The sequence below is a fragment of the Kitasatospora sp. NPDC001664 genome (assembly GCF_053596675.1).
The window spans coordinates 114,832-169,890 of the sequence record NZ_JBSFGS010000019.1 but is presented as its reverse complement, the minus strand read 5'-3'; the positions used below and the strand labels follow the sequence as shown (position 1 = coordinate 169,890).

The 55,059-nt window shown below is 74.6% G+C and carries 53 protein-coding genes (2 of these 53 cut by a window edge); 23 read left to right on the top strand and 30 right to left on the bottom strand.

The window, feature by feature from the left end; translation table 11 throughout:
* Positions 1–1,937, top strand: the 3' portion of a protein-coding gene (locus tag ACWCYY_RS26015) for an alpha/beta fold hydrolase (RefSeq protein WP_449797403.1). It extends 799 nt beyond the left edge of the window; the window shows 1,937 of its 2,736 coding nt (coding positions 800–2,736); its start codon lies beyond the left edge, outside the window; the stop codon is at positions 1,935–1,937.
* Complete coding sequence (locus ACWCYY_RS26010) at positions 1,934–2,839, top strand: ABC transporter permease (protein WP_449797402.1); 906 nt, start codon at positions 1,934–1,936, stop codon at positions 2,837–2,839. Before ACWCYY_RS26015 ends, ACWCYY_RS26010 begins: the two co-directional genes overlap by 4 nt.
* 10 nt (positions 2,840–2,849) lie before the next feature.
* Here the strand turns inward: ACWCYY_RS26010 and ACWCYY_RS26005 are convergent, their stop codons facing one another.
* The 11 genes from ACWCYY_RS26005 to ACWCYY_RS25955 form a co-directional block, all read right to left on the bottom strand.
* Positions 2,850–3,977 (bottom strand): LLM class flavin-dependent oxidoreductase, encoded by a 1,128-nt coding sequence (locus ACWCYY_RS26005; protein WP_449797401.1) that lies wholly within the window; start codon positions 3,975–3,977, stop codon positions 2,850–2,852.
* A 5-nt stretch (positions 3,978–3,982) separates the two neighbouring features.
* The gene (locus ACWCYY_RS26000) at positions 3,983–4,495 is read right to left on the bottom strand and encodes a flavin reductase family protein (protein ID WP_449797400.1); all 513 of its coding nucleotides are present in this window, start codon (positions 4,493–4,495) and stop codon (positions 3,983–3,985) included.
* Positions 4,492–5,268, bottom strand: a complete 777-nt coding sequence (locus ACWCYY_RS25995) for an alpha/beta hydrolase (RefSeq protein ID WP_449797399.1) — start codon at positions 5,266–5,268, stop codon at positions 4,492–4,494. The genes ACWCYY_RS26000 and ACWCYY_RS25995 overlap by 4 nt, the downstream gene beginning before the upstream one ends.
* Positions 5,265–6,431: an LLM class flavin-dependent oxidoreductase gene (locus ACWCYY_RS25990; protein ID WP_449797398.1), complete on the bottom strand. Its 1,167-nt coding sequence runs from the start codon at positions 6,429–6,431 to the stop codon at positions 5,265–5,267. The genes ACWCYY_RS25995 and ACWCYY_RS25990 overlap by 4 nt, the downstream gene beginning before the upstream one ends.
* Positions 6,432–6,481: 50 nt before the next feature.
* Positions 6,482–7,645, bottom strand: coding sequence for an acyl-CoA dehydrogenase family protein (locus tag ACWCYY_RS25985; protein ID WP_449797397.1), 1,164 nt, complete (start codon positions 7,643–7,645; stop codon positions 6,482–6,484).
* A gap of 26 nt (positions 7,646–7,671) precedes the next feature.
* Positions 7,672–8,643 carry an ABC transporter ATP-binding protein gene (locus ACWCYY_RS25980; protein WP_449797396.1) on the bottom strand — a complete coding sequence of 324 codons (972 nt, stop codon included), beginning with the start codon at positions 8,641–8,643 and terminating at the stop codon, positions 7,672–7,674.
* The gene (locus tag ACWCYY_RS25975) at positions 8,640–10,535 is read right to left on the bottom strand and encodes a dipeptide/oligopeptide/nickel ABC transporter permease/ATP-binding protein (protein ID WP_449797395.1); all 1,896 of its coding nucleotides are present in this window, start codon (positions 10,533–10,535) and stop codon (positions 8,640–8,642) included. The genes ACWCYY_RS25980 and ACWCYY_RS25975 overlap by 4 nt, the downstream gene beginning before the upstream one ends.
* Before the next feature lie 11 nt (positions 10,536–10,546).
* Positions 10,547–11,575, bottom strand: a complete 1,029-nt coding sequence (locus tag ACWCYY_RS25970; protein ID WP_449797394.1) for an ABC transporter permease — start codon at positions 11,573–11,575, stop codon at positions 10,547–10,549.
* Positions 11,572–13,128: an ABC transporter substrate-binding protein gene (locus ACWCYY_RS25965; RefSeq protein ID WP_380148924.1), complete on the bottom strand. Its 1,557-nt coding sequence runs from the start codon at positions 13,126–13,128 to the stop codon at positions 11,572–11,574. The genes ACWCYY_RS25970 and ACWCYY_RS25965 overlap by 4 nt, the downstream gene beginning before the upstream one ends.
* 405 nt (positions 13,129–13,533) lie before the next feature.
* Positions 13,534–14,244: a DsbA family protein gene (locus tag ACWCYY_RS25960; protein WP_449797393.1), complete on the bottom strand. Its 711-nt coding sequence runs from the start codon at positions 14,242–14,244 to the stop codon at positions 13,534–13,536.
* Positions 14,241–14,660: an RrF2 family transcriptional regulator gene (locus ACWCYY_RS25955; RefSeq protein WP_345289144.1), complete on the bottom strand. Its 420-nt coding sequence runs from the start codon at positions 14,658–14,660 to the stop codon at positions 14,241–14,243. The genes ACWCYY_RS25960 and ACWCYY_RS25955 overlap by 4 nt, the downstream gene beginning before the upstream one ends.
* Positions 14,661–14,888: 228 nt before the next feature.
* On the opposite strand from ACWCYY_RS25955, the gene ACWCYY_RS25950 reads away from it, so the two are divergent.
* A complete protein-coding gene (locus tag ACWCYY_RS25950) occupies positions 14,889–15,434 on the top strand; it encodes a cupin domain-containing protein (RefSeq protein ID WP_345289145.1) in 546 nt (181 codons plus the stop codon).
* A 124-nt stretch (positions 15,435–15,558) separates the two neighbouring features.
* Positions 15,559–16,257: a hypothetical protein gene (locus ACWCYY_RS25945; protein ID WP_449797392.1), complete on the top strand. Its 699-nt coding sequence runs from the start codon at positions 15,559–15,561 to the stop codon at positions 16,255–16,257.
* A gap of 12 nt (positions 16,258–16,269) precedes the next feature.
* Here ACWCYY_RS25945 and ACWCYY_RS25940 read toward each other — a convergent pair whose 3' ends face one another.
* Together ACWCYY_RS25940 and ACWCYY_RS25935 are read right to left on the bottom strand one after the other, a co-directional pair.
* A complete protein-coding gene (locus ACWCYY_RS25940) occupies positions 16,270–17,076 on the bottom strand; it encodes an arylamine N-acetyltransferase family protein (RefSeq protein ID WP_449797391.1) in 807 nt (268 codons plus the stop codon).
* Positions 17,077–17,159: 83 nt separating this feature from the next.
* Positions 17,160–18,944, bottom strand: a complete 1,785-nt coding sequence (locus ACWCYY_RS25935; protein WP_449797390.1) for an alkaline phosphatase D family protein — start codon at positions 18,942–18,944, stop codon at positions 17,160–17,162.
* Between the two features lie 19 nt (positions 18,945–18,963).
* On the opposite strand from ACWCYY_RS25935, the gene ACWCYY_RS25930 reads away from it, so the two are divergent.
* A complete protein-coding gene (locus ACWCYY_RS25930; RefSeq protein ID WP_380148917.1) occupies positions 18,964–19,557 on the top strand; it encodes a dienelactone hydrolase family protein in 594 nt (197 codons plus the stop codon).
* Between the two features lie 7 nt (positions 19,558–19,564).
* Here ACWCYY_RS25930 and ACWCYY_RS25925 read toward each other — a convergent pair whose 3' ends face one another.
* Positions 19,565–20,971 (bottom strand): DUF2079 domain-containing protein, encoded by a 1,407-nt coding sequence (locus tag ACWCYY_RS25925; protein WP_449797389.1) that lies wholly within the window; start codon positions 20,969–20,971, stop codon positions 19,565–19,567.
* A gap of 128 nt (positions 20,972–21,099) precedes the next feature.
* Between ACWCYY_RS25925 and ACWCYY_RS25920 the strand changes: the two genes are divergently transcribed.
* Positions 21,100–21,780, top strand: coding sequence for a response regulator (locus tag ACWCYY_RS25920; protein WP_380148914.1), 681 nt, complete (start codon positions 21,100–21,102; stop codon positions 21,778–21,780).
* The gene (locus ACWCYY_RS25915) at positions 21,770–23,278 is read left to right on the top strand and encodes a sensor histidine kinase (RefSeq protein ID WP_345286419.1); all 1,509 of its coding nucleotides are present in this window, start codon (positions 21,770–21,772) and stop codon (positions 23,276–23,278) included. Before ACWCYY_RS25920 ends, ACWCYY_RS25915 begins: the two co-directional genes overlap by 11 nt.
* A gap of 19 nt (positions 23,279–23,297) precedes the next feature.
* Here the strand turns inward: ACWCYY_RS25915 and ACWCYY_RS25910 are convergent, their stop codons facing one another.
* Positions 23,298–24,638, bottom strand: coding sequence for a DUF2252 domain-containing protein (locus tag ACWCYY_RS25910; protein ID WP_449797388.1), 1,341 nt, complete (start codon positions 24,636–24,638; stop codon positions 23,298–23,300).
* 160 nt (positions 24,639–24,798) lie between these two features.
* Positions 24,799–25,800 (bottom strand): asparaginase, encoded by a 1,002-nt coding sequence (locus ACWCYY_RS25905; RefSeq protein ID WP_449797387.1) that lies wholly within the window; start codon positions 25,798–25,800, stop codon positions 24,799–24,801.
* Between the two features lie 191 nt (positions 25,801–25,991).
* On the opposite strand from ACWCYY_RS25905, the gene ACWCYY_RS25900 reads away from it, so the two are divergent.
* Positions 25,992–26,447 carry an Lrp/AsnC family transcriptional regulator gene (locus tag ACWCYY_RS25900; RefSeq protein ID WP_345286413.1) on the top strand — a complete coding sequence of 152 codons (456 nt, stop codon included), beginning with the start codon at positions 25,992–25,994 and terminating at the stop codon, positions 26,445–26,447.
* A 27-nt stretch (positions 26,448–26,474) separates the two neighbouring features.
* On the opposite strand, the gene dnaE is transcribed toward ACWCYY_RS25900, so the two are convergent.
* Together dnaE and ACWCYY_RS25890 are read right to left on the bottom strand one after the other, a co-directional pair.
* Positions 26,475–30,035, bottom strand: a complete 3,561-nt coding sequence (gene dnaE / locus ACWCYY_RS25895; RefSeq protein WP_345286412.1) for a DNA polymerase III subunit alpha — start codon at positions 30,033–30,035, stop codon at positions 26,475–26,477.
* An 81-nt stretch (positions 30,036–30,116) separates the two neighbouring features.
* The gene (locus tag ACWCYY_RS25890) at positions 30,117–31,013 is read right to left on the bottom strand and encodes a LysR family transcriptional regulator (RefSeq protein WP_345286410.1); all 897 of its coding nucleotides are present in this window, start codon (positions 31,011–31,013) and stop codon (positions 30,117–30,119) included.
* Between the two features lie 71 nt (positions 31,014–31,084).
* Between ACWCYY_RS25890 and ACWCYY_RS25885 the strand changes: the two genes are divergently transcribed.
* The gene (locus ACWCYY_RS25885; RefSeq protein ID WP_449797386.1) at positions 31,085–31,948 is read left to right on the top strand and encodes a dihydrodipicolinate synthase family protein; all 864 of its coding nucleotides are present in this window, start codon (positions 31,085–31,087) and stop codon (positions 31,946–31,948) included.
* Between the two features lie 311 nt (positions 31,949–32,259).
* Entirely contained in the window at positions 32,260–33,288 is a 1,029-nt protein-coding gene (locus ACWCYY_RS25880; protein WP_345286406.1) for an aspartate-semialdehyde dehydrogenase, read from the top strand.
* A gap of 57 nt (positions 33,289–33,345) precedes the next feature.
* Here the strand turns inward: ACWCYY_RS25880 and ACWCYY_RS25875 are convergent, their stop codons facing one another.
* Positions 33,346–34,104 (bottom strand): hypothetical protein, encoded by a 759-nt coding sequence (locus tag ACWCYY_RS25875; protein ID WP_345286404.1) that lies wholly within the window; start codon positions 34,102–34,104, stop codon positions 33,346–33,348.
* Positions 34,105–34,367: 263 nt separating this feature from the next.
* Here ACWCYY_RS25875 and ACWCYY_RS25870 point away from each other — a divergent pair, with 263 nt between their 5' ends.
* From ACWCYY_RS25870 to ACWCYY_RS25855, 4 genes are all read left to right on the top strand, one after another.
* On the top strand, positions 34,368–35,540 hold the full coding sequence (locus tag ACWCYY_RS25870) for an NYN domain-containing protein (RefSeq protein ID WP_449797385.1): 1,173 nt from the start codon (positions 34,368–34,370) through the stop codon (positions 35,538–35,540).
* Positions 35,541–35,778: 238 nt separating this feature from the next.
* The gene (locus ACWCYY_RS25865; protein ID WP_380148950.1) at positions 35,779–36,738 is read left to right on the top strand and encodes an ABC transporter ATP-binding protein; all 960 of its coding nucleotides are present in this window, start codon (positions 35,779–35,781) and stop codon (positions 36,736–36,738) included.
* A gap of 73 nt (positions 36,739–36,811) precedes the next feature.
* Positions 36,812–37,624: an ABC transporter permease gene (locus tag ACWCYY_RS25860; RefSeq protein ID WP_449797384.1), complete on the top strand. Its 813-nt coding sequence runs from the start codon at positions 36,812–36,814 to the stop codon at positions 37,622–37,624.
* A gap of 105 nt (positions 37,625–37,729) precedes the next feature.
* On the top strand, positions 37,730–38,557 hold the full coding sequence (locus ACWCYY_RS25855) for a hypothetical protein (RefSeq protein WP_345286398.1): 828 nt from the start codon (positions 37,730–37,732) through the stop codon (positions 38,555–38,557).
* Positions 38,558–38,659: 102 nt separating this feature from the next.
* Here the strand turns inward: ACWCYY_RS25855 and ybaK are convergent, their stop codons facing one another.
* The 3 genes from ybaK to ACWCYY_RS25840 all read right to left on the bottom strand — a co-directional run bounded on the left by ybaK (position 38,660) and on the right by ACWCYY_RS25840 (position 41,547).
* Positions 38,660–39,154, bottom strand: coding sequence for a Cys-tRNA(Pro) deacylase (ybaK, locus tag ACWCYY_RS25850; RefSeq protein ID WP_345286397.1), 495 nt, complete (start codon positions 39,152–39,154; stop codon positions 38,660–38,662).
* Positions 39,155–39,168: 14 nt separating this feature from the next.
* A complete protein-coding gene (locus ACWCYY_RS25845; RefSeq protein ID WP_449797383.1) occupies positions 39,169–39,897 on the bottom strand; it encodes an LON peptidase substrate-binding domain-containing protein in 729 nt (242 codons plus the stop codon).
* Between the two features lie 72 nt (positions 39,898–39,969).
* Positions 39,970–41,547, bottom strand: coding sequence for an oxidoreductase (locus ACWCYY_RS25840; protein WP_449797382.1), 1,578 nt, complete (start codon positions 41,545–41,547; stop codon positions 39,970–39,972).
* A gap of 95 nt (positions 41,548–41,642) precedes the next feature.
* Between ACWCYY_RS25840 and hisD the strand changes: the two genes are divergently transcribed.
* Genes hisD through hisF form a run of 8 tightly spaced genes read left to right on the top strand, consistent with a single transcriptional unit; the run spans position 41,643 to position 47,414 of the window.
* The gene (hisD, locus tag ACWCYY_RS25835; RefSeq protein ID WP_345286392.1) at positions 41,643–42,950 is read left to right on the top strand and encodes a histidinol dehydrogenase; all 1,308 of its coding nucleotides are present in this window, start codon (positions 41,643–41,645) and stop codon (positions 42,948–42,950) included.
* A complete protein-coding gene (locus tag ACWCYY_RS25830) occupies positions 42,947–44,047 on the top strand; it encodes a histidinol-phosphate transaminase (RefSeq protein ID WP_449797381.1) in 1,101 nt (366 codons plus the stop codon). Before hisD ends, ACWCYY_RS25830 begins: the two co-directional genes overlap by 4 nt.
* A 5-nt stretch (positions 44,048–44,052) precedes the next feature.
* Positions 44,053–44,646: an imidazoleglycerol-phosphate dehydratase HisB gene (gene hisB, locus ACWCYY_RS25825; RefSeq protein WP_345286388.1), complete on the top strand. Its 594-nt coding sequence runs from the start codon at positions 44,053–44,055 to the stop codon at positions 44,644–44,646.
* On the top strand, positions 44,643–44,792 hold the full coding sequence (locus ACWCYY_RS25820) for a hypothetical protein (RefSeq protein ID WP_345286386.1): 150 nt from the start codon (positions 44,643–44,645) through the stop codon (positions 44,790–44,792). Before hisB ends, ACWCYY_RS25820 begins: the two co-directional genes overlap by 4 nt.
* Positions 44,793–44,820: 28 nt before the next feature.
* Positions 44,821–45,456: an imidazole glycerol phosphate synthase subunit HisH gene (gene hisH, locus ACWCYY_RS25815; protein WP_345286384.1), complete on the top strand. Its 636-nt coding sequence runs from the start codon at positions 44,821–44,823 to the stop codon at positions 45,454–45,456.
* Between the two features lie 40 nt (positions 45,457–45,496).
* Positions 45,497–46,219, top strand: coding sequence for a bifunctional 1-(5-phosphoribosyl)-5-((5-phosphoribosylamino)methylideneamino)imidazole-4-carboxamide isomerase/phosphoribosylanthranilate isomerase PriA (gene priA / locus ACWCYY_RS25810; protein WP_396292209.1), 723 nt, complete (start codon positions 45,497–45,499; stop codon positions 46,217–46,219).
* A complete protein-coding gene (locus tag ACWCYY_RS25805) occupies positions 46,216–46,647 on the top strand; it encodes a RidA family protein (RefSeq protein WP_345286380.1) in 432 nt (143 codons plus the stop codon). Before priA ends, ACWCYY_RS25805 begins: the two co-directional genes overlap by 4 nt.
* The gene (hisF, locus tag ACWCYY_RS25800) at positions 46,644–47,414 is read left to right on the top strand and encodes an imidazole glycerol phosphate synthase subunit HisF (RefSeq protein ID WP_345286378.1); all 771 of its coding nucleotides are present in this window, start codon (positions 46,644–46,646) and stop codon (positions 47,412–47,414) included. Before ACWCYY_RS25805 ends, hisF begins: the two co-directional genes overlap by 4 nt.
* Before the next feature lie 27 nt (positions 47,415–47,441).
* Here hisF and ACWCYY_RS25795 read toward each other — a convergent pair whose 3' ends face one another.
* The 8 genes from ACWCYY_RS25795 to ACWCYY_RS25760 form a co-directional block, all read right to left on the bottom strand.
* A complete protein-coding gene (locus ACWCYY_RS25795; RefSeq protein WP_449797380.1) occupies positions 47,442–47,990 on the bottom strand; it encodes a hypothetical protein in 549 nt (182 codons plus the stop codon).
* On the bottom strand, positions 47,987–49,336 hold the full coding sequence (locus ACWCYY_RS25790; protein WP_449797379.1) for a DUF58 domain-containing protein: 1,350 nt from the start codon (positions 49,334–49,336) through the stop codon (positions 47,987–47,989). Before ACWCYY_RS25790 ends, ACWCYY_RS25795 begins: the two co-directional genes overlap by 4 nt.
* On the bottom strand, positions 49,333–50,388 hold the full coding sequence (locus tag ACWCYY_RS25785) for an AAA family ATPase (RefSeq protein WP_449797378.1): 1,056 nt from the start codon (positions 50,386–50,388) through the stop codon (positions 49,333–49,335). Before ACWCYY_RS25785 ends, ACWCYY_RS25790 begins: the two co-directional genes overlap by 4 nt.
* Before the next feature lie 43 nt (positions 50,389–50,431).
* Positions 50,432–50,983 carry a hypothetical protein gene (locus ACWCYY_RS25780; protein WP_380148905.1) on the bottom strand — a complete coding sequence of 184 codons (552 nt, stop codon included), beginning with the start codon at positions 50,981–50,983 and terminating at the stop codon, positions 50,432–50,434.
* Positions 50,980–51,975, bottom strand: a complete 996-nt coding sequence (locus ACWCYY_RS25775; RefSeq protein WP_449797377.1) for a DUF4129 domain-containing protein — start codon at positions 51,973–51,975, stop codon at positions 50,980–50,982. Before ACWCYY_RS25775 ends, ACWCYY_RS25780 begins: the two co-directional genes overlap by 4 nt.
* Positions 51,976–52,275: 300 nt before the next feature.
* The gene (locus ACWCYY_RS25770; protein WP_449797376.1) at positions 52,276–53,052 is read right to left on the bottom strand and encodes a VOC family protein; all 777 of its coding nucleotides are present in this window, start codon (positions 53,050–53,052) and stop codon (positions 52,276–52,278) included.
* A 92-nt stretch (positions 53,053–53,144) separates the two neighbouring features.
* Positions 53,145–53,780, bottom strand: coding sequence for a TIGR03085 family metal-binding protein (locus tag ACWCYY_RS25765; protein WP_380148901.1), 636 nt, complete (start codon positions 53,778–53,780; stop codon positions 53,145–53,147).
* Positions 53,781–53,890: 110 nt separating this feature from the next.
* Positions 53,891–54,418: a hypothetical protein gene (locus ACWCYY_RS25760; protein ID WP_380148899.1), complete on the bottom strand. Its 528-nt coding sequence runs from the start codon at positions 54,416–54,418 to the stop codon at positions 53,891–53,893.
* A gap of 144 nt (positions 54,419–54,562) precedes the next feature.
* On the opposite strand from ACWCYY_RS25760, the gene ACWCYY_RS25755 reads away from it, so the two are divergent.
* On the top strand, positions 54,563–55,059 hold the 5' portion of the coding sequence (locus ACWCYY_RS25755) for a hypothetical protein (protein ID WP_449797375.1). 457 nt of this gene lie beyond the right edge of the window; 497 of the gene's 954 nt are visible here — the first part of the coding sequence; the start codon lies at positions 54,563–54,565; its stop codon lies off the right edge, out of view.

The following is a 55,059-nucleotide window of genomic DNA, read 5'->3' as shown; positions in this document are numbered from 1 at the left end:
ACCGCTCCAGTCCGTCCAGCGTGGCCGACAGACTGAAGGTGCCCACCCTGGTGGTCCAGGGCCAGCAGGACTCGCTCTTCCCGCTCGACCAGGGGGACGAGATCGCCAAGGCGGTGGCCGCCAACGGCGCGCCCGTCGCGGTGGACTGGTTCGCCGGCGGGCACGACGGCGGCACCGAGGGCAGCGAGCGGGTCGAGCAGCGGGTCACCTCCTGGTTCGACCGGTACCTGAAGAAGGACGAGGCCGTCGACACCGGCCCGGCGTTCCGGGTGACCAGGACCGGCGGGCTGGACTCCACCGGCTTCGAGGCGGTGCTGCGCGGCGCGAGCGCCGACGCCTACCCGGGCCTCGGCGGCACCGCCACCCGCACGGTGGAGCTGACGGGCCGTGAGCAGGCCGTGGCCAACCCGCCCGGCGGGGCCCCGCCGAACATCTCCGCACTGCCCGGCATCGGCGGCGCCCTGGGCAGCCTGTCGGCGGCGGCCGGCGGCACCGGCGGCCTCAGCCTGGCGATCGACTTCCCCGGCCAGTACGCCTCCTTCGACTCCGCGCCGCTGGACTCCGCGCTGCGGCTGACCGGCGCGCCCACCGTCCCGGTGCGGGTGCAGGCCGACCGGCCGGACGCGGTGCTGTTCGCCAAGCTCTACGACGTCGGCCCGGACGGCGGCCAGGTGCTGCCGCAGCAGCTGGCCGCACCGCTGCGGGTCACCGACGCCGCGCAGGGCCGCACCGTGACGGTCCAACTCCCGGCGGTGGAGCACGAGTTCGCTGCCGGCCACCGGCTGCGCCTGGTGCTGGCCAGCAGCGACCTCGGCTACGCCACCCCGGTCGAGCCGGCCACCTACCGGATCTCGGCCGCCGGGCCGCTCACCCTGCCGACCGTGGCCGGACTGCGCACCGAGGCCGCCCCGCTGCCGAACCGGGTCTGGGTGCTGCCGCTGCTCGCGGTGCTCGCGGCGGTGCTGCTGCTGGTGCCGTACCGGCGGCTGCGCCGCTCCGGCGGGCCCGCGTACGACCCCGCGCTGGCCGGGGTGCCGCTGGTGATCGAAGGCCTGAGCAAGCGCTACCACGGCGCCGCCGACCGCTACGCGGTGCGCGACCTCGGCTTCCGGGTGGAGCGCGGCCAGGTGCTCGGCCTGCTCGGGCCGAACGGTGCGGGCAAGACCACCACGCTGCGGATGCTGATGGGCCTGATCCGCCCCGACGCGGGCGGGATCCGGCTGTTCGGCCACGCCGTCCGGCCGGGCGCCCCGGTGCTCTCCCGGGTCGGTGCCTTCGTCGAGGGCGCGGGCTTCCTGCCGCACCTCACCGGGCGGGCCAACCTGCGGCTGTACTGGCAGGCCACCGGCCGCCCCGAGCAGGACGCCCACCTGGAGGAGGCGCTGGCCATCGCCGACCTGGGCGAGGCGCTGGACCGCGCGGTGCGCACCTACTCCCAGGGCATGCGCCAGCGCCTGGCCATCGCCCAGGCCATGCTCGGCCTGCCGGAGCTGCTGATCCTGGACGAGCCCACCAACGGTCTCGACCCGCCGCAGATCCGCGAGATGCGCGAGGTGATGATCCGGTACGCGGCCGGCGGGCGGACGGTGATCGTCTCCAGCCACCTGCTCTCCGAGGTGGAGCAGAGCTGCACCCACCTGGTGGTGATGGACCGCGGCAAGCTGGTCACCGCCGGGCCGGTGGCGGAGATCGTCGGCGCCGGCGAGCTGCTGCTGGTCTCCACCCCGATGCCCTCCGCCGCCGCCAAGGTGGCCGAACTGCCGGGAGTGGCCTCGGCGGAGGAGGTCGAGCAGGGCGTGCTGGTCCGGTTGGACGGGCTGACGGTGGGTGAACTGGTGGTGGAACTGGTGCGGTTGGGCGTTCCCGTGGAGGGCGTGGGGCCGCACCGGAGGCTGGAGGACGCCTTCCTGGCGCTGATCGGAGGAGGAGCGGCATGACGACCGCGTTGGAGCAGGAGCGCCCGGGCGGCGACGGTGGCGGCGACGGCGGGCCGGGCCGCGAGCAGGCGGCGGGCTACCGGCCCGGCCGCACGCTGCCGCTGCGGGTGGAGGCGGTGCGCCAACTCCGGCGCCGCCGCACCCTGGTGATCGGCGGCGTGCTGGCGGCGCTGCCCTTCATCGTGCTGGCCGCCTTCCGGCTGGGCGGCAACGAGCCCGGCCGGGAGGGGCGGACCAGCTTCATCGAGCTGGCCACCGCCTCCGGCCTCAACTTCTCGGTGACGCTGCTCTTCATGGGCACCGGTTTCCTGCTGGTGATCCCGGTCGCGGTCTTCTGCGGCGACACGGTGGCCTCCGAGGCGGGCTGGTCCTCGCTGCGCTACCTGCTGGCCGCTCCCGTGCCCCGGATGCGGCTGCTGGCACGGAAGCTGACGGTGGCGCTGGCCTTCTCGGCCGGTGCGGTGCTGCTGCTGCCCCTGGTCGCCCTGCTGGTGGGCACCGCCGCCTACGGCTGGGGCGACCTGCGGCTGCCGACCGGCGCGGTGGTCCCGGCGGGCGAGGCGCTGCCGCGGCTGGTGATCGCCATCGCCTACGTCTTCCTGGCCGAACTGGTCGTCGCCGCGCTGGCGTTCTGGCTCTCCACGGTGACGGACGCCCCGCTCGGCGCGGTCGGCGGGGCGGTCTTCCTCTCCATCATCACCGGCGTGCTGGACGCCGTCACCGCCCTCGGCGGCCTGCGCGCCTGGCTGCCCGCGCACTGGCAGTACGCCTGGGCCGACGCGCTCCAGCCGAAGCTGGAGTGGGGCGGCATGCTCCAGGGCGTCTCGCTCTCGCTCTCCTACGCGGTGGTCCTCGTGGCGCTGGCCTTCCGCGGCTTCGCCCGCAAGGACGTGGTGTCCTGACGGCGCGCCCTCACGAGGGCTTCCACAGGCGGCGGGCGGCCAGCAGCGGGAGCACGTTCTCACCGACCCAGTAGGCCTCCTCCAGGTGCGGGGCGCCGGAGAGCACGAACTCGTCGACGCCCAGCCGGTGGTACTCCTCGATCAGGTCGGCCACCTCGGCGTGGCTGCCCACCAGGGCGGTGCCCGCCCCGCCGCGCACCAGGCCGATCCCGGCCCAGAGGCCGGGCGAGACCTCCAGCCGCTCGGCCGAGCCGCCGTGCAGCAGCCGCATCCGCCGCTGGCCCTCGGATTCGCTGCGGGCCAGCGCCTCCTGGGTGGCGGCGATCCGGGCCGGGTCCATCCCGGCCAGCAGCCGCCGGGTCTCGGCCCAGGCGGCCTCGGAGTCGTCCCGGCTGATCACGTGCAGCCGGATGCCGAAGCGCGGGCTGCGCCCGTGCCGGGCGGCCGCCTCCCGGACCAGGGCGATCTTCTCGGCCACCATCGCGGGCGGCTCGCCCCAGGTGAGGTAGACGTCCGCGTGCCGGGCGGCCACCTGGACCGCCTCCGGCGAGGAGCCGCCGAAGTACACCTCCGGCACCGGCTCCGGCAGGCGGGTCAGCTCCGCTCCCTCGACGCGGAGATGGGCACCGTGGTGGTCCACCCGCTCGCCCCGCCAGAGCCGGCCGGTGATGTCCAGGAACTCACCCGTGCGGGCGTAGCGGCCCGCCTTGTCGAGGAAGTCCCCGTAGGCGCGCTGCTCGGCTGACTCGCCGCCGGTGACCACGTTGAGCAGCAGCCTGCCGCCGGACTGGTTCTGGTAGCTGGTGGCCATCTGGGCGGCCAGGGTCGGGCTGAGCTGGCCCGGGCGGAAGGCCACCAGGTACTTCAGCCGCTCGGTCACCTGGGTCAGCATCGCCGTGGTGAGCCAGGCGTCCTCGCACCAGGCCCCGGTCGGGGTGAGCGCCCCCGTGAAGCCCAACTGCTCGGCGGTGCGGGCGATCTGGCCGAGGTAGGCGATGCTCGGCGGCCGGTCCGTCCCCGCCGTGCCGGGGGTGGAGCCGTGGCCGCCGCCGACCACCTGGCGGCTGTCGCCGGTGGTCGGCAGGAACCAGTGCGCGGTCAGCGTCCCGGGGCTCGGGGGCCCGGAGGTCGGCGCCACCGGGGTCAGCCCCTCGGGTCGGCGGCGAACCCGCCGTAGCCGCCGTCGTGGTGGACCAGCGGCGCGCCGCCGTCGGTGTCGGCCGTCACCACCTCGCCGACCACCAGCAGGTGGTCGCCGACCGGGGTGATCTGCACCGTCCGGGCGGTCAGCCGGGCGGCGGCTCCCGGGAGCAGCGGGGTGCCGTGCGGGCCGGTGTGCCAGCCCGTCCCGGCGAAGCGGTCGATGCCGCTGCGGGCGAAGCGGGTCGCCAACTCCCGCTGCCCGTGGCGCAGGACGTGCACGGTGAAGGCCTCGGCGGCCCGGACGGCCGGTGCCGAGGAGGCGGTGGCGGAGACGTAGAAGGAGACCAGGGCCGGGTCCAGGCTGACCGAGGTGAAGGAGGTGGCGGTGAAGCCGGCCGGTCCGGCGGGGCCGGTGGCGGTGATCACGGTGACCCCGGAGGCGTACTGGCGGAGGGTGGAGCGCAGCAGGTCGGCCGGGGTCGCGGTGGCCGGGCGTTCGTCGGTGGTGGTCATGCCGGGGCTCCTTCGGTGCGCGCGGGCGTCACGGTGGTCAGCTGGGCGGGGAGGTGCGGGCCGCCGCGCAGGCGCTCCAGCCACTGCACCACGGCGGCCGCGACGCTGCGGTGCGGGGCGTCGTTCAGCGCGTCGTGGCGGCCGTCGGTGACCAGCACCAACTCGGCGCCGAGGCGCGCCGCGTGGCGGTGCGCGGTGGCGGGCGGCGAGACCGGGTCGGCCGCGCCGTGCAGCAGTAGGACGGGAAGGGCGGGGGCGGCCCGGCCGGCGGCCTGGGCCAGGGCGGCCGGGACGGGTTCGGCGAGTGCGCCGGGGCGGTAGTCGGGGTCGGTGTCGAGCAGGCCGCGGTGGGCAGGGCAGGCCGTTCGGGCGGTCAACTCGTCATCCTGGGGGATGAGTTCCGTGGACGGAAGGCCGACGAGCAGCAGGCCGTCGGGTGCGGCGGCCTCGGCGGAGGCCAGGGCGTGCAGGGCCCCGGTGTCCGAGCCGGCCAGCACGACCGGTGCACCGTCCGGGAGTTGGGAGCGGGCCTCGGTGACCCGCTCGGCCAGCTGCCCGGGGGCTTGCGGCAGCGCGGCGACCCGGTAGCCGTCGAAGGCCAGCCGTCGGCCGAACCGGCCGTACACGCCGGGGTGTTCGCCCCGGCCGGGGAGCAGCAGCACGGCGCCCCGGAGCGCCGCCCCGGCGGCCGGCTCCCAGACCACGGCCTCGGTGGGGCCGGTGGCGGCGGTCGCGGTCGCGGTGGTGGCGGCAGTCGTGGTCGCGGTGCTCATCGGGCGGCCACCGCGTGCTCCGCGCGGGCCTCGGCCTCGCCCTGCGCCGCCGCCTCACGGGCCTTCAGGGCGTCCCGGCGGGCGACCTCCTGACGAACCAGCGGCAGCAGCTCGCGGCCGTAGTCGACCGCGTCGTCCAGCGGGTCGTAGCCGCGGATCAGCAGGGTGGTGGCGCCGATGTCCACGTAGTCGAGCAGGGCCTGGGCGACGGTCTCCGGGGTGCCGACCAGCGCGGTCGAGTTCCCGGCCGCGCCGGTGGCCGCGGCGGGTGCGGTCCACAGCGCCCGGTCGTGCCGGTCGCCCTTGGCGGCGGCGGCCAGCAGGCGCTGCGAGCCGACGTTCTGCGGGGTGGCGCCGGGGCCGACCGGGAGCACCTGGCGGCGGCCGCCGAAGACGTCGGCGCGCTCCTTGACGGTGGCCAGGATCCTCTCCGCCCGCTCCCAGGCCTCCTCCTCGGTGCGGCCCAGGATCGGCCGGAAGGAGACGCTGATGCCCGGGACGTCGGTGCGGCCGGCAGCCGCGGCGGCTTCGCGGACCGAGGCGATCTGCTGGGCGGTCTCGGCCAGCGGCTCGCCCCAGAGCGCGAAGGTGTCCGCGTGCTTGCCGCCGACCCGGTAGGCGGCCTCGGACGAGCCGCCGAAGAACAGCGGGATGCCCTGCTCCCTGGCCGGCCGGACCTCGGACTTGAAGTCGGCGAAGCGGTAGTACGGACCCTCGTGGTCGAAGGGCTCCTCCTCGGTCCAGGCCCGGGTGAGCACGGTCAGGTAGTCGTCCGTGCGGGCGTAGCGCTCGTCCTTGGAGAGGTAGTCGCCGTCGCGGCGCTGCTCGGCGTCGTGGCCGCCGGTGATGATGTGCACGGCCACCCGGCCGCCGGAGAACTGGTCCAGGGTGGCGAAGGTGCGGGCGGCCACCGTCGGGGCGATGAAGCCGGGGCGGTGGGCGATCAGCAGGCCGAGCCGCTCGGTGTTCGCGGCGGCGTACGCGGCGACCTGGTTGGGATCGGGGCTGGCGGAGGAGTGGGCGACCAGGATCCGGTCGAAGCCGGCCTCCTCGTGGGCCCGGGCGAACCGGCGGGTGTAGTCCGGGTCGACCACCGGGCCGTGGGCCGGGCGGGTCTCCGAGACGTCGTGGGTGGAGATCATGCCGATGAACTCGACGGACATGGCGGACTGCCTTTCGGGGCGGCGGGGCGGTGGGGTGGTCGGAGGGGGCGTCAGAGGGAGGCGGGGAAGGGGCGGAGCAGGGCGGCCCGGCCCCGGGCGAGCAGGACGGTGTCGTCCTGCGGGGTGTGCACCCGGCTGCAGAGCACGTCGCGCAGGTGGCGCTGGAGCGGGTGACGGCGGGTCAGGCCGGGGTTGCCGGTGAGGGCGACGGCGCGCTGTACGGAGTCGACGGCGGCCCGGGTGGCGAGCAGTTTGGCGCCGGGGCCCTCCTCGGCGGCCCGCGGGTCGCCCAGGTCCACCGACTCGGCCAGGGCGGTCACCAGCCGTTCCGCTCCGGTGAGTTCGACCTCGATGCCGCCGAGTTCGCTCTGGAACCGGGGGAGGGTGGCGAGCGGGGCGCCGAGGGCGGTCGGGGTGCGCTCGTGCAGGAAGCCGGTGAGCCAGGACTGCGCGGCCCGGGCCACGCCCAGGTAGAGGGCGGCCAGGCCGAGCGAGTTCCAGGCGCCGCCGAGGGCGTCCCGGCCGCCCGCCGGGTCGGGGACGGTCAGCCGGGCGGTGTGGTCGAGCGGGACGCGCACCGCGTCGAACAGCAGGTCGTCGCTGCGGCTGGCCCGCAGCCCGAGGTGGTCCCAGGTCGGCTCGACGGTGATCCCGGGGCGGTCGGCCCGGACCAGGAAGGAGCCGACCCGGGGCTCGGCCTCCTCGGTGCGCGCCCAGACCAGCAGCCAGCGCAGTGCGGGGGCGCCGGTCGAGTAGATCTTGCGGCCGGTCAACTCCCAGGCGTCGCCCACCCGCCGGGCCACCGTGGCCGGCAGACCGCCGCGGACCGGGGTGCCGAGTTCGGGCTCCACCCGGACGTGGTTGACCAGGGTCGGGCGGACGGCGGACTCGGCCAGCAGTTCGGCCAACGGCCCGGTGGGCCAGTGCGGTTCGCGGGCCTCGGCGGCGTGGGTGAACAGGGTCATCGCGGTGACCAGGGCCACCGCCGGATCACCGGCCCCCAGCGCGTGCAGGATGCGGACGGTGTCGGCCAGGGCGCCGCCGGGTCCGCCGTGGCGGGTGGCCACGGTGGCGGTCAACAGGCCTGCCTCGTGCGCGAGTTGGATCCCCTCGTACGGGAAGGAGGCGTCCTGGTCGTGCTCGGCGGCCCGGGCCGCCAGGGCGGTGGTGAGCTCGGGCAGCCGGTCGAGTTCGGGCGGACGGAGTGCGGGCATGGGGTGGGCTCCGGGAGCGGGAGGGGTCAACGGGGAAGCCGGGTGCGCCAGTCGGGGGAGTGGTGGCAGGCGACGGAGTGGTCCTCGGCCACCGGCTGCGGTGCGGGGAGCTCGGCGCAGGCCCGGTCGGCGAACGGGCAGCGGTGGGCGAAGGTGCAGGCCGCCGGGCCGGTGATCCCCGGTCCGGGCCCGCGCAGCAGGGCCAGGGCGGCCCGGCGCGACGGGTCCAGGCTCGGCGAGGCGGCGCCCAGCAGGGCGCCGTACGGGTGCGCGGGCCGCTCCAACACCGCCTGGGCGGGGCCCTGTTCGACGATCCGCCCGCGGTAGAGCACGGCGATCCGGTCGGCGATCCCGGAGAGCGAGTCCAGGTCGTGCGAGATCACCACCACGGCCAGGTCCAGCTCGCGGCGGAGCCGGTCCAGCAGGCGCAGCACGTGGTTGCGGTTGGAGGCGTCCAGGGCGCTGACCGGCTCGTCCGCGAGCAGCAGCCGCGGCCGGCCGACGATCGCCCGGGCCACCGAGACCCGCTGCCGCTGTCCGCCGGACAGCCGGCCCGGCGTGCGGTCGGCCAACGCGGCGTCCAGGCCGACCAGTTCGAGCGCCTCGCGGACCCGGCCGTCCCGTTCGGTCCGCGGCACGCCGGCCACCGCGAGCGGTTCGCCGACCAGCCGGGCCACCGTCAGGTCCGGGTCCAGCGAGCGCAGCGGGTCCTGGAACAGGTACTGCACCGCGCCGGACCGGCGGACCGCCCGCAGTTCGCGGCCGCGCAGTGCGCCGAGCTCGCGCCCGTCCACGGTGATCCGCCCGGCGGTGACCGGGGCCAGGCCGACCACCGCCTTGGCGAGCGTGGTCTTGCCGGAGCCGGTCTCGCCGATCAGCCCGAGCACCTCGCCCGTGTGCGCCTCCAGGTCCACCCCGGCGAGCACCGGGGTGCGGCCGTAGCCGACCGAGAGGCCGCTGATCCGCAGGGCCGGAGCGGTCCGGGTGGCGGTGCTCATACGGTGGCCTCCGTCCGAAGTCCGTTTTCCTGCTGGGTGGTTGACGTCCCGCCGAGGGCGAGGTCGGCGGCCCGGACGCAGCGCACCCGCCGGTCGGCGCCGGCCGGGGCGAGGGCGACGTCCGCCGCGGTGCAGGCCGCAGTGGCGTACGCGCAGCGGGCGGCGAAGCGGCAGCCGGGGCCGCCGGCGCCGGGCTCGGGCGGGCGGCCCGGGATGACGGCCAGTTCGCGCCGGTCGCGGCGGCCGAGCGAGGCGACCCGCAGCAGCGCCTCGGTGTACGGGTGGGCGGGTGCGGCGACCACCTCGGCGGTGGGGCCCTCCTCGACGATCTCCCCGGCGTAGAACACCAGGATCCGGTCGCAGACCTCGGCCACCACCGCCAGGTCGTGGCTGACCAGCAGCAGGGCCAGCCCGCGCTCCCGGCGCAGCCGGTCGAGCAGGTCCAGCACCTCGGCCTGGACCACCGTGTCCAGCGCGGTGGTCGCCTCGTCGGCCACCAGCAGGCCCGGGTCCTCGGCGACCGCGACGGCGATCAGGACGCGCTGCAGCATGCCGCCGGAGAGCTCGTGCGGGTAGCTGTCGTGGACGGTCTGGGGATCGCGCAGGCCGACCGCCTCGAACAGCTCCACCGCCCGGCGGCGGGCCTCCGCCCGGCTGAGGCCGAGCCGGGTGCGCAGCGGCTCGCCGAGCTGGCGGCCCACGGTGAGCGCGGGGTTGAGGTAGGAGCCCGGGTCCTGGAAGACCGCGCCCAGGCGGTCGCCGCGCAGCCGCTGCCACTGACGGTCGCTCAGGCCGGTCAGTTCGACCGCCGGCGAGCCGCCGTCGGGGGAGGGCCCGAGGGCGATCCGTCCGGCCGCGACCTCCACCCCGGGGGCGAGCAGGCCGAGCACCGAGCGGCAGGTCAGGGTCTTCCCGCTGCCGGACTCGCCGACCAGGCCGACGGCCTCGCCGGGGCGGACGGTGAAGGAGACGTCCCGGACGGCCTCGGTGCGGCCGTGCCCCACCGTCACGTGCAGGCCCTCGACGCGCAGCGCCTCGCCCGTCGGCGGAGCGTCAACCGCCGCCCGCACCACAGGAGTCGGCCGCCGACGGGAGGGCTTCGGCCCGGTGTGGTCGGTGTCGGCCAGCACGTCGGCGAGCAGGTTGAGCGCCCCGATGGTGAGCACGATCAGGGTGGCCGGCACGGCCGGGGCCCAGGGCTGCTGGGCCAGGTAGCCGAGGTCACCGGCCAGCATGCCGCCCCAGGTCGGGGCGGGCGGCTGGACGCCGATGCCGAGGAAGGTCAGCGAGGAGACCGCCAGCAGGCTGGTGGCCAGCGCGTGCGCGGTGGTCACGGCCACTGTCGGCAGTACCTTGCGCCAGGTGTGCACCCGCAGGATCCAGGCCCGGGAGGCGCCCATCAGTTCGGCTGCGGCCACGTACTGGGCGCGGTCCAGGCCGAGCGCGGCGGCGCGCACCACCCGGAAGAACAGCGGGGAGAGCAGCACGCCGAGCGCGACCATCGCCTGGTGCAGGCCGTTGCCGAGCAGGCCGACGGCGGCGATCGCGAACAGCGTGAACGGCAGGGTCATCAGCGAGTCCACCGCCCGCAGCGCCAGCCACGTCCCGGCGGTGCCGAAGCGGACCGAGAGCAGCCCGGGCACCACCCCGAGCAGGGCGGCCACCGCGACCGCCTCGACGGCGGCCAGCACCGAGAGGCCGGTGCCGGCCAGCAGCCGGCTGAGCACGTCCCGGCCGAGGTAGTCGGTGCCCAGCAGGTGGCCGGCCCCGGGGCCGCGCAGGGCGGCGGCGGTGTCCTGGGCCAGCGGGTCGTGCGGGGCGAGTGTCCCGCCGAACAGCGCCAGCAGCAGGACGGCGGCCAGTACCGCCAGTGCCGCGCGGGCGACAGGCACCCGCAGCGCGCTCACCGGGCACCCCCGCCGGCGGGGCGGCGGGCCGCCGGGTTGAGCACGTACAGCAGGGCGTCCACCGTGAGGTTGGCGACCAGCACCACCGCGACGGTGACCAGCAGGGTGCCCTGGATCACCGGCACGTCGTGCTGTTCGGCCGCCCGGAGCGAGAGTTGGGCGATCCCGGGCAGGTTGAAGATCCGCTCGGTCACCACGGCGCCGCCGATCAGCACCGGCACGCTCATGCCCAGCACGGTGACGGCGGGCCCGGCCGCGTTGCGCAGCGCGTGTCCGAGCAGCACCCGGCGGCCGGACAGGCCGCGCATCACCGCGCCGGTGGCGTAGTTGCGGCGCAGCTCGGCCACCAGCGAGGTGCGCAGCTGCCGGGCGATCCCGGCGGCCGCGTCCAGGCTGAGCGCCAGCGCGGGCAGGACGGCGAACCGCAGCCACTCGCCCGAGTCCTGACCGAACGGCACGTAGCCGCCCGAGGGGAGCAGCCGCAGCTGGACGGCGACCAGGGTGATCAGACCGATGGCGACCACGAAGGCGGGCAGGGTGCCCAGCAGGGTGCAGACGGCGGTGACCGCCCGGTCCACCCGGCCGCCGTGGTCCAGCGCCGCCGCGATCCCGGCCGCGCCGCCCAGCAGCACGGCCAGCAGCAGGGCCAGCCCGGCGATCGAGAGGTCCACCGGCAGCGCGGTGGCGATCGAGTCGGCCACCGGCACGGTGGTGAACCAGGAGACCCCGAGGTCCCCGCCGAGCGCGTGCAGCAGCCAACTGCCGTACTGCACCGGCAGCGGACGGTCCAGGCCGAAGGCGTGGTCCAGCCGGGCGATGTCGGCCGGGGTGGCGGTCTCGCCGAGCACGGCGGCGGCCGGGTTGGCGTCGGAGACCGCGCCGAGGCCGAAGGTGAGCAGCGAGGAGATCAGGAAGACGGTGGCGGTGCCCGCCAGCACCCGCCCGAGCGGACGCGGTGCCCGGGCCGCCCGGCGGAGCAGGGGCGGTGCCCAACCCGCCTTCCGCGGAAGGACGGTGGTGCTCATGACGCGGTCACCCCCTCGAAACGTTGGACCACGGTGAAGGACGGGATCGGCGAGACCGACTTCCGCCGGGCCAGCAGGCGCGGGACGCTGTAGAGGAAGGTGTTGGGCATGGTCCGCACGGCCAGCGCGGTGGCGGCCTGCAGCACCTTCGGGTACTCGGGGGAGTCCAGCGGGGTGCGCGAGACCAGCTCGACCGCCGCCGTCAGCTCCGGCGGGGTGCGCCGCCCCGGGTTCATCAACCCCTGCTCGCCGAACAGCACCTGGAAGGCCTGGGCGGCCGAGTCGCGGCCCGCGAACTGGTCGCTGGCCAGTGCCTTGGAGTGCTGGATGTACATGATCTGGGTGGCCTGGGCGGCCGGGATCACGTCGATCGAGGCCCGGATGCCGACCTCCTTGAGCTGGGCCTGCAACTGCTCGGGCAGGCCCTGCGCGACGGTGGTGGTCAGCGCCAGGTCGACCCCGTTCGGGAAGCCGGCCTCGGCCAGCAGGGTGCGCGCCTTGGCCGGGTCGTACCTGAACGCGTCCGCGAGCGCGGGGTCGTGGCCGACGTAACCCTTCGGGAAGGGCTGGTAGTTGACCTCGCCGTGGCCGAACAGCTGGGTCTTCACCAGGGCCTCGCGGTCGATCGCGTACTTGAGCGCCTCGACCACCTTGGGGTTGTCGAACGGTGCCTTCTCGACGTTGACGTCCAGCACCGCGACCACCAGCGACGGGATCTCCTGCACCTCCAGTCCGGCCGCCTTGGCGGCGGCCACCTGGCTGCCCGGGATCTGCGCCACGTCGAACTGCCCGGACTGCAGCCCGGCGACCACGGTGGTCGCGTCGGGCAGCGGGTGCAGCTCGAAGTTCTCCAGCCGGATCGCGGCGGCGTCCCAGTAGGACGGGTTGCGCCTGAGCACCGCCTTGGCGTTCTGGGTGTACGAGACCAGGGAGAACGGGCCGGAGCCGGCCGGCTTGGTGGCCAGCGCGGCGGCGTCCGCCTCGAAGGCGGCCGGGTTGACCACCATGCCGGTCTTGCCGGCCAGCAGGTTGGGGATCTGGTAGTCGGGCTTCGCGAGTTGGAGCACCACGGTCTGCGGATCGGGGGCGGTGATCTCCTTGACGCTCGCCAACTGCGGGGCCACCAGCGACTTCGGGGCGGTCCGGCCGCGGTCCAGGCTCTTCTTCACGGCGGTGGCGTCCAGCGGGGCGCCGTCCGAGAAGGTCAGGCCGGGGCGGAGCTTGAAGGTCACCGAGCCGCCGTCCGGGCTGTACGACCAGGAGGCGGCGAGCGCGGGTACGGCGTCGCCCTTCTCGTCCAGCTTGGTCAGACCCGCGTACACCAGCGACAGCCCGTGCACGTCCCAGCCGGCCGAGGAGAACACCGGGTCCCACGAAGTCGGCAGTGCCCAGCCCCACTTGAGGGTGCCGCCCGCCGCGCCACCGCCACTGCCGGCCCCGGCCTGCCCGGCGTCGCCGCAGGCGGCGAGGGCCAGCGAGGCGCCGAGGCCGAGGCCCAGGCCGAGCAGGGAGCGTCTGCCGAGCAGCGGGCGGGGGGCGGAGGAGCTGGTCATGACGGATCGTCACCTTTCGTGGTGGGCACGGGGGAGGCGCGCGTCGGGACACGGCGCGGCGGGGCGCGGTGGACGCGGTGAAGGGGGTGAAGGGGGCGTACCGAAGGGGGTGCGACGGGAGTGTGACGGGGCGGAGCGCGAGGGCGCTACGGGCGGGGCCCGGTCAACAACAGGGCCCGGCGGGCGGCTGGGGAAGCCGCGGCTGCATCGGGTTCATGGCCTCATCCTGGCCAGCCGCGCGACGCGCTGTCAATGGACACCAAAAGGTGTCTGATTACTCCCAGGCTGCTGCAACGCCCCCTCAACACGCCGTTCACAGAGGGACGTTGAGTCGGGCACGGACGGCCGGGGCCCCGCCGCCGCCGGACGGCGGAGCGCTGCGCCGGACCACGGGAACGTGACGTCTCAGTGTCGCGCGGCGACCTCGGCCAGGGCCGTGCGGTACTCCTCGGCCGGGCGCCAGCCCGGCACCACCCGGCGCCCGGCGGGGCCGCTGAACACCAGCGTGGGCAGCGCGTAGCGGTGGCCGTCCTCGGTCTCCTTGGCCCCGCCCGGGTGCGGGCCCGTGCCGCGCAGCCCGATCACCTCGGGGGCGGGCCGCCGCGCCTCGGCGCGGTCCCGGGCCACCCGGGCCCGTACCCGCGGCCCGGCGGCCTCGGCCAGCAGCCGGGCCAGGTCCAGCCCCGGTGCCCCGGCCAGTGCGGCGGCCACCCGCCGCTCGGTGTCGGCCGGTTCGCCCCGGAGGAAGGCGCTCTCCCGCAGCCGCCGCAGCACCTCCTCGGCCACCGCCGGCCCCTGGGCCTCCGCCGCGGCCGCCGCCAGCGCGGACGGCCAGCTGCTCGCCGCCACCCACCGCAGTTCGGCGGCGTGCGGGGCTCCGGTGTGCCCGGCGACCTCGGCCACGTAGCGGCTGAACCAGGCCGCCTCGGCCGCCGGATCGGGCGCCGGCTCCTCGTCCTCGTCGAAGAGGATCGCGAACACCCGCCGGTGCTCCACCGCCCCGCCCCACTCGCGCCGCAGCTCCCGCAGCCGGGGCTCGGCGCCCCAGGACCACGGGCACATCGGATCGGTGAACTCGGCGACCTCCACCGAGCCCGGGGGCGGGGGCGGCGTCATACCGGCGTCACCTGCCGGGCCCGGTCGACCAGGTGGGCCACCGTGGTGCCGGTCAGGATCTCCACGGCGCGGTCCTCCACGCTGCGCCAGACGGCGGGCAGCCCGTGGGCCGGGCCCGGGTAGTCCAGGCCCGCCAACGGCTCCCCGCGCAGGGTGATCACCTCGCCGTCCACCGCGCGCACCACGTCGAGCAGACTGATCCGGTCGGCGGCCCGGGCCAGCCAGTAGCCGCCCTCGCAGCCGCGCTGGCTGCGCACCAGACCGGCCCGGCGCAGCTCGCCCACCACGGACTTGAGGAAGCGGAACGGGATGCCCTGGGCGTCGGCTATGGCCTCGCAGGTGAGCGGGCGGGACGTGTCGCAGGCGAGCTCGACCAGAGCGCGCGCGGCGTAGTCCGCCTTGGCGGAGATATGCATGGGGCGAGTATCCCCCGGCCGGGTGGATGCTCAAGTCCCTTGTCAGGTGCGGGGCGTGGCGGCGGGCCGGAAAGGACACCTCTTGACATCCTTTCGCCGGCGGGCCTAGCGTCCGAACCCGGCCGGGCTTCTCCGCCGGGCGCCGCACACCGCGCGCCCCGGGCCCGTCGCCGCTGCCTGCCGCGTGCCCGCGTGCCCTTGTCCACCGCCCCGTCCCGAGGAGCTGCCATGTCCACCGCCCACCTGCCGGACCGTCAGAGCCGGGCCGCCGGGCCGACGACCGTGGCCGGCACCGGCTTCCACCCGCACCTGCACGAGGGCGAGCCGGTCCCGGCCGGCGGGCTGCGGGCCCGGCTGCACCACGTGAAGGCCGGGGAGCTGGACGGCGACACCGCGCAGACCGGCGGCATGCGGCGGTTCGCGGCGGTCAGCGGCAGGACGGTCGGCTCGGAGAAGCTCTGGATGGGGCAGACCCACGTCGCCCCGTCCACCTCCTCCTCCGACCACCACCACGGCGACTCGGAGACCGCGATCCACGTGGTCAGCGGCCACCCCGAGTTCGTCTTCGTCGACGACTCCTCCGGAACCCCCGAGGAGATCCGGCTGAAGACCGGCCCGGGCGACTACATCTTCGTGCCCCCGTTCGTCCCGCACCGCGAGGAGAACCCGGATCCGGAGGAGGAGGCCGTGGTGGTGATCGCCCGCAGCACCCAGGAGGCCATCGTGGTCAACCTCCCGGGCCTGTACGCGCTCGGTGCCGAGCCGCAGGAGTAGCGTCCTTCCCCCGCGCGGGGGAGGCGTGGGCCGTCCCCGGGGGCGACGCGGGGGAGCGGGTCTGCGCGGGATCGTCGTGGTGGCGCACAGGGGGTGCGCCGCCGCGAGGAGATGAGGGACCGTCATGCGCAAGGTACTTCCGGTGATCGCCCTGGCCGCCTGCCTGCTGGCCACCGTCGCGCCGGTGGCGACGGCCGCGCCGGTGGCGACGGCCGCGCCGGTGGCGACGGCCGCGCCGGTGGCGACGGCCGTACCGCACGGCGCCGGGTGGGCCTCGGCCTTCGAGCCGGTGGCCGGGGCGCACGCCGCCGGTCCGCTGCGGCTGCTGGGCCGTGCCCGGCTGGACGTGCACGGGCCGGTGGCCACCCAGCCGGACTGGGTGGACCTGGCGATCGACGCCCGCGCGGTACGGCGGCCCGGCGGCGGCGAGCCGGTGCGGGCCGAGGGCCGGGTGGTCATGAAGCACACGTTCCTGAACGCGGACGGCGGCTTCGAGGGGTCCGTCGAGTTCACCGCCGCGGTCGACTGCCTGACCCTGGCGGGCCCGGCCGACGCCGCGTTCCCGGTGCTCACCGGGCGGGTGGAGAAGACCGTCTTCACCTTCCCGCCCGGGCAGCCCGCGCAGCCGGCCCGCCCGGACTGGCACCCGGAGACCTCCTTCGCCTTCCGCACGGACGCCGACGGCCACCCGAGGGTGGCCTGGGCCCTCCCGCCCTACGACGATCCGACGGCGCCGCCGAAGGCGTTCCGCTGCGAGGCGCCCGGGCCGGATGCCGGACCGGAGTTCTACAAGCTCGGCGGCGGCTTCGCGCTGCGGCGCTGACCGTCGGTCAGGTCAGGGCGCCGGGTGGAGGACCTTCGGCAGGTGGGGGAGGGTGAAGCCGAAGCGTTCGTCGTAGGCGGCCAGGGTCTCCGCCTCGGTCAGCTCCTCGACGGTGCGGGTGCCGTCCGCCGTGGTGCGGATCAGCCGGGTGCCGCTGAGGCTCAGCCGGCCGTCCGCGAGCTGGCGGGAGCAGACCGTCGAGCGGGTGAAGTGCGAGCCCGGCGAGGTGGTGTGCCACCAGCAGGTGGGGACGAAGTCGGCCAGCTCGCGGGGTCGGAGCTCCAGCCGGTACTGCGCCTCGCCGTCCTGGGAGACCACCAGGTCCTCGCCGTCCGGGCGGACGGTGAAGCTCCCCGAGGGGTCCTGCTGAGGGTCGGTCAGGTCCAGCCGCAACGGCTCGCGGGCGAAGCTGCCGAAGCCGACGTCGGCCAGCCAGGGCTCGTCCAGGTCCACCCGCAGCGCGAGGTGGTCGAACGGGATGCCGAGCCGGTCCGGCGCGGCGTACACCCGGGCCGCAAGCAAGGTCACCCGGAAGCCCAGGGCACGGAGCAACTCGGCGAACAGGCCGTTGAGTTCGTAGCAGAAGCCGCCGCGCCGCCGGTCCACCACCTTGGCCAGCAGGGCGGCGGGCTCCAGCACCACGGGCTCGCCGAGGTGGATGGAGAGGTTCTCGAACGGGACCGCGAGCAGGTGGGCGCGGTGCAGCGCGGCCAGTGCCGCGTGGTCCGGCCGGTCCGGGCGGGTGGCGCCGATCCGGGACAGGTAGGCGTCCACCTGGGCGGGCGTGAGGGCGGGAGGTGTCTGTTCCACCCGGCCCATTCCACTCCGCCGCCCGGCCCGGCGCAAGATCGCTGACGGGCGGCGGCTGACGACGGGTCAGCCGCCGCCCCTCGGGTGCGCGGTCAGCGCGGGGACTTGGCCCGCTCGACCTGCTGGGTGCCGGAGCGGGTCCGGTAGCCGCGGGCCCAGCGGCTGGTGGCGTCCTTCCTCGTGCGGTCGGAGAGCACGTAGTAGTCCATCTGGACCGCCTCCGGGGTGACGTCCAGGACGCCGTAGCCGTGCGAGTCGAGGTCCACCCACTTGACGTGCGGGTTGGCCGCCTGGATCGCGGCGGCGGCGACCAGCGAGACGGTCTGCGGGGCGACCTTCAGGAAGTCGTCGATGTTGTCCGAGGTGACCGAGGTGACGGTGAACTCGGTGGCCGCGCTGCCCGAGAACGGGTAGGTGGCCGCCTCGTGCGGCACGTCGGAGGCCCAGGCCGAGTGGATGTCGCCGGTCAGGAAGACCGTGTTGCGGATGCCCCGGTCCTTCAGGTGGCCGAGCAGCTCGCGCCGGTCGTGGGTGTAGCCGTCCCACTGGTCCGGGTTGACGGCCAGGCCCTCGGCGGGCAGGCCGAGCAGCTGGGCCAGCGGGCGCAGCAGGTAGCCGGGCAGCGAGAGGAAGGCGACCGGCGAGATCATCACCGAGTTGCCGACCAGCCGCCAGGTGGTGTCCGAGGCGGAGAGGCCCGCCTTCAGCCAGTCCAGCTGGGCCCGGCCGGTGATGGTGCGGTCCGGGCTGTCCACCCCGGAGGTGGCCGCCTTGGCCTGCTCGGAGCGGAAGGAGCGCAGGTCCAGCAGCGAGAGGTCGGCCAGCTTGCCGTAGCGCAGCCGGCGGTAGGTGGTTCCGGCGATCGAGGGGCGGACGGGCATCCACTCGAAGTAGGCCTGCTTGGCCGCCGCGACCCGGTCGGCCCAGCTGCCCTCGGTGCCCGGGGTGTGGTTCTCGGCACCGCCGGCCCAGGCGTCGTTGGCCACCTCGTGGTCGTCCCAGATGGCGATGGTGGGGACGGTGGCGTGCAGCGCCTGGAGGTCCGGGTCGGTCTTGTAACGGCCGTGCCGGGTGCGGTAGTCGGAGAGGTTCAGGATCTCGTGGGCGGGCGCGTGCGGGCGCACCACGCTGCCCCGGGCGGCGAACTGGCCGGTGCCGTACTCGTAGATGTAGTCGCCGAGGAAGAGGAAGGCGTCCAGGTCGCCGCGGGCCGCCAGGTGGCGGTAGGCGGAGAAGTAGCCGGCCTCCCAGTTGGCGCAGCTGGCGACACCGAAGCGCAGGTGCGCGGTGGCGGCGTCGGTGGCCGGGGTGGTGGCGGTGCGGCCGACCGGGGAGGTGACGCCCTCGGCGGTGAAGCGGAACCAGTAGCGGGTCGCCGGGCGCAGGCCGCGCACGTCCACCTTGATCGTGTGGTCGGTGGCGGCGGTGGTGGTGACGGTGCCGGAGGCTGCCACGGCGGTGAAGCCCTGGTCCTCCGCGAGCTGCCAACTCACCTGGGTGTCGGGCCCCTTGAGCGAGCCGGGCAGGGCCTCGGGGATCGGGGTGACGCGGGTCCAGAGCAGCACGCCGTCCGGCAGCGGGTCGCCGGAGGCGACGCCGTGCAGGAACTGCGGCGCGGAGGCGGCGGTGGCCGTGGTGGCCGCGGCCAGCGGGAGGGCGGCGGCGCCGGCGGTCAGCGCGGCAGCCTGGAGGACCCGGCGGCGACGCGGCCGGGCGGAGGACAGGGCATCTGTGGGCTCAGTCACGTCCGACAAGGCTACTGAGCGGTAAGTACTTGTCCAGGGGTCGCGCTGACTGTTCGTCGGTCCTTCACCGGAGCGTGGGACGGCACGGTCCGTCGGTGGCGTGGGCGATGATGGAGCGTTAGTCCCGAACATCCGAGGTGAGGACCCCGTCGTGGCCCAGATCGTCCTGTTCCACTCCGTCTACGGCCTGCGGCCGGCCGTGCACCGGGCCGCCGAGCGGCTCCGGGCCGCCGGGCACGAGGTGCACACCCCCGACTTCTTCGAGGGCCGCACCTTCGAGGACGTCGAGGAGGCCATGGCGTACAAGGAGGAGCTGGGCAGCGAGGAGCTGCTGCGCCGCGCCGTGACGGCCGTCGCCCCGCTGCTCGTCCCGGACGCGCGTCTGGTCTACGCCGGGTACTCGCTCGGTGCCGCGCTCGCGCAGAACCTCGCGCTGGCCGACGAGAAGGCCCTCGGCCTGCTCCTGCTGCACGGCACCTCCGACATCCGCGAGGACGCCGCCACCTCCCTCCCGGTGCAGCTGCACGTCGCCGAGCCCGACGCCTTCGAGCCCGAGGACTGGCTGAACGCCTGGTACCTCAACATGACCAAGGCCGGGGCCGACGTCGAGATCCACCGCTACCGGGGCGCGGGCCACCTCTACACCGACGCCGAGCTGCCCGACTACGACGCCGAGGCCGCCGAGCGGACCTGGGCCGTGGCACTGGACTTCCTGGCCGAGCTGGACGCCGAGGCCGCGGCCTGACGGGCCGTCAGGGCACCCGCTTCCAGACGCTGAAGCCCTCGGCGGAGTAGAGCCGCTCGTACCCGGCGGCCGCGCCCAGCGCGGCCGCCGTCGGGCCCGGCCAGACCGAGGCGTCGTCGGCGACCAGCCACTCCGGTACCGGCCGGCCCGCCGCGAAGGCTCCCGGGGTGAGCAGGTAGACGGTGGCCCGGTCGGTCAGGTGCGGGGCCATGCTGTTGGAGGCGGCGACCACCGCGCCGTCCGGCACCAGGGCCAGCGCCGCGCCGCCGGCCGCCGCCCGCGGCGAGGCGGTCCAGAACGAGGGCGTGCCCGCCCTGGCCAGCAGCAGCGGTCCGAACGGGGCCGTGGTGACGGTCACCAGGGCCGCGACCGCGAGCAGCGCGGCGGGCAGCACGGTGGCGGTCCGCCGGTGCGCCCGGAGCCGGGACAGGGTGTCCACCAGGGCCAGGAAGACCACCGGCATCAGCACCGCCGAGTAGTGGTGCGAGGTGCCCCAGTAGACCGTGTTCCCCGAGGCGAACCGCCAGGCCAGGGTGGGCAGGGCGACCAGCAGCAGCGGGCTGCGCACGGCGAGCAGGCCGGTCGGCAGCAGCAGCATCAGCACGGTGTTCGCCTTGGTGTCCAGCCCCTGGAACAGCCCGAAGGTGCCGGAGGCGGAGTCCAGGTAGCCGTACCCGCCGCTCGGGCTGAAGGCCGGCAGTACCACCAGCAGCACCAGCGCCATGGCCAGCGGCCCGCCCACGCAGAGCAGCAGCCCGGCCCGCAGGTGACGGCGGATCAGCAGCACGCCGATCGCCGCCACGGTGAGCCCCATGTCCTCCTTCACCAGCAGCAGCGCCGCCCCCCACCAGGCGCAGGCGGTCCACCGCCCGTCCAGCCAGGCGGCCAGCGAGAGCGCCAACAGCGGCACGGCGAAGGCGACTTCGTGGAAGTCGAAGCCGATCAGCGACTGCAGGCCCCAGGCGCCGGCGTAGGCCACCCCGAGGGCCGGGGCGCCCCGGAGACCCCTGCGGGCCGCGCAGCCGGTCACCACACCGGCGGAGAGCGCCACCAGCGCGGCCTGCACCACCAGCAGCAGCTCCACCCGCGGCACCAGCGCGTACAGCGGGCCGAGCAGCGCCAGCACCGGGTGGAAGTGGTCGCCGAGCAGCGGAAAGGCCGTCAGGCCCGGTGCGCCCTCGCTGCGCAGCTCCGAGGCCGGCCACTGCCCGGCCGCGTAGTGGCGCACCGCCTGGCCGAAGATGCCCAGGTCGTACCCGGTGGTCTCGAAGCGGGCGTGCAGCCGCAGCGCCACCGCCGCGTACACCGCGAAGACCCCGGCCCCGACCGCCCACGGGCCGGCGTTCCGCCGCCGGCGCGGCGGGGCCGGCCTCAGCGGCGCGGTGGTGGGGGCGGGGGCGGTGGCCGTCGTCATCGGGGCGCTCTCCGGTGGTTCGGGTGCGGTCGGGAGGCCCCGAGGCTCACACCGCGCCGCTGAAGCCTCGCTGAAGGACCCTGAAGATCGCTTCAGGGAGCCCTGCCGATGGTGTGGATACTGAGCGGATGCGCTTGCTGGTGATCGAGGACGAGGTACGGCTGGCCGAGGCCCTGCGCCGGGGGCTGACCGCCGCCGGGTACGCCGTGGACGTGGAGCACGACGGGCGGGACGGCCTCTGGGCCGCGTCCGAGCGCCCGTACGCGGCGATCGTGCTCGACGTGATGCTGCCCGGCCTGAACGGCTACCGGGTCTGCGACCGGCTGCGCCGGGCCGGCGTGGAGACCCCGATCCTGATGCTCACCGCCAAGAACGGCGAGTACGACGAGGCCGAGGCGCTGGACACCGGCGCCGACGACTACCTGGCCAAGCCCTTCTCCTACGTGGTGCTGGAGGCCAGACTGCGCGCGCTGCTGCGCAGGGGCGGCGCGGCCAAGGGCCGGACGGTGCTGCGGGTCGACGACCTCTGGCTCGACCCGGCGGCGCGGACCTGCGGCCGGGGCGAGGAGCGGATCGAGCTGACGGCCAAGGAGTTCGCGGTGCTGGAGTGCCTGGCGCAGCGGGTGGACGAGGTGGTCCCGAAGATCGAGGTGGTCGACCAGGTCTGGGACGCCAACTACGAGGGGGACCTCAACATCGTGGAGGTGTACGTGAGTTCGCTGCGCAGGAAGATCGACGCACCGTTCGGCCGGGAGACCATCACCACCGTGCGCGGAGTCGGCTACCGGCTGGTCGGCCGTGCGGCCTAGCGCGGCGGCCTGGGCCCGGGGGCACCGGGAGGTGGTCGCCGCACTGGCCACCGGGGCGGCGGCGGCCGGGTTCGTGCTGCTGGCGGTGGCCCCGACGGCCCTCAAGGGCGACCTGCGGCCGCCGGAGGGCATGGCGGAACTGCGCGCCGTGAACCACTTCGACCCGCTGCTCGGGCCGGTCGGCCTGCCCGGGCCGCTGCTGATGGGCGTCCTGGTCGCGGGGGTGGCCTGGGTCGCCGCCCGCTGGGCGGCCCCGGCGCGCGGCCCGCAGGCCGCGCTGCTGTCCGGGGCCGCGGCCGCCCTGCTGCTCTGGGGTGACCTCCGCTGGCTGACCGCCTACGACTCGCTCTACCCGTTCGTGGTCGAGGCGGTGGCCGAGTGGGGACCGCGGGCCGCCGCTCCGCAGTTCGGCGTGGTGGTCGCCCTGGTGACGCGCTTCGCCCTGGCGCCGCTCGGCCGGGACGCGCCGATGCGGGCCCGCTCGGCGATGCTCGCCGCGGCCGCCGCCATGGTGCCGATGGCCGTCGTCTCGCCGGTGCTGTGGAACCTGGACCTCCAGTTCACGGGCGTCGGGTACGAGACCTTCAGGATCTACTGGATGGCGGAGGTCGGGATGCCCACCATCGCCCTGGTGGTGGGCACCACGGCCTGGCTGACCGCGGGCCGGGCGCTGCGCCCGGTGGAGGCGATCCGGCGCGGGCTGGCCGAGCTGAGCGTCCGTTCGCTGGACCGGCGGGTGCCGGTGCCGCGCAGCGGGGACGAGCTGACCAAGCTGGCGGTCACCACCAACGAGATCCTGGACCGGCTGGAGCACTCGGCGGAGCTGCAGCGCCGGTTCGTCGGCGACGCCTCGCACGAGCTGCGCAGCCCGATCGCCAACCTCCGCGCCTCGCTGGAGGGTTCGCTCGCCCACCCGGCCGGGGTGCACTGGCCGCAGGTGGTGCGGGAGGCGGTCGGCGACATCGAGCGGCTGCAGCGGCTCACCGACGACCTGCTGCTGCTCAACCGCCTGGACAGCGGCCCCGGCGCGCCGGCGGGTCGGTCGGCGGGCGGGCCGGTGGACCTGACCGGGCTCGTGCTGGACCTGGTCGAGGAGTACCGGCACCTGCCCCGCGCCGCCCGCCTGCGGATCAGCTCGGAGACCGACGGGCGGGCCGAAGTGGTCGGCAGCGCCGTGCAGTTGGAGCGGCTGATGCGCAACCTGCTGGACAACGCCTGCCGCCACGCGGACCGCGCCGTCGCCGTCCGGCTGGCGGTCGAGGACGGCGCGGTCCGGCTGGAGGTGCGGGACGACGGACCCGGCATCCCGGAGGCGGACCGGGAGCGGGTCTTCGAGCGCTTCACCCGGCTCGACGACGCCCGCACCCGGGCGGTGGGTGGCTCGGGCCTCGGGCTGCCGATCGCCCGTGAGATCGCCACCGGCCACGGCGGCACCCTCGTGGTGGCCCCGGGGGAGGGCGGCGCGGTGCTCACCGTCCTTCTCCCGTCCGGGAGTTGATCCGCGAGGGGGCCGCGGCTCAGCCCAGGCCGGGGATCCGGCCGTTGCGGAACAGGTCGACGAAGATCTGGTGGTCCAGCCGGGCCCGGTCCCCGTAGGCGTGGGCGAACTCCACCAGCATGTCGGCGAAGGCCTCGCCCCGGCCGCCGATCGCGGCGTCGATGGCGTGCTCGGTGGAGAACGGCACCAGCCCGTGGCCGCTGGAGGAGACGTCGGCCGCCGCGTGCATCCCGGCGGTGGCCCGGCCCAGGTGGGTCACCACGTCGAGCAGGTCGGCCGCCTCGGTGAGGTCGCTCCAGTCCAGGTCCGAGGAGTACGGGGAGACCTCGGCGACCAGCATCCCCTGGCCCCGGAAGGTGGTCCAGCCCAGCCACGGGTCGCTGTGCGCCTGGAGCGCCCGCTGCGAGATGACGGTGCGGTGGCCCTCGTGGGTGAAGAACTCCCGGATCGCCGGGTCCGTCACGTGGCGCGAGACGGCCGGGGTCTGACCCTGCTTCAGGTAGATGATCACGTCGTTCTCGAGGGCGTCGGTGTGGCCCTCCAGCAGCACGTTGTACGAGGGCAGCCCGGCGCTGCCGATGCCGATGCCCCGGCGCCCCACCACGTCCTTCACCCGCAGCGCCTCCGGCCTGGTCCGGGTGGCCGGCGGCAGGGTGGCCAGGTACTGCTCGAAGGCGGCCAGCACCTCGCCCTTGGTCTCCTCGTCCAGCGGGATGGTGCCGCCGCCGGAGCGGAACCGGCGCTCGTAGCCGTCGATCACGGTGTCCTGCTCCAGCAGCGCCACCCGGGTCTGCAGCCGGGCCCGGCGCAGCGTCTCCAGCAGCGGGCCCTCGGCCGTGTCCAGGGTGTACGCCTCGGCCTGGTCGCCGGCGGCCAGCGCGCCGATCCGCGCCCGGTAGGCGTCGGCGAAGGCGCGCACCAGCTCGGAGATGGTCCGGTCGGAGAGCGCCTTGGCGTAGCCGAGCAGCGCCAGGCTGGCGGCGAGCCGCTGCACGTCCCAGGTGAAGGCGCCGACGTAGGCCTCGTCGAAGTCGTTGACGTTGAAGACCAGCCGGCCCTCGGAGTTGAGGTACGTGCCGAAGTTCTCCGCGTGCAGGTCGCCGTGGATCCAGACCCGGCTGGTCCGGGCGTCCAGGAACGGCGTGCCGTAGGCCTCGAACGGAGCCGTCGTCAGGTCCGCGTAGTACAGCCCGGCGGTGCCCCGGTAGAAGGCGAAGGCGGAGGCGGCCATCTTGCGGAACTTCACCCGGAACGCCGCCGGGTCCTCCGCCAGCAGCCCGCCGAAGGCGGTGTCGAACACCCGCAGGATGGTCTCGGCCCGCTCGGGTTCGCGCTGGGCGGCGTTCTGCTGCTGCGGCATGGCTCTCGGTGTCCTCTGCGGTGCGTCGCCTGGTCCTGATCGGGATGACGCCACAGTATGCGGACGGGTTCCCACGCGTCGGCCCCCGGCGGGTGACCGGGGGCCGACGTGGGGGTGAACGGGGGCGCGCCGTGGCGCCTACGCAGCGCCTGCACAGCGCCTACGCGGCGGCGAGCACCGGTGTGTCGGCGGCCAGCGCCTGCCGCAGCAGCGCCGTGCGGCCCTGCGGTCCGTCCGCGCCGAGCACGGCCGACAGGACGGCGATCCGGGCCTGACCGGCCCGCAGGGTGCCGGTCGGCACCGCGCCGGCGGCGACCAGGTCCACCGCGCCGCCGTGGGTGTAGATCTCGGCCACCGGGCCGGACTCCACCCGGGTGGTCAGCGCCACCAGCACGCCCGCCGCGGTGGCCTCGGCGACCGCCTCGACGAACTCGGGGGTGGCGTTGCCCGCACCGGTGGCGACCAGCACCACGCCCTGCGCGCCGGCCGCCAGCGCGGCCCGGAACAGCACCGGGTCGGCGTCCGAGTGGTGCATCACCAGGTCGATCCGGGGGGAGCTCGCCGGCAGCTCCGGCACCGCCAGCGGGGCGGGACGCCCGGGCTGACGGAGGATCACCGCGCTGCCGAAGCCGACGTCGCCCACCCGGTGGCCGGAGGGGTCGGCGAACGCGTCCGGCGCCAGGGTCCGCACCTTCACGGTGCCCCGGGCCGCGTGCACCTTGCCGTCGAAGGCCACCAGCACGCCCAGGCCGCGCACCGTGGCGGCGGTCAGCAGCGCGTCGTACAGGTTCCCCGGGCCGTCGCCGTCGGCCGTGCCCATCGGCAGCTGCGCGCCGGTGAACACCACCGGGCGCGGGTCGTCGTGGTGCAGGTCGAGCAGGAAGGCCGACTCCTCCAGGGTGTCGGTGCCGTGGGTGACCACGATGCCGTCCACGCCCGGGTCGGCCAGCACCTCGTGCACGGTGCGCAGCAGGGTCAGCTGGTGACGGGTGGTCAGCCGGGGGCTGTTCACGCTGAACAGGTCGACGACCTCGACCTCCACGCCCTCGGGCACGGCGGCGGTCTCCATGACCTCCGCGCCGTCCGCGTCGGCCGCGTACCCCGCTCCCTGCCAGCGGCTGGCGATGGTGCCACCGGTGCTGATCACGACGATCCGTGCCATGGCTGCCTCCTGGGCGTGGGTGCGCGGCGGGAAATGGGGAGCAGCCCGGACCCTGGCTGTTCGCCTGGGCCGGGCTGCCGTGTCGGTCTCCGCTGTGGCGGAACGCTCATCGCAAGAATAGGCGAATCGCCGCGCAATCGGATCGCCAATTCTTGCCCGACCTGACGTACAGCGGGGCATAGGATTGCGCCATGGACCGCATCGACCGTGACATCTTGCGCGAGCTCCAGCGCGACGGCAGGCTCAGCAACCAGGAGCTGGCCCAGCGGGTCGGCCTCACCCCCTCGCCCTGCCTGCGCCGGGTCCGCCAGCTGGAGGAGGACGGGGTGATCGAGGGCTACCGCGCCGTGGTCAACCCGGAGGCGGTGGGCCGGGGCTTCGAGGTGCTGGTCTCGGTCGAGGTCCGCCGCGAGCGGGAGGCGGTCGAGGCCTTCGAGGCCGCCCTCCAGGACATCCCCGACGTGATCGAGGCCTACCGCCTGTTCGGCAGCCCCGGCTGCCTGCTCCGGATCGCGGTCGCCGACCTCAAGTCCTACGAGCGCCTGTGGATCGAGAAGCTCACCACCCTGGTCGGCGTCACCGAGGTCAACTCCCAGATCATCATGAAGCGCGTCAAGGCCCCGACCGGCCTGCCGGTGTCCGGCTGACCGATCGGGGCCTCGAATGTCCTGCTGCTACAGCGCGTTGCTCCAGGCGGAGGGGCCGAGGAGGGTCTTGACCTCGGAGGCGAAGGCGCCGTTGTCGGGGTTGACCAGGAAGCCGAGCTCGAAGAGCGTGTTCTTCTCGCGCGAGGTGGTGAGCAGGCGGACCGGGACGTCGCCGGGGTGGGCGCGCAGGGCGCTCTTGAACTCGGAGACCATCTCGGGGTTGACCCGGTTGGACGGGACGGTGATCAGGATCGGCGGCTTGCCGCCGTGCTCGGCGGAGGAGACGTCCAGGGTGGCGATCTCCTGGCCGAAGACGCTGAGCGCGCCGTCGCGTTCGTTGAGCCGGCCGCGGATCGAGATCACGTTGTCCTCGACCATCTGCTCCGACATCAGGTTGTAGGCGGCCGGGAAGAACAGCACCTCGACCGAGCCGTCACGGTCGGCCAGGGTGATGATCGCCCAGGCGTTGCCCGCCTTGTTGATCCGGCGGTCGACGGCGGTGATCAGGCCGGCGAGGCGGACCTCGCCCTCGGAGCGGCCGGAGCCGAGCAGTTCGGCGATGGAGACGTCGCGGTTGCGGGCCAGGATGTGCTCGGCGCCGTCCAGCGGGTGGCTGGAGACGTAGAGGCCGAGCATCTCCCGCTCCAGGGAGAGGAGTTGCTTGCGCGGCCACTCCTTCTCGGTGAGCTCGAAGTCCAGCCCGATGGTGGGGATGTCCTCGCCGGTGTCCATCGCGCCGAACAGGTCGTCCTGGCCGATCGCCTGCTGCTTCTTGACGCCGGTGACGGCGTCGATCGCGTTCTCGTGCACCGAGTTGAGCGAGAGCCGGGTGTGCCCGAGCGAGTCGAAGCCGCCGGCCTTGATCAGGGAGTCGACGGTGCGCTTGTTGCAGACCACCAGCTCGACCTTGTCGAGGAAGTCCGCGAAGGAGGCGTACTTCCCCTTCTCCTTGCGGGTGTTGACGAGCGACTCGATGACCGGGACGCCGACGTTGCGGACGGCCTTGAGGCCGAAGCGGACGTCGGTGCCGACGGCGGTGAAGTCGACCACCGACTCGTTGACGTCGGGGGAGAGGATCTTGATGCCCATGGCCCGGCACTCGGCCAGGTAGACGGCCATCTTGTCCTTGTCGTCCGCGACCGAGGTCAGCAGGGCGGCCATGTACTCGGCGGGGTAGTTCGCCTTGAGGTAGGCCGTCTGGTACGAGACCAGGCCGTACGCGGCGGAGTGCGATTTGTTGAACGCGTAGCCGGCGAACGGGACCAGCACGTCCCAGACCGCCTGGATCGCCTCGTCCGAGTAGCCGCGCTCCTTGCAGCCCGCGTGGAAGGGGACGAACTCCTTCTCCAGGACCTCCTTCTTCTTCTTGCCCATCGCGCGGCGGAGCAGGTCGGCCTGTCCGAGGCTGTAGCCGGCCAGCACCTGGGCGGCGCGCTGCACCTGCTCCTGATAGACGATCAGGCCGTAGGTGGGGCCGAGGACCTCCTTGAGCGGCTCCTCCAGCTCCGGGTGGATCGGCAGGATCTCCTGCTGCGCGTTCTTGCGGAGCGCGTAGTTGGTGTGCGAGTTCATGCCCATCGGGCCCGGGCGGTACAGCGCCGAGACGGCGGAGATGTCGGCGAACTCGGTGGGCTTCATCAGCCGCAGCAGGGCGCGCATGGGGCCGCCGTCGAGCTGGAACACGCCGAGCGTGTCGCCGCGGGCCAGCATCTGGTAGGTCGTCGGGTCGTCGATCGGGATCTTCTCGATGTCGACGTCCGCGCCCCGGTTGGACTTGATGATCTTGAGGCAGTGGTCGATGATGCCCAGGTTCCGCAGACCCAGGAAGTCCATCTTGATCAGGCCCATGGCTTCGCACGACGGGTAGTCGAAGCCGGTGATGATCACGCCGTCCTTGTCCCGCTTGTGCAGCGGGATCAGTTCCAGCAGTGGCGTGGAGGAGAGGATGACCGCCGCGGCGTGCACGCCGGTGCCGCGGATCAGACCCTCGATGCCCAGGCCGGTGTCGATGATCTTCTTCACGTCCGGCTCGTTGCCGTACATGTTCCGGATCTCGGTGCCCTCGTTGTAGCGAGGGTGCTTCTCGTTGAACAGGTCGGCGAGCGGGACGCCCTTGCCCATCACGTCCGGCGGCATCGCCTTGGTGATCCGGTCGCCCATCGCGAACGGGTAGCCCAGGATGCGGTTGGCGTCCTTCACGGCCGCCTTGGCCTTGATGGTGCCGAAGGTGTTCACCTGGGCGGTGTACGCCTCGCCGTACTTGTCGGTGACGTAGCGCACCATCTGGTCGCGCTGGCGGTCGTCGAAGTCGATGTCGACGTCCGGGGGGTTGATGCGCTCGGGGTTCAGGAAGCGCTCGAACAGCAGGTCGTGCTCCAGCGGGTCCAGCTGGGTGATGCCGGTGAGGTACGCCACCATCGAGCCGGCCGCCGAACCACGGCCGGGGCCGACCGAGATCCCGTTGTCCCGGCCGTACTGGCAGATGTCGGCGACCACGAGGAAGTACGCGTCGAAGCCCATCGGGGAGATGACGCCCATCTCCAGCTCGATCCGGTCCAGCACCTCCTGGCTCGGGTTGTCCCCGTACCGGTGCTGCACCCCCTCGGCGATCTTCTTGCGCAGGTACGAGGCCTGGGTCTCGCCCTCGGGCACGTCGAACTGCGGCATCCGGTCGACGTAGTTGAAGACCTCGTCGTACGCCTCGATCCGGGAGGCGATCTCCAGGGTGTTGCGGCACGCCTCGGGGAGCTCGCGGAAGAGCTCCTGCATCTCGTCGGCGGTCTTGATGTAGTAACCGGTGCCCTGGAACTTGAAGCGGTTCGGGTCGTCCTTGTTCTTGCCCACGCCGACGCAGAGCAGCGAGTCGTGGGCGTCGGCCTGATCGGCCGTCACGTAGTGCGAGTCGTTGGTGGCCAGCAGCGGGATGTCCAGCTGCTTGGCGAGGCGGAGCAGGCCGTCCCGGACGTCGCGCTCGATGGACAGGTCGTGGTCCATCAGCTCCAGGAAGTAGTTCTCCCGGCCGAAGATCTGCTGGTAGGCGTCGGCGGCCTTGACGGCCTCCTCGTACTGGCCGAGCCGCAGGCGGGTCTGCACCTCGCCGGAGGGGCAGCCGGTGGTGGCGATGATCCCGGCGGCGTTCGCGGCGATCAGCTCGCGGTCCATCCGGGGCTTCATGTAGTAGCCCTCCATCGACGCGAGGGAGGAGAGCTTGAAGAGGTTCCGCAGACCGGTGGCGTTCTGCGCCCACATGGTCATGTGGGTGTAGCGGCCGCCGCCGGAGACGTCCTTGCCGCCCTCGCCGTCCGCGCTCACCTCGCGCTTGCCGCCCGGGGCCCAGAAGACCGGCTTCTTCTCGAAGCGGGAGCCGGGGGCGACGTACGCCTCGATGCCGATGATCGGGGTGACGCCGTCGAACTTCTTCGAGGTCTGGAAGAACTCGTACGCGCCGAACATGTTGCCGTGGTCGCTCATCGCGATCGCGGGCATGCCCTGCTTGGCCACCTCGCCGAACAGCTTCCCGTTCTTCGCAGCTCCGTCGAGCATCGAGTACTCGGTGTGGACATGCAGGTGAACAAAGCTGTCGGCCACGGTGGGACGGCTCCTCAGGCTAGACGGAAGACCCCACCCTAGCGCGCTCCTGAGACTCCTGAAGTTACCCTCGCGGGTCCGTCACGGAGCGTCTTCGGACGGTCCGCGAAGGTCCTCCGGGAGGGCCTCGCGGACCGCCGAGACGAAGGCCGCGACGGCCGGGTGGCGGCCCGCGCCGGCCCGGAACGCGGTCCTGGTGCGGCGGGCCATCGGCAGCCTGGTGAGCTGGACGCCGGGGGGTGCGGGGGAGGCGCCGAGGTGCGGGACGAGGGCCACGCCCTGGCCCACCGCGACCAGCGCGAGCACCGTCGCGAAGTCGTCGATCTGGTGCGCGATCAGCGGGGTGAAGCCGGAGGCCTGGCAGGCCCGGACCACCATGGTGTGGCAGAGCGTGCCGTGCGGGGAGACGATCCACCGGCTCTCCCGGTGGTCCGCGACCGCCCCCGGCGCGGGTGCGGCCAGGTACATCGGCTCGGTGAACAGCGGCTCGGCCGCCAGCCCCGGCTCCGGGTCGGCCGGCACGAAGTCGTACTCGTGCACCAGGGCCACGTCCAGCTCCCCGGCCCGCAGCATCGCCGCGACCAGCGCCGGGTCGACCTCCGTCACCATCGGCACCAGCCCGGGGTGCTCGCGGGCCAGCGCGGCGAGCGCGCCCGGGATGATCGCCCGGGCCGCCGACGGGTAGGTCCCGATACGCAGCGGGCCCGCCAACCCCCGCCGGGCGTCGGCCAGTTCGGCCGATGCCTGCTCCAGCCGCTCCAGCACCGCCTCGGCGTGCCGGACCAGGTTCAACCCGGCCGGGGTGAGCGCCACCCGGCGGCCGGTGCGCTCCAGCAGCGGCACGCCCGCCTCCCGCTCCAGCACCGAGAGCTGCTGGGAGACCGCCGAGGCGCTGAAGGCCAGCGATTCGGCGACGGCGGCGATGGTGCCGCGGTGGGCCAGTTCACGGAGCAGCCGGAGGCGGCGGACGTCGAGCACAGGCTGAGCTTACGCAAAGCCTCGGAAATCAGAACTGGACCTGACGAGCCGTCGGGGGAGAGGCTCGGAGCATGGAACTCCACGGCATCCACGTCCCGCTGATCACCCCGTTCGAGGCCGACGGCACCCTCGCCCTGGACGCTCTCGACGGGCTGGCCCGCGAGGCGCTCGCCGAGGGCGCGGCCGGACTGGTCGCGCTCGGCACCACCGCCGAGGTGGCCACCCTCGACGAGGACGAGAAGCGGGCCGTGGTCGAGGTCTGCGCCAAGGCCGCCCGCGACCACGGCGCGGTGCTCACCGTGGGCACCGGCGGCAACGACACCCGCCGCACGGTGGCCGCGCTCGGCGAGCTGGCCGGGGTGGCCGACGCCGCGCTGGTCACCGTCCCGGCCTTCACCCGGCCCGGCGCCGCGGGCGCGCTGGCGCACTTCGAGGCGCTGGCGGCCGGCAGCCCGGTGCCGCTGATCGTCTATCACATCCCCTACCGCACCGGGCAGGCGCTGGACGCGGAGGCGCTGCGCCGGATCGGCGCGCTGGAGGGCGTGGCCGGGGTCAAGTACGCCGCGGGCGGCATCGACGGCGAGACCGTCGCACTCCTCGCCGACCTGCCGCCCCGCTTCGCGGTGCTGGCCGGGGACGACCCCTTCCTGCTGCCGCTGCTCGCGATGGGAGCCACCGGCGGCATCCTGGCCTCGGCCCACCTGGCCACCGGCTCCTTCGTGGAGCTCACCGCCACCGGCGACCGCGCCCTCGGTCTGCTCCTGGCCCGCCTCTCGGCGGCCTGCTTCGCCGAGCCCAACCCGACCGTCATCAAGGGCGTGCTGCACGCCCGGGGCCGCATCCCCACCCCGGGCGTGCGGCTCCCGCTGCTCCCGGCCGGGCCGGAGTCGGTGGCCGCCGCCCTGGCCGCCCTGGAGGCCGTCGGAGACCGCTGAGGCCTCGCGGGGTGCGTCCGTCGGGGCGCGAGGCGTCGGGGCGCGGGCCCCGTCGGCCGCCCGCGCCCGCCGCCTGACGGTCCGTGAGCCGACCCGGTATCGGATTTTCGCCCGGACGGATTCTTCCAGCACCGCAGCCCGCCCACCGGCGAATCCGGGGTGCCCGGTCACCGTGGCCGCCGGTTTTCCGTTGCCGCGCCCAGGGGCCCCGCCCACCCAGTGGAATGCGGTCCCACCCCACCCGTCCGACCAGGCATGATGGGCGGAGTGTGCGGACTTCTGATCGAGCACAACACAGGAGGAGTAACCCGATGAGGATCGGCATCGTTGGTGCCACCGGCCAGGTCGGTGGAGTCGTTCGCGGCATTCTGGCGGAGCGCAAGTTCCCGGTGACGGAGCTGCGCCTGTTCGCCTCGGCCCGTTCGGCTGGCAAGACGCTGCCGTGGCAGGACGGCGAGGTCACCGTCGAGGACGCCGAGACCGCCGACTACTCCGGTCTGGACATCGTGATCTTCTCGGCCGGCGGGTCCACCTCCAAGGCGCTGGCCCCCAAGGTCGCCGCCGCCGGCGCCGTGGTGATCGACAACTCCTCGGCCTGGCGCCGCGACCCCGAGGTCCCGCTGGTGGTCTCCGAGGTCAACCCGGACGCGATCGCGAACCGCCCCAAGGGCATCATCGCCAACCCGAACTGCACCACCATGGCCGCCATGCCGGTGCTGCGCCCGCTGCACGACGAGGCCGGCCTCGCCGCGCTGGTCGCCACCACCTACCAGGCCGTCTCCGGCTCCGGCCTGGCCGGCGTGGCCGAGCTGCACCGTCAGGCCTGCGAGATCGCCGAGCAGGCCGACCAGCTGGCCTTCGACGGCGAGGCCGTGAAGGCCAGCAACCCGGGCGTCTACCAGCGCCCGATCGCCTTCAACGTGGTGCCGCTCGCGGGCAACCTGGTGGACGACGGCTCCTTCGAGACCGACGAGGAGCAGAAGCTCCGCCACGAGTCCCGCAAGATCCTCGGCATCCCGGAGCTCAAGGTCTCCGGCACCTGCGTCCGCGTCCCGGTCTTCTCCGGCCACTCGCTCCAGGTGAACGCCCGCTTCGACTCCCCGATCAGCGTCGAGCGCGCCTACGAGCTGCTCGCCGAGGCCCCGGGCGTGGAGCTCTCCGAGATCCCCACCCCGCTCCAGGCCGCCGGCAAGGACCCGTCCTACGTCGGCCGGATCCGGGTGGACGAGACGGTGGAGAACGGCCTCGCGCTGTTCCTCTCCAACGACAACCTGCGCAAGGGCGCGGCGCTGAACGCGGTCCAGATCGCCGAGCTGGTGGCCGCCGAGCTCCAGGCCTGACACCTCGTCAGCGCTCCCCCTCCCGCGCGGTACTCCCCGTGCGCCCCGTGGTGCCGGTCAGCCGACGCTGACCGGCACCACGCGCGAGAGCGCCTCGCCGACCCACGCGTCGCCGGGGTAGTACCACTGGAAGGCCCCGGACTCCGCCGCCGGGACGGTCGCCCCCACCGTCCCGTCCGCCTGCGCGTAGGCCTCCGCGACGGTGGTCCAGACGTCGCTCCAGGCCGCGCGGAACTGGAGGCGGACGAGTCCGCCCGGGTAGGCGTGGTACCGCTGGTCCTGCCAGGAGGCCCGCTCCAGCCGGCCGGTGACCTTCAGCTCCTCGCCGGGCGCGGCCCGCCCGGTGACCCCGCCGAGGTCCAGCCGGGTCGCCTGCTTGATCGAGAAGCCGCCCGCGGTCTGGTTCACGTACCGGTCCCCGTCCCGGGCCCGCACCTTGAGGTCGACGAACCAGGTGCCGGCCTCGTCGTCGAAGATCTCCCGCCGCGTCGGACGGACCGTCACCGTCCCCCGGCAGGTGGTGGCCGTGCCCTCCGCCGTGCACTCCAGCGGGCTGACCCCGAGCACCCCGTAGCGCGGTCCCCAGACCCCGATCGGGCCGACCGAGGCGATCCCCGAGCCGTCACGGGCCGTCAGCACCAGCGGCACCGCGGCCCCTTCGGCGGCGCCGAGCACGATCGGCCGTCCGTCGTTGACCGAGACCGAGGTCACCGTCGTGTCGCCGCGCGAGGCGTCCACGCCGACCTTCGGGGCCAGCAGGACGGCCCCCGCCGCCAGGGCCGTCACCAGGTACAGCACGACTCTGGTCTTCCGCATGATCGTTCCAGTATGACCGGTGCCGCCCCGGCCGCCGGTGAAGCGGCGGGTGACGCGCCACGCGGCCCGACCGGGGCGTCATCGGTGCGTGTGCGCGCGGGTGCGCTCGCGCGGGCGCCCGGCGAGGCGGAACGGTTCGCCGGGCGATCGGGGGGTAAAGAGTGCCCACCGGCGGTGCGAGCCCGACCGCCGGCCCGCTGCCGGAGCGGGCCCCCACAGCCTCCACCCCCGCCCGGCGGCCTTCCGGAGGGAAGTGGTGCGGAGTGGACCGCTGCGTCGTCCTGGTGGACGCCGGGTACCTGCTGGGTGCGACGGCCAACCTGCTGACCGGCCAGCCCAGCCGGGCCCGGCTGACGGTCGATCACGCCGCGCTGGCCGCCGCGCTGGCGGAGCGGGCCGAGGCCGAGACCGGGCTGCCGCTGCTGCGGATCTACTGGTTCGACGCCGCGCCCGACCGCCGCTCGCTGCCCGAGCACCGCCGGCTGCGCAGCCTGCCCCGGGTCACCGTCCGGCTCGGCGCACTGACCCGGGCCGAGGGGCGCTGGGTGCAGAAGGGCGTGGACGCCGCGATGCACGCCGAGCTCACCGAGCTCGCCCACAACCGGGCCTGCGCCGACCTGGTGCTGCTCAGCGGCGACGGTGACCTGCTGCCCGGGATGGTCTGCGCCAAGGAGCACGGCGTGGTGGTGCACCTGTGGGCGGTGCAGCCGGTGGAGCACGACTTCAACCAGTCCGAGGACCTGGTCGCCGAGGCCGACGAGCGGCAGGTGCTGGACCGGGCCTTCGTCGAGCGCTGGGCCCAGCCGCGCGAACTCCAGACCCCGCTCCCGCTGGCGGCAGCGGGTCCGGCCCGGGTGGGCCCGGCCCCGGCCCTTCCCGACGGGGCGTCACCTCCCGCCGGCCCGGAGCCGGAGCCCGAGGCGCCCGCCGCCGTGGCGCTGCCCCGGCCGACGGGGCTGCGGGTGGTGCCGACCCCGCGTGACCTGGCCGTGCGGCCGGGCCCCGGCACGCCGCCCGCCCTGGTGCTCCGCTGGTCCTCGGAGCGGCTCGGCGCGGCCCCCGTGCCCGTCCCCGCCCCCGTCCCGGCCGGCCCGCCCACCCTGGCCGAGCTCACCCGCCCCGAGCAGCGCTGGGCCGACCGCGAGGAGGACTCCACCGAGGCCCCGGCCGACGCCCAGGCGGTCGGCCGCCGCTTCGCCCTCCGCTGGCTCTCCCGGCTGGGCACGGAGACCGTGCTCACCCGCCTCTGGGCCGACCACCCGCGCATCCCGCACCGGCTGGACGCCGAACTGCTCCGCTACGCCGCCCGCTTCGGCCTGCTCGCCGCCCATGACGACCAGATCGACGAGGAGCACCGCTACGCCATCCGGGCCGGGTTCTGGGACGCCTTCGCCGAGGCGGTGCCCCGCCCCGGCCTGGCGGTCGCCCAGGAGTGACGCCGGGTCCGGCGTCCACGATCGGCGGCACCCGGTAGGACGTGCGCGGACCGTTCGTCCTCGGGCCGGTACGGCGGCCCGGCGGCGGTCCGGGTGCGGTGCCCCGGTGGACCTGACGGAGTCGTATGGGGCCCCTTGTCCGGTTGGTCCGGGGCAGCGCGTAGAGTCTTCGTCCGTGAGCGACACCGACCGGCGGGCACCACGGCCCACGCCGCAAGGCGCACTCGGCGGTTCCGGCCTGGCGGCCGGGCAGTGCTGCACCGTCCGGGACCTTGCCAAGAGCTACCGCAGCAGGGCGGGCGAGATCCGGGCCAACGACGGGATCTCGCTCGACGTGCGACGCGGCGAGGTGTTCGGGCTGCTCGGCCCGAACGGCGCCGGCAAGTCCACCCTGGTGCGCCAGCTCACCGGGCTGCTCCGCCCCGACCGCGGCTCGATCGAGATCCTCGGCCACGACGTCGTGCGCCACCCCGAACGGGCCGCCCGGCTGCTCGGCTACCTGGGCCAGGAGTCCACCGCCCTGGACGAGCTGACGGTGGCCCTGGCCGCCGAGACCACCGGACGCCTGCGCGGCCTGAGCCGGGCCGAGGCCCGGAGCGAGACCGCCGCGGTGCTGGCCGAGCTCGGGCTGGAGGGCATCGCCGCCCGCCCGCTGGCCAAGCTGTCGGGCGGTCAGCGCCGGCTGGCCTGCTTCGCCGCCGTGCTGGTGGGGGAGCGGCCGCTGCTGGTGCTGGACGAGCCCACCAGCGGGATGGACCCGGTGGCCCGCCGCGCGGTCTGGTCGGCCGTCGACCGCCGCCGCGCCGAGCGCGGCACCACGGTGCTGCTGGTGACCCACAACGTGATCGAGGCCGAGACCGTGCTCGACCGGGTCGCGGTGGTGGACGAGGGCCGGATCATCGCCTGCGACACGCCCGGCGGCCTCAAGGCCCTGGTGGACGGCGACGTCCGGCTGGACCTGGTCTGGCGGACCGAGGCCCCGATGGACGTGCCCGCCGTCGCCGAGCTGGCCGCCCGGGCCGCCCGCACCGGCCGCCGCTGGACCGTCCGCACCACCCCCGACGAGGCCCGCGAACTGGTCGCCGCCGTCACCACCGGCCCCGCCTTCGCCGCCCTGGACGACTTCACCCTGGCCACCCCGAGCCTGGAGGACGCCTACCTCAAGCTCGGCGGCCGGCACGAGGGGCTGGCCCGGTGAGCCGGCTCCGCGCAGACCTGACGGCCTGTGACCACCTGACGACCCGTGACCACCGCCCCGGAGGGCAGCCCCGGTGACCGTGCTCGACGTACCCCTGACGGTGGCGGCCGGGCCCGTCGCGGCCGAGGCCCCGCTGGCCCCGGCCGCCCGACTGCTGCCCTCGATGGCCGCGGTCTACCGGGCGCAGCTCGCCCGGGCCAAGGTGGCGCGGATCCCGCTGCTGTTCGTGGCCACCTTCCAGTCGCTCGGCATCCTGCTGATGATGCGCGGCGTGGTCGGGCCGGAGGAGGTCGAGGCCGCCCGTTCGGTGGTGGCCGGGTCCAGCGTGCTGGTGGTCGCCTTCGTGGCGCTCAACCTGCTGGCCCAGTACTTCGGCAAGCTCCGGGCCACCGGCGGCCTGGACCACTACGCCACCCTCCCGGTCCGGCCGGCCGCGGTGGTGCTGGGCGCGGCGGCCGCGTACGCCTCGTTCACCGTGCCGGGCGCGCTGGTCACGGCCGGGGTCGGGGCCTGGATGTTCTCGCTGCCGATGGGGCACCTGTGGGTGCTGCTCGCGGTCGTCCCGCTGGCGGGCGCGGCGCTGGCCGGGATCGGCGCGGCCTGCGGGCTGCTGGCGCCCCGTCAGGAGCTGGCCACCCTGCTGGGCCAGCTCGGCATGTCGGCGGCGCTGCTGCTCGGCGTCCTCCCGGTGGACCAACTGCCCGGGCCGGTCCTGCTGCTGCGCGACCTGCTGCCGTCCACGTACGGGGTCGAGGCCTTCGCCCGCAGTTTCGCGGCCGCACCGGACTGGGCCGCCGTGCTCCGTGACCTGACGGTGTGCGGCGCGGTCGGCCTGGTCTCGCTGGCAGTCGCGACGTGGGCCTACCGCCGGGCCGCCACCCGCTGACACTCCGTCGGGGGCGTCCTGCGGACCCGCCAGGCGTTCACCGGGGGTTGGGCCCGGCTTCGGGTTGGGCGTCCGTCCGTCGGCACGACGTGAAACGATGGGCCGGTGACCGTACCGAACACCCCTGCGGATTCCGCTCCCGAGCCGCCGCCCCAGCCCCAGCAGCAGTACCAGCCGTACCCCGTCCAGCCCGACCCGTACCTGCCGCCGCCGCCGCCCGCCCGGGAACGGCGCCCGCTCGGGCCGGAGCTGAAGGTCGGTGCGGTCATCACGGCGGCCGGTGTGGTGCTCGGCGCGGTCATGGGCGCCCTCTGGCTCTGGTTGGCCCCCCGGGTGATGCTGGTCGCCGGCAGCGACGCGATCCGCTACGTCGACCCCGAGGGCGAGCAGCGGGCCGGTGCCGACGGCACCTTCGCCCTGCTGGGCCTCGGCGCGGGCGTGCTCTGCGCCTTGGTCGCCTTCGTGCTGACGCGGGCCCGGGGAGGCGGCATCGCCGTCGCGGCCGGGCTGGCGGCCGGCGGCCTGGGCGGCTCGGTCATCGCCTGGCAGATCGGCACCCGGCTGGGCCCCTCCACCGACGTGGTCGCCAACGCCAAGAAGGCCGGGCAGGGCGTGCGGTTCAGCGCCGCCCTGGAGCTCGGCGCGCACGGCGCCCTGCTGGTCTGGCCGATGGCCGCGATGATCCTGCTGCTCGCCCTCTCGGCCGCCTTCGGCAAGCGCGAGCCCGACCCGTCCCCGTACTGGGCGGGCCCCGACTGGCCCGGCCCGAACTGGCCGCAGCCCGACTCCCGGCCCCAGCCGCAGTGGGGCGCCGCCCCGCAGCCGGGCGGTCAGCCCGCCACCGACCCCTGGGCCGCCCCGCAGCCCCCGGCCCCGCCCGCCGACGGCCCGGTACCGCCGCCCGCCCCGGGCGGCCCCGACCCCGCTCGCTGACGGGGGCTCAGCCCGTCCGGTCACAACGGCGTCGGCCCCGGTCCCGCGATCAGCGGGCCCGGGGCCGAGGTGTTCCGTCCACCGTCACCGCCCGGCGAACCGTCAGCGGCCGATCCGGGCCACTCCCGCCCGGGTCAGCGCGACCAGGTCCGCCGGGGCCAGCTCGACCTCCAGGCCCCGCCGCCCGGCCGAGACGTACACCGTCGGGTGCTCCAGCGCACTCGCGTCCACCACCGTCGGCAGCGCCTTCCGCTGCCCCAGCGGCGAGATCCCGCCGAGCACGTACCCGCTGCTCCGCTCGGCCGCAGCCGGGTCGGCCATCGCCGCCCGCTTGCCGCCGACCGCCCCGGCCAGCGCCTTGAGGTCGAGCTGCCCGGAGACCGGCACCACTCCGACGGTCAGCTTCCCGTCCACCTCGGCCACCAGCGTCTTGAACACCCGCCCGGCCTCGATCCCGAGCAGCTCCGCCGCCTCCCCGCCGTACGAGGCGGCCGCCGGGTCGTGCTGGTACGCGTGGACGGTGAACTCCACGCCCGCCGCCTCCAGGGCCACCGTCGCCGGCGTGCCGCCCCCGCCGCTCTGCTTCTTCTTCGCCACGACCTGCCGCTCCCTCAGTTCGGGCTGAAGCTCTGCCGGGTCAGGTCCACCCCCGGCACCGACGGCAGCCAGGAGATCACCGCCGTCTCCCGCCGCAGCAGCTCCAGCTCCTTGGTCAGCCGCTCCTCGGTGTCCGGGCAGGCCAGCAACTCCTGCTTCACCGGGGTCGGCAGCACGGCCGCCGCCGCGACCAGGTACGACAGCACCTGCGGATCGTTCGGCAGCTCGGACTGCCCGGTCAGGCTGACCTCCTTGGCGCCCGCCAGCTTCTGCTGGTACGCGCGGAACGCCCGCTCCACCCCGGAGGCCAGGGCCCCGGCGCCGTCGCCCGTCCTCTCCTCGATCGGCTCGATCTCACCGACCAGGTAAGGGCCCGTCACGTCCACCGAGCGCAGCCAGAACCGGGTCGTCCCGGTCACCAGCAGCTCGTACTGCCCGTCCGGCTGCTCCTGCACCGAGGCCACGTCCGCCACGCACCCGATGTGGTGCAGCGCCTCCAGCGGATCCCCGGTCACCGTCCCCAGCCCGTCCAACGGCCCGGCCGGCCCTTCGTTCTCCCGCACCGGCGCCACCTCGCGCCCGTCCTTGATCGCCAGGACCCCGAACCGCCGCGGCTCCTCCTCCGGCCGCGCCACCAGATCGGCCACCAGCCGCCGGTACCGCTCCTCGAAGACGTGCAGCGGCAGCACCAACCCGGGGTACAGCACCGTGTTGAGCGGAAAGATCGGCAGGCGTTCGGTCACGGCGCACAGCGTAGTTCAGCCGCGCCCGCCCCTGTCTCCGATTACCCGTCAGCACGGGCACGGCCCGCACGGTCACCCCCGCTGGAGCATCCGCGTCGCGCCGGCCACGACGGTGGTGGCGAGGACCCAGCCGGAGAGGACGAGGGCGGCGGCGACGAACTGGCCGGTGCGGTCGGGGTTCCAGGTGTCGGGGGCGAGGTTGATGAGGGGGATGACCTTGGAGAGGGAGTAGAGGTAGGGGTTCCAGGTGGCCTTCTCGTCGGCCTTGAGGGGGGCCGGTTCGTGGGTGGCGAACCAGGCGGCGCCGAGGGCCCAGGCGAGGGCGAGCCAGAGGGCGGCCCGGCCGGGGCGGTAGCCGTAGCCGACGGTGGAGTCCTGGAGGCGGCCCCAGAGGCGGCTGAGGATGGGAAGGGTGCTGCGGCGGCGGCGGTGCTTGGCGTAGAGGACCTCGCGGGCGTCCTCGTCCCGGCCGTCCCGGCGCAGCGCGGCGGCGAGCTGCTCGTAGGGCTCGGGCTGGTACTCGCCGAGCGCGCCCTCCAGCCAGGCGATCCGCTGCTCGACGCTGAACGGACGGTCGGGGCGCAGGGATTCGTAGGTGAAGCCGTTGAGGCCGACGTGGCCGTCCTGCGGCCAGCTGGCGGGGTTGTCGACCAGGTTGCCGATCCGGGCGCGGGAGAGCGAGACCTTGCCGGTGGGCGGGGTGTGGCAGGTGAAGCGCAGTTCCGGGGTCTGGATGCGGCGCAGCGAGAGCTCCTGACCCTCCGTCAGGTGGAACTCGGCGTGGGTGATCAGCAGCGCGTTCTCGAACCGGCCGTCGACCAGCCGGACCCCGCCGAAGCAGCGCAGCGGGGTGGAGGGGGAGTCGACCGGGACGGGGGCGCCGTAGCCGTCGCCGTAGATGGAGTGGGAGTCGGCCCAGCCGCCGTCCAGCGAGCCGCCGAGGTACATGGTGTTGCCGACGGCGATGTGGGCCAGGTTGAGGCAGTAGCGGCCGGGCACGGCGTGCAGCTGGGCGCCGCGGAAGGAGAGCCGGCCGCCGATGTGGGCGGTGCGCAGGGAGACCTCGCCGTGCACGAAGGCCCGCTCGATCTCGCAGTCCTGCTGGACCTTGAGGCCGTCGGCGGCCAGGGCGCGGCCGAACTTGTCGCCGCCGATGGTGGCCTGGTTGAGCAGCAGGTCGGTGCCGATCTTGGCGTCGGTCAGCCGGATGCCCTGCGGGAAGACGCAGCGGGCCAGGTGCAGGTCGCCCTCGGTGGCCAGCCGGGAGGCCTCCAGCCGGGGTATCAGACAGCGGATCAGACGGAGTGTGCTCGCCTGTGCCTCGGAGATCAGCACCTTCTTCTCGAAGCGGCAGTCGTGCAGTTCGACGTAGTGGTCGATCCGGGCCCCGGCGAGGCGCAGCGCGCCGGTGACGTAGGCGCCGCTGAGCTTGATCGAGGCGACCCGGCCGGAGGCGGCCGGCGGTCCGTCGAGCAACAGGGTGGCCAGCACCTCGGCCCGTACATGGCGGCTCTCGGGCCACTCGGCGGTGCTGAGGACACTGTCCTCGCCGTCTTCGCGCCAGCTGCGCAGGTCGTACAGCTCCCCGTGCCGGAAGGCCTCCCAGAGCCCCCGCTCGACGGCCGTCCAGTCCTCCGGCGGTCGCTCCACCGCTGCCTCCCCCGTGATCTTCGTCTGTCTCGCCCTTCGTATCACGGACTGAAATGAGAGACCTCGGGTTCCGGCCACTCCTTACACTGGGGCACGTGATCTCTCGAATCGATCTGCGCGGCTCCTCCGTCGACCCGCGCTCCGTGCTGCCCCGTGCCGAGTTCGACGTGGAAGCCGCCCTGGAGAAGGTGCGGCCGATCGCGGAGGACGTACGCCATCGTGGGGTCACGGCGCTGATCGAGCTGACCGAGCGCTTCGACGGCGTCCGGCTGGAGTCCACCCGGGTGCCCGCCGAGCAGCTGGCCGAGGCCCTGGAGACGCTGGACCCGAAGGTGCGCGCCGCACTGGAGGAGTCGATCCGCCGCGCCAGGATCGTGCACGCCGACCAGCGCCGCGAGGGGCACACCACCCAGGTGGTGCCCGGCGGCACCGTGACGCACCGCTGGATCCCGGTCGACCGGGTCGGCATGTACGTCCCCGGCGGCCTGGCCGTGTACCCGTCCTCCGTGGTGATGAGCGTGGTCCCCGCGCAGGAGGCCGGCGTCCAGGGGATCGCCGTCACCTCCCCGCCGCAGAAGGCCTTCGGCGGGCGCGTCCACCCGACCATCCTGGCGGCCTGTCAGCTGCTGGGCGTCACCGAGGTGTACGCGGTCGGCGGTGCGCAGGCGGTGGCGATGTTCGCGCTGGGCACCGAGGAGTGCGAGCCGGTCAACGTGGTGACCGGGCCGGGCAACATCTACGTGGCCGCCGCCAAGCGCTACTTCGCGGGCAAGATCGGCATCGACTCCGAGGCCGGCCCGACCGAGATCATGGTGCTCGCGGACGACACGGCGGACGCCGCGGAGGTGGCCGCCGACCTGATCAGCCAGGCCGAGCACGGCCCGACCTCGGGCTCGGTGCTGGTCACCGACTCGTCCGAGCTGGCCGAGGCGGTGGAGGCCGAGCTCAAGACGCAGGTCGCGAAGACCAAGCACTCCGAGCGGGTGGCCGAGGCACTGGGCGGCCCGCAGTCCGGCATCATCCTGGTCGACTCGCTCGACCAGGGCCTGGACGTGGTGAACGCCTACGCCTCCGAGCACCTGGAGATCCAGACCCGGGACCCGCACGCCGTCGCGGCGAAGGTCCGCAACGCGGGCGCGGTCTTCCTCGGCCGGTACACCCCGGTCTCGCTCGGCGACTACGCGGCCGGCTCCAACCACGTGCTGCCGACCGGGGGTTGTGCCTGCCACAGCTCCGGCCTGTCGGTGCAGACCTTCCTGCGCGGCGTGCAGGTCGTCGAGTACGACCGCGACGCGCTGGCGGGCATCGCCGCGCACGTGGTCAACCTCTCCACCGCCGAGGACCTCCCGGGGCACGGCGACGCCATCAAGGCCCGATTCGGATGGACGGTTCCGGACGCGTGACGAACATCGACGACCTCCCGATCCGGGACGAGCTGCGCGGCCAGTCCCCGTACGGCGCACCGCAGTTGGACGTGCCCGTCCAGCTGAACACCAACGAGAACCCGTACTCGCTGCCCGAGCCGCTGGTGGCCCGGATCGCCGAGCGGGTGGCCGAGGCGGCCCGCAACCTCAACCGCTACCCCGACCGGGACGCGGTGGAGCTGCGCACCGGCCTGGCCGCGTACCTGAGCGACACCACCGGCCACCGGGTGACGAAGGACCAGGTCTGGGCCGCCAACGGTTCCAACGAGGTCCTCCAGCAGCTGCTCCAGACCTTCGGCGGCCCCGGCCGCAGCGCGCTCGGCTTCGAGCCCTCGTACTCGATGCACGCCCTCATCTCCCGCGGCACCGGCACGACGTGGATCTCCGGGCCGCGCAACGAGGACTTCACCATCGACCTGGAGGCGGCCGAGGCGGCGATCGCCGAGCAGCGGCCCAACGTGGTCTTCGTCTGCTCGCCGAACAACCCGACCGGCACCGCCGTCGCGGCCGACACCGTGCTGGCGCTCTACGAGGCCGCCCAGGCGGCCCGGCCCAGCCTGGTGATCGTGGACGAGGCGTACGTGGAGTTCTCGCACCGCGCCTCGCTGCTGCCGATGATCGAGGGCCGGCCCAACCTGGTGGTCACCCGCACCATGTCCAAGGCCTTCGGCGCCGCCGGGCTGCGGCTCGGCTACCTGGCGGCGGCCCCGGCGGTGGTGGACGCGGTCCAGCTGGTCCGGCTGCCGTACCACCTGAGCGCCGTCACCCAGGCCACCGCGCTGGCCTGCCTGGAGCACACCGAGACCCTGCTCGGCTACGTGGAGCGGCTGAAGGCCGAGCGGGACCGGCTGGTCACCGCGCTGCGCGGGCTCGGCCTCGAAGTCACCGACTCCGACGCGAACTTCATCCAGTTCGGCCGCTTCGCCGACACCCACGCGGTGTGGCAGGCCATCCTCGACCAAGGCGTGCTGGTCCGCGACAACGGCGTCCCGGGTTGGTTGCGCGTCACGGCCGGCACCCCGGCCGAGAACGACGCGTTCCTCGACGCCGTCCGCACCGCCACCAAGGAGCTTTGACCCTCATGTCCCGCATCGGACGCATCGAGCGCACCACCAAGGAGACCGCCGTCCTGGTCGAGATCGACCTGGACGGCACCGGCAAGACCGACATCTCCACGGGCGTCGGGTTCTACGACCACATGCTCGACCAGCTCGGCCGCCACGGTCTCTTCGACCTCACCGTGAAGACCGAGGGCGATCTGCACATCGACACCCACCACACCATCGAGGACACCGCCCTCGCGCTGGGCGCCGCCTTCCGGCAGGCGCTCGGCGACAAGGTCGGCATCTACCGCTTCGGCAACTGCACCGTGCCGCTGGACGAGTCGCTCGCCCAGGTCACCGTGGACCTCTCCGGCCGCCCCTACCTGGTGCACACCGAGCCGGAGAACATGGCGCCGATGATCGGCAGCTACGACACCACGATGACCCGGCACATCCTGGAGTCCTTCGTGGCCCAGGCCGCCATCGCCCTGCACGTGCACGTGCCGTACGGTCGGAACGCCCACCACATCGTGGAATGCCAGTTCAAGGCGCTGGCGCGGGCACTCCGCTATGCCTCCGAGCGCGACCCGCGCGCGGCGGGCATCCTCCCCTCGACCAAGGGTGCACTGTGACCGCGTCAACTCTGCTGATCATCGTCGGGCTCTTCCTGACCGGTGGCGTCTACTCGTTCTGGAAGCAGAAGCAGTCCAAGGGCGTGATCGCGGTCCTCGCGTTCGGCGCCGTGATGTGCCTCGCCTCCGGCCTGATGCGGCTCTGAGTCACTAGCAAGAGACGGAACTCCCCTGATGGCAAAGAACGTTGTGGTCTTCGACTACGGCTCGGGCAACCTCCGTTCGGCCCAGCGCGCGGTCGAGCGGACCGGCGCGAACGTCACCGTGACCTCCGACTTCAAGACCGCGATGGACGCCGACGGCCTGCTGGTGCCGGGCGTCGGCGCCTTCGAGGCCTGCATGCGCGGCCTCAAGGCGGTCCGCGGCGAGCAGATCATCGGCCGCCGGCTGTCCGGCGGCCGCCCGGTGATGGGCATCTGCGTCGGCATGCAGATCCTGTTCGAGAAGGGCGTCGAGCACGGCGTCGAGACGGCCGGCTGCGACGAGTGGCCCGGCACGGTCGGCCCGTTGGACGCCCCGGTCGTCCCGCACATGGGCTGGAACACGGTGGACGTGCCCGAGGGCAGCCGGATGTTCGCCGGCCTGGACGCCGACACCCGCTTCTACTTCGTGCACTCCTACGGCGTGCGCGAGTGGGAGCTGCGGATCACCAACGAGAACATCCGCGCCCCCAAGGTCAGCTGGACCACCCACGGCCACCCGTTCGTCGCGGCGGTGGAGAACGGCCCGCTCTGGGCCACCCAGTTCCACCCCGAGAAGTCCGGCGACGCGGGTGCCGCGCTGCTGACCAACTGGGTCAACACCCTCTGAAAACCTGACAACTCCCTTACAGATCAGGAAAGTTGCACCGATGAGCCGCCTCGAACTGCTGCCCGCCGTCGACATCCGCGACGGCCTGGCCGTCCGTCTGACCAAGGGCGCGTCCGGCACCGAGAAGTCCTTCGGCGAGCCCCTCGCGGCCGCCCTGGCCTGGCAGGAGGCGGGCGCCGAGTGGCTGCATCTGGTGGACCTGGACGCCGCGTTCGGCACCGGTGACAACCGCGAGATCGTCCGGCAGGTCTCCGGCGCGCTGGACATCAAGGTCGAGCTCTCCGGCGGCATCCGCGACGACGAGACGCTGGCCGCCGCGCTGGCCACCGGCTGCCGCCGGGTCAACCTCGGCACCGCCGTGCTGGAGAAGCCCGAGTGGGTGGCCAAGGCCATCGCCGAGCACGGCGACCGGATCGCGGTCGGCCTGGACGTCGTCGGCACCACCCTGCGCGGCCGCGGCTGGACCAGCGAGGGCGGCGACCTGTTCGAGGCGCTGGCCCGGCTGGACGCCGAGGGCTGCGCCCGCTACGTGGTCACCGACGTCGACCGGGACGGCACCCTGACCGGCCCCAACCTCGAACTGCTGCGCAAGGTCTGCGCCGCCACCGACCGCCCGGTGGTCGCCTCCGGCGGAGTCTCCTCGCTGGAGGACCTGCGGGCCATCGCCGGACTCACCGGCCTGGGTGTCGAGGGGGCGATCGTGGGCAAGGCACTCTACGAGGGCAAGTTCACCCTCGCCGAGGCCTTGGAGGCGGTTTCATGACGGAGTACCGGTTGGTCGGCGGCAAGCTGAGCGGCGCCTCCCCGTGGGAGGCGGAGTTCGGCTACTCCCGCGCGGTGGCCGCCGGTGACTACGTGCACGTGGCCGGCACCACCGCCTGGGTCGACGGTGCGATCGCCCACGAGGGCGACCCGTACCACCAGACCCTGGCCGCCTTCGAGATCGGCCTCAAGGCCCTCACCGCCTACGGGCTGACCGCCGCCGACGTGATCCGCACCCGGATGTACATCACCCACGTCCGGGACGCCGAAGAGGTGGGCCGCGCGCACGCCGCGCTGTTCGCCGACGCCCGGCCCGCCGCCACCATGGTCGTGGTGGAGGGCCTGATCGACTCCCGGATGATGGTCGAGATCGAGATCGACGCCCACCGCACCGGGCTCGCCAGCACCCTGGAAGGTACGAAGCAGTGACCCTCGCCGTACGAGTCATCCCCTGCCTGGACGTGGACGCCGGCCGGGTGGTGAAGGGCGTCAACTTCCAGAACCTGCGCGACGCCGGCGACCCGGTCGAGCTGGCCAAGCTCTACGACGCCCAGGGCGCCGACGAGTTGACCTTCCTCGACATCACCGCCTCCTCCGGCGACCGGGAGACCACCTACGACGTGGTGCGCCGCACCGCCGAGCAGGTCTTCATCCCGCTCACCGTCGGCGGCGGCGTCCGCGCCGTCGAGGACGTCGACCGGCTGCTGCGGGCCGGGGCCGACAAGGTCGGCGTCAACACCGCCGCCATCGCCCGCCCCGAGCTGATCCGGGAGATCGCCGCCCGCTTCGGCCGCCAGGTGCTGGTGCTCTCGGTGGACGCCCGCCGCTGCCCCGAGGGCACCGAGACCGCCTCCGGCTACGAGGTCACCACCCACGGCGGCCGCCAGGGCACCGGCCTGGACGCGGTCGAGTGGGCGGGGCGGGCCGCCGAGCTCGGCGCGGGCGAGATCCTGCTCAACTCGATGGACGCCGACGGCACCAAGGACGGCTACGACCTGGAGATGATCCGGGCCGTCCGAAAGACCGTGTCGGTGCCGGTGATCGCCTCCGGCGGGGCCGGCAAGCTGGCCGACTTCGCCCCGGCGGTGGACGCCGGCGCGGACGCGGTGCTGGCCGCCAGCGTCTTCCACTTCGGCGACCTGACCATCGGTCAGGTCAAGGACAGCCTGCGGGAGAGCGGACACCCCGTCCGCTGACCGACCCACCCCGAAGGCCCCCGCCGTTCACTCCGGCCGGGGGCCTTCGTCGTCCCGGTCGGCGGGGGAGCCGCGGAGGGCCAGGGCGCAGGCCGCCGCCGCGCCGGCCACCGCCAGCACCGCGACCAGCGGGCCGGGCGCGGAGGAGCCCAGCGGCGCGGCCGCGGCCAGCAGGACCAGGACGGCGGAGCCGAAGGAGGCCGCCACCGCCCGGCGGGGGCGCCGGGCGTCGTCGGCCGCGTCCGGGTCGGCGCCGTCCAGGTGCAGCAAGTAGCCGAGCAGCAGCAGGGTGAGGGCGGCCGCCAGCCAGAGCGGCGGGTCGCCGAGGGCGGCGGTGAGGGTGCAGCCGGTCGCGAAGGCGGTGGTGCGCCGACGGGAGAGCTGGGCCTGCCAGCTGGACCCGGTCGGGACCAGGCCGGGCGGGGGCGGGGCGGCGAACCAGGCGAACGGCAGGGTGAAGGGCAGCAGCGTCAGCCAGACGGCGGGCGTGGTGGTCACCGCGGCGTCGGCGCCCAGCACCAGGACGACGCCGAGCGCGCGTGCGGTCCCGGCGGACGACGGCAGGTGACGGTTCATCGGTTCCTCCCCTGGACCCGGGCGCGCAGCAGCGGCGCCAGGGTCAGGTCCAGCCCGGCGTCCGGGGTGAGCGGCAGCACCGGGACGCCCCGGGCCCGCAGGGCGAAGCGGCTGGCCTCGCGGTCCGCCTGCCAGAGCCGGACGGCGAGCTCGGCGGCCTCCCGGCGGGCCGAGCTCAGCGCGCGGACGTCGTGCCGGGGCGAGCCGATCGGCACCTCGATGACCACCACCGGGTTCCCCCGGGCCGTCAGGTGCCGCAGCACCTCCAGCACCCGGTGGTCGGTGAGCGTGGTGATCACGTACACCAGGGCGTCGGCCGGGATCACCTGACGGGGCAGCCCGGCCAGGTCGGGGAGGTGGTAGCCGAGGTCACGGCGGACCTCCAGGACCGTCTCCACCAGGCGGTGGAAGTAGCCCCCGCCGGTGCCCGGGACCAGCCAGCGGGTGGTGCCGCCGATCGACAGCACGCCGACCCGGTCGTGGCTGCGCAGGTAGGCCTTGGCGATCCCGGCGCCGGCCCGCACGGTCTCGTCCAGGCTGGAGACGCCGTTGGACGGGTCGTAGTAGTCGCCGAGCGCGTCCAGCAGCACCACCGTGTCGGCGGCCCGCTCGGCCGCGAACTGGTTGAGCTGCACCGAGCCCCGCCGGGTGGTGGACGGCCAGTGGATCCGGCGCTGCCGCTCGCCCCAGACGTGCGGGCGCACGCCCGTCACCTCCACGCCCTCGCCGCGCTGGCGGGCGGTGTGCTCGCCGAGCCGCTCGGGCAGCCGGACCGGGATCGGGGTCAGCGCGGAGTGGGTGGGCATCGGGAAGACCTGCGCCTCGCCCAGCTCCACCCGGACGGTGCGCCGGGCCAGCCCGCCGCCGTCGTACACGTCCACGTCCACCGTGCCCAGGCTCCACCGGCCCCAGCGGTGCGGGGTGAGCCGCAGCGTGACGGTGGTGCCGGTGACGTCCACCGCCTCCACCGCGACCCCGGGGCCCGGGTACGGACGGGGGACGATCCGTCCGTGGGTGCCGCCGACCGCGAGCTCGATCCGGGCCTCGACGGTCTCGCCCTCGAAGAGGCGGCGGGCGGAGACCGTGGCCTCGGCGCCGCCGACCGTCGGACGGCCCTCGCCGGAGGTGGCCAGCACCAGCAGCACCAGCGGGCCGGCCGCCACCGCCAGCACCCAGGCGTGGCCGGTGAGCAGGGCGGCGGCCACCGCCGCGACGGTGACGGTGAGCAGCCGCAGGGTCCGCTCGCCGGCCCGCCAGTGGGTGGGCGGCTCGGCGGGCGGCTGGACCAGGGCGAGCGGGGCCGGCCCGCCGGGCGCGGCCGCTCCCCGACGGGGCGTCAGGTTCACGGCCGGCCGGCCCCGTCGGCGGTGCGGGCGGCGGCGGCAGCGGCGGCGGCCGGGACGGTCTGCGGGGCCTTGACGCTCGGTATCAGCCCGGCCACCACCTCGTCGGCGTTGATCTGACGCACCCACAGCTCCGGCTGGAGCGAGATCCGGTGGGCCAGGGCCGGGACCACCAGGCTCTTGACGTCCTCCGGCACCACGTAGTCCCGGCCGTCCAGCACCGCCCGGGCCCGGGCCAGCTGGACCAGCGCCAGCCCGCCGCGCGGCGAGGCGCCGACCTGGATCTGCGGGTGCGCGCGGGTGGCGGCCAGCAGGGCCACCACGTACGCCACCAGGTCGTCGTCCACCTCGACCCGCTCCAGGGCGGCGCGCATCGCCAGCACCTGGGCCGGGTCGGTGAGCCTGCGCACCGTGGGCTCGGGGGCCGAACGGTCCAGCCGGGCGCGGAGCATGGCCTCCTCCTGCTCGGCGGCCAGGTAGCCCATCCGGACCCGGAGCAGGAAGCGGTCCAGCTGCGCCTCGGGCAGTCCGTAGGTGCCCTCGTACTCGATCGGGTTGGCGGTGGCGATCACCACGAACGGGTCCGGCAGCTTCCTGGTCACCCCGTCCACCGAGACCTGGGCCTCGGCCATCGCCTCCAGCAGCGCGGCCTGGGTCTTCGGGGGCGTGCGGTTGATCTCGTCGGCCAGCAGCAGGTGGGTGAAGACCGGGCCGGGCCGGAAGACCATCTCCCCGCTGGACTGGTCGTAGAACGGCGCGCCGGAGACGTCCGAGGGCAGCAGGTCCGGGGTGAACTGGATGCGCCGGAAGTCCAGGCCCAACGCGGTGGCGAAGGAGCGGGCCAGCAGGGTCTTGCCCAGGCCGGGCAGGTCCTCGATCAGCACGTGGCCGCCGGCCAGCACGCCGAGCATCACCAGTTCGAGCGCCTCCGGCTTGCCGACCACGGCGCCGCCGACCTCGGCCAGCACCTCGCGGGCCAGCTCGCCGGCCTGACGCGGGGTCAGCGCGGGGAGCGGGGCGGCGGGGGCCGCGGCTGCGGCTTCGGTGATGGTCACGGGACTCCTCGGGGACTGGTCGTCGGGGTGGTGGTGGCGCGGGTCAGACGGTCTGCAGACCGTCCACGGCGGAGCGGAGCAGGGCGGGCGGCACCGGGCCGTCGAACTCGGTGTCCAGGTCGATCAGCCGCCAGACGCCCGGCCCGACCAGGGCGGCGGCCGCCCGCGGCGCGTGGTGCAGCGAGACGCCGTGACGTTCCGTCAGCCGGGAGTCGTAGAGGCGCTGCAGCCGTGCGCGCAGCAGCGCCACGTCCTCCGGGTGGCCGGCCAGCGCGCCCTCCACCGCCGGGCGCCAGTCGCCCAGGCCGGCCGTCCGCTGCTCGACCATCCGCTGGGTACGGGAGGACAGGCCGTCCTCGGACTCGGCTCCGGCCACGTACCGGGCGGTGACCAGCCCGACCGCCGCGAACAGCAGGGCCCCGCCGGTCGCGACGGCCGCCCCGGCGGTCAGGGCCAGCACGGTCTCGGCGGCGGCCGCCGTCCCGGCCAGCACGGCCAGCGACCACCGGCCGACCGGGCGTTCGCGGAGCAGGCGGGTCCCGGTGCGGACCTGAGGGTCCGGCCGGTGGCGCCCCTGGGCGTACCGCCCCGTCATCGGGCCTCCCCGGTCGGTGCCGGCTGCCCGGCGTCGGACGGCCCGGTGGTGGACGGCCCGGTGGTGGACGGCTCCGCGTCGGACGGCTCGGCGGGGTGGCCGAGTTGGGCGGCGATGGCGTCCAGCGCGGACCGGGCCCGGGCCAGGTGCGGCTCGCCCATCGGGTGGCTGGAGTAGCGGGCCTCCCGGAACAGCGTGGCCAGCGACTGCGGGTGAGGCCCCGTCACCACCCCGGCCAGGGCGGCCCGGTGCAGCAGGTCCGCCGGGCTGTCCGAATCGTGCCGGACCACGCCGGACTCGGCCAGCGAGGTCTCCATGGCCAGGTAGCAGGCGATCACGGCGGTCCGGGCGTCGTCGCCGGTCAGCGCCCGGCGGCCGGAGGCGACCGCCTCGGCCAGCGCCTCCTCGCTGACCGCCCCGGCGCCCTTGGTGATCCGGAAGCGCAGGCGGTGCAGGCGTCGTCGGCGCTCGCGCAGCCAGTGGACCACCATCACCACCACCGTCACCACCAGCAGCACCACCAGGGCGAGCCCGATCAGGGCCACCAGGATCTCGACCCAGGAGGTCTTGGTGCTGGGCATCCCCGGGTCCGGCCCGCGGCTCAGCGAGGGGGAGGGGCTCGGGCCGGGCTCCGGGGCGGGAGGGTGCTCGCAGGACTTCGCGGAGAGCAGCAGCAGGAACAGCGGCAGCACCACGACCGTCACCCGCAGCACTGCGGTGGCGGCCCCGGCCAGGCGCTCGGCCACCGGGCTCAGCTTCCCCTGCATCGCCTCGGCGAGCACGGTGCGGTACTTCACGATCACCGCGATCCCGGCGGCCCCGAAGGCCAGGCCGAGCAGCGGGCCGTACCGCGCGAGCGGTCCGGTGGCCTTCAGCAGGGAGGGCCCCTCCGACGGTCGCAGCGCCAACGCGGCGAAGGCCAGACAGCCCACCGCCACCAGGGCCAGCACCGGCCGCAGCCGGCTCCCCGGTCCGGGCACACGTCCGCCCATGGTGGTGTTCCCCCGTACGTCCCCCGTGCCCCCGCGGGTCCGGGTGGCGAATTCGTGCAGCTTCGCACACGAGTGGTCGCGCTGTCAGCAGCTGATCCGGGACACGGGGGGACTTGAGGAGGTGTCAGGCAGCCCCGGCTGCCCCGGCGGCCGGCACCCGCTGCCCGTCCGGCCCCTGCCCCGACGGCCGGGTGCCATCCGCCCGGGCCCTGGTGGCCCGCACCGCCTTCCCCGTCCGTTCCCCGGCGCCTGCGTGTCCCCGTCGTGCCGCCCGCCCGGGCCCCTCGTGCCGACCGGCCGTCAGGCCTCGCTGCGGATGATGGCGAAGCGGGCGCCGAACGGATCGGTGAGCCAGGCCATCCGGCCGATGCCGGGGGCGTCCATGCCGGGGAGCAGCACGGCGCCGCCGTGGGTCGTCGCGCGCTCGATGGTCGCGTCCGGGTCGGTGACCTCGAAGTAGGGGAGCCAGCCGGCCTCGTCGTGGCCGGGCTGGGCCGGGGCGATGCCGCCGAAGGAGGCGCGCTGCTGGTCCTCGCCCTCGGCGGTGGAGAGCACGGTGTACGTCATCCCGGGCACCTCGACCTGCTCGTAGCGCCAGCCGAAGAGCGCGCCGTAGAAGCCCCGCGCGCCCGTCGGGTCGGGTGTGTGCAGCTCGGCCCAGCAGAAGCTGCCCGGGACGGTGGTGGCCTCCAGGCCGGCGATCCCGCCCGGCTGCCAGACAGCGAACTGACCGCCCGCCGGATCGGTGAACGCCGCCAGCCGGCCCGCCCCGGGGATGTCGTCGGGGGAAACCCGGACGGTCCCACCGGCCTGCTCGACCGCCTTCGCGGTGCCGTCCGCGTCGGGCGTGTGGAAGTACACCGTCCAGGCGGAGTGCGCGCCCTCCTCGGTGAGCGGGCCGAGCGCGGCGACCGTCCTCCCGTCGTGCCGGAAGAAGCCGTAGCCGCCGGCCTCGTACCCGGCCGATTCGAAGGACCAGCCGAACACCGCCCCGTAGAAGGCGGCGGCCGCCGCGGTGTCGGGGCTGCCCAGGTCCAGCCAGTTCGGCGAACCGGTCCGGAAGTCGGTGCTGAGCATGGCGGAGAGCTCCCTCGGAGGAGGACGGGTCGGTCGGACCCGCCCAGCCTGCCACCGCCCACCGACAACCGCGCGTCGGGCCTGACGGCCCGTCACCCGAACGGCAGGACCACCCGGAGCGCCTCCATCGCTTCGCGCTCCCCGGCGACCTCGACCGCCGCCCGTTCGCCGCGCCCGAAGGCGTACAGCACCAACTCGCCCGGCTCGCCCCGCACCTCGACCGCCGGTCCGCCCTGCCGGCCGACCGCCACCGACCGGCCGTCCGGGCGCCGCAGCACCAGCAGCACGGGCAGCCGCCGCCCGGCCTCCAGCCGGACCAGCATCGGCAGCCGCTTCCAGAGCAGTTCGGCCATCGACGGGGCGACCGGCTCCGGCTTCCACCCGGGCCCGGCCCGGCGGACGTCCTCGGCGTGCACGTAGTACTCGACCAGGTTGGCCGCCTCGTCCACCCCGGGCAGCGCGAACGGCGAGAACCCCGGGCCGGTGCGCACCAGCCGCAGCAACTCCTCGTACGGGCGGGCCCGGTAGCGCTCCTGCACCCGCGCCGTCCACCCCGCCAGCGGCCCGATCCGGATGCCGGCCGCCGCGTCCAACCGCCGCTCCCGCAGGACCAGATGGGCCGCCAGGTCCCGCGTGGTCCACCCGACGCAGAGCGTCGGCGCCTCCGGCCCCGCCGCCGCCAGCAGATCGGCCAGCCGCTCCCGCTCCCCGCGCGCAAAGCTCGTCATGCGGCCACCTTAGACGGACCGGCGACCGGGGGCGCCGTCGTGGTGACCCCCAGGGGGCGAGGAACTGCCCGGAAGGAAGGCGGACCAGCACCGGGCCGTGCCGTTCGTGGTCAGGGGGCGGCGGTCGAGCCGGCGAGGTGGCCGGTGAGCTTGCGGCCCTGCTGGCTGTTGCTGGCCGAGAGGGTGCAGGAGGCGTCGCGGTGGCCCTGGGCGTAGTGCTTCACGGACGGCCCGATCGGGTAGCCGTAGTACGGGCCGCCGGAGGGCTGCCGTGCCTGCCACTCGGCGGCCGCGGGTTCGCAGAGCTGGCGCAGCGCCCGGGCGATGTCGGCGTCGTCCGCGAGGCCCTCCGGGAGCTTGACCACGGCCACCCCCTCGCCGTCGTGCGGGGCCTCGCAGGGGCGCAGTTCGGGCAGCGTGATCACCTTGCTGAGCTGCGGGTGGTCGAAGCACTCGCCCGGCCAGAAGAACGGGTAGGGCGGCCGCTCCCGGGTCGGCGAGGGGCTGGGCGAGGCGCTCGGGCTCGGCGGCGGGGCGGCCGCCGGCTTCCTCGCCGGCTCCGGCCAGAACAGCACCACGGCCCCCACGACCAGCACCAGCACGGCCACCACCGTGGCCACCACCCGACGCCGCCTCATCCCAGACCCCCTCGACTCTCCGGAGCCCACATTCTGTCCGCCCGCCCCCCGTCCCGTCAGCCCGTTCCCGGAGCCGGCCCAGGCCGCGCGGAGCCCGGCGGGCGGCAGCAGCATGGAGGGAGGACGAGCCACGGGAGGCACCCCATGTGGTGGGAGCCCACGGATCCGCGGACGCAGCGCTTATGCGTCGAGACGCGCCGGCTGCTGGCCCTGCTGCGGTCGGCCCTCGGGCGCACCGAACCCCTCCGGCGGCCGCTGGTCTGGGGCGTCGGCAGCGCACCCGGGGCCGACGGCCGGTGGGGCTCTCCGCTGGTGGTGGTGAACGCGGCCGAGGCCGGAGTGGCCGGACCGGGCCGGTACCGCTGGGAGGACCTCCGGAGCGAGGGCTCGCCGGTGACGGACCTGCTGGCCGGCTGGGAGCTCGCGCCCGGAACGCGGATCGACGTGACGGGCCGTCCGGTCCCGGCCGCCCGGATCGACCCGACCGACCAGGTGGTGGCCCCGCCCGGTGGCCGGGGCACCGTCGGCCTGACCTGCACCCACCTGGGCGCCCCGGCCTTCCTGACGGCCGGGCACCTGGTCTCCGGCAGCGGTGGCCGGGTCGAGGTCGCGGCCACCGGACGGGGCGCTCCGGTCGGCTG

Bases quoted from the DNA above. Each gene is read 5' to 3' on its own strand.
- ACWCYY_RS25990 (WP_449797398.1), bottom strand. From the start codon at position 6,431: ATGTCCGTCGAGTTCATCGGCATGATCTCCACCCACGACGTCTCGGAG.
- ACWCYY_RS25770 (WP_449797376.1), bottom strand. From the start codon at position 53,052: ATGCTCAGCACCGACTTCCGGACCGGTTCGCCGAACTGGCTGGACCTG.
- ACWCYY_RS26000 (WP_449797400.1), bottom strand. From the start codon at position 4,495: ATGACCACCACCGACGAACGCCCGGCCACCGCGACCCCGGCCGACCTG.
- ACWCYY_RS25765 (WP_380148901.1), bottom strand. From the start codon at position 53,780: ATGACGAGCTTTGCGCGCGGGGAGCGGGAGCGGCTGGCCGATCTGCTG.
- hisB (WP_345286388.1), top strand. From the start codon at position 44,053: ATGTCCCGCATCGGACGCATCGAGCGCACCACCAAGGAGACCGCCGTC.
- ACWCYY_RS25910 (WP_449797388.1), bottom strand. From the start codon at position 24,638: ATGCCGCAGCAGCAGAACGCCGCCCAGCGCGAACCCGAGCGGGCCGAG.
- ACWCYY_RS25775 (WP_449797377.1), bottom strand. From the start codon at position 51,975: ATGGGCGGACGTGTGCCCGGACCGGGGAGCCGGCTGCGGCCGGTGCTG.
- ACWCYY_RS25780 (WP_380148905.1), bottom strand. From the start codon at position 50,983: ATGACGGGGCGGTACGCCCAGGGGCGCCACCGGCCGGACCCTCAGGTC.
- ACWCYY_RS25935 (WP_449797390.1), bottom strand. From the start codon at position 18,944: ATGTTCGGGACTAACGCTCCATCATCGCCCACGCCACCGACGGACCGT.
- ACWCYY_RS25875 (WP_345286404.1), bottom strand. From the start codon at position 34,104: ATGCGGAAGACCAGAGTCGTGCTGTACCTGGTGACGGCCCTGGCGGCG.
- ACWCYY_RS25965 (WP_380148924.1), bottom strand. From the start codon at position 13,128: ATGACCAGCTCCTCCGCCCCCCGCCCGCTGCTCGGCAGACGCTCCCTG.
- ACWCYY_RS25960 (WP_449797393.1), bottom strand. From the start codon at position 14,244: ATGACGCCGCCCCCGCCCCCGGGCTCGGTGGAGGTCGCCGAGTTCACC.
- priA (WP_396292209.1), top strand. From the start codon at position 45,497: ATGAGCCGCCTCGAACTGCTGCCCGCCGTCGACATCCGCGACGGCCTG.
- ACWCYY_RS25805 (WP_345286380.1), top strand. From the start codon at position 46,216: ATGACGGAGTACCGGTTGGTCGGCGGCAAGCTGAGCGGCGCCTCCCCG.
- ACWCYY_RS25905 (WP_449797387.1), bottom strand. From the start codon at position 25,800: ATGGCACGGATCGTCGTGATCAGCACCGGTGGCACCATCGCCAGCCGC.
- hisH (WP_345286384.1), top strand. From the start codon at position 44,821: ATGGCAAAGAACGTTGTGGTCTTCGACTACGGCTCGGGCAACCTCCGT.
- ACWCYY_RS25970 (WP_449797394.1), bottom strand. From the start codon at position 11,575: ATGAGCACCACCGTCCTTCCGCGGAAGGCGGGTTGGGCACCGCCCCTG.
- ACWCYY_RS25955 (WP_345289144.1), bottom strand. From the start codon at position 14,660: ATGCATATCTCCGCCAAGGCGGACTACGCCGCGCGCGCTCTGGTCGAG.
- ACWCYY_RS25985 (WP_449797397.1), bottom strand. From the start codon at position 7,645: ATGCCCGCACTCCGTCCGCCCGAACTCGACCGGCTGCCCGAGCTCACC.
- ACWCYY_RS25945 (WP_449797392.1), top strand. From the start codon at position 15,559: ATGCGCAAGGTACTTCCGGTGATCGCCCTGGCCGCCTGCCTGCTGGCC.
- ACWCYY_RS25885 (WP_449797386.1), top strand. From the start codon at position 31,085: ATGGAACTCCACGGCATCCACGTCCCGCTGATCACCCCGTTCGAGGCC.
- ACWCYY_RS25920 (WP_380148914.1), top strand. From the start codon at position 21,100: ATGCGCTTGCTGGTGATCGAGGACGAGGTACGGCTGGCCGAGGCCCTG.
- ACWCYY_RS25795 (WP_449797380.1), bottom strand. From the start codon at position 47,990: ATGAACCGTCACCTGCCGTCGTCCGCCGGGACCGCACGCGCGCTCGGC.
- ACWCYY_RS25950 (WP_345289145.1), top strand. From the start codon at position 14,889: ATGTCCACCGCCCACCTGCCGGACCGTCAGAGCCGGGCCGCCGGGCCG.
- ACWCYY_RS25940 (WP_449797391.1), bottom strand. From the start codon at position 17,076: ATGGGCCGGGTGGAACAGACACCTCCCGCCCTCACGCCCGCCCAGGTG.
- ACWCYY_RS25995 (WP_449797399.1), bottom strand. From the start codon at position 5,268: ATGAGCACCGCGACCACGACTGCCGCCACCACCGCGACCGCGACCGCC.
- ACWCYY_RS25880 (WP_345286406.1), top strand. From the start codon at position 32,260: ATGAGGATCGGCATCGTTGGTGCCACCGGCCAGGTCGGTGGAGTCGTT.
- ACWCYY_RS25925 (WP_449797389.1), bottom strand. From the start codon at position 20,971: ATGACGACGGCCACCGCCCCCGCCCCCACCACCGCGCCGCTGAGGCCG.
- ACWCYY_RS25760 (WP_380148899.1), bottom strand. From the start codon at position 54,418: ATGAGGCGGCGTCGGGTGGTGGCCACGGTGGTGGCCGTGCTGGTGCTG.
- ACWCYY_RS25980 (WP_449797396.1), bottom strand. From the start codon at position 8,643: ATGAGCACCGCCACCCGGACCGCTCCGGCCCTGCGGATCAGCGGCCTC.
- ACWCYY_RS26010 (WP_449797402.1), top strand. From the start codon at position 1,934: ATGACGACCGCGTTGGAGCAGGAGCGCCCGGGCGGCGACGGTGGCGGC.
- ACWCYY_RS25900 (WP_345286413.1), top strand. From the start codon at position 25,992: ATGGACCGCATCGACCGTGACATCTTGCGCGAGCTCCAGCGCGACGGC.